Source organism: Nitrospiraceae bacterium (assembly GCA_020632595.1).
Classification (GTDB): Bacteria; Nitrospirota; Nitrospiria; order Nitrospirales; family UBA8639; genus Nitrospira_E.
Map to the genome: position 1 here is coordinate 288358 of JACKFF010000004.1, position 49393 is coordinate 337750.

The window sequence follows — 49393 nt, forward strand, 5'->3', positions numbered from 1 at the left end:
CAGGATGGTGATCTCCCTCGGAACCCCTCTCGAAGACATTGAACGGGAAGTCATCCGCCGAACCCTCGTGGAAGTCACTCCTCATCGTGAACAGGCTGCGAAACTCCTTGGGATTAGCGTGAGATCGCTCCAATATAAAATCAAAGAATATGGGATTGAGTTGTAAAACCTCTAAATCCATAAAACGATCCAAAACAAGGGTAGAAACCGATCTGCTGCGTCTTGCCTATAAAGAAATATTGACACCCATGCCCTATAGACGACCTTCTGTTTGAATTCTCTCGAGCACTCAATTCCCTATGGCTCAACAAACCTCCTGACTTATTGGGCCCATTTGGTTTGTACCTCTCAAACCAGCAGAAAACCATTTTCCCTTCCGTAATTTCAGAGGACGTTTTAACCTGAGATAGCACACCGAGGCAAAGGTAATCCCCACCGCACAAGGGCCGGAGTTAATTTTGACATCGTCGTCGTTCACACCTACAGTAAAGGAATCTAACTGGGATAAAGGCAGTCCTCGGCTTTCGTCATGACACGATGCATCCGATGTGAGGGCTGAACCTCGATGAAGGCTCCCCGTCGTCCCACGGGACAAACGGGGATGATTGATGGTCAGAGTATAAATCTGACGATCCCCTCCAGCCTTCCCTTCAACTTCAGCCATAATCAACCTCAGGCAACCTCAAGCAGGAATGAAAATCCCGGCTTGCTTGGGAATCCCTGCTCAAGAAAAGATTCCGCCGGACAGACTTCGAGACCTCACAGGGACATGGTATGTTACTAATAGTCCCATTGATATGAGAGGGAGAGCTTTTGTGAACTTCTGAATGAGGCCAACATGAATGTATGGCCACTGCGATCTCCTAACTTGAATATTGCCTCACATCCATCATCGTCTAGGTGTATAGGTAAACCATGAAAAAACTGTACGTTTCGCAAAGCCTCATCGACGTGGAATCCCGAAAAGAGCTCTTGGATCAGGCCCGGATACCGGCCACGATCAAGAATCAACGCTCAGCGATGTTGGGAGGGGAAGTGCCATTTGTTGAAGTCTTCCCGGAATTGTGGGTGCTGAATGACGAGGATTTTGATCGCGCCCGGACCTTACTTAAAGACTGGGAGTATGCTAAACCTCTCGAAACAACGAAATGGACCTGCTCCGGATGCGGGGAATTGCATCAAAAAGAATTCACCACATGCTGGAAGTGCGGGCTGGAAAGACGGTAAAAGAATTCAGCCTGGTCTCACCAAGACTATTCCATCTTGACCCGGATTCTTTACCGTTGGCTTAGGAAGCCGGTCTGGTTTAAGCTGAACCAAGACTTCATGCGTGCCTCCAATCTCTACACACAGATATCTGTTTTTTACACTCCCATGTCTTCCACAAAGGTAATCAATGGCAGCATTCTTATTTTTTTGCTTCTTGGATTGCCTCCTCTGGGTATGGTCTTATCTGGCCAAGCTCTTCCCCACGACTTGATTTTATTTCCCATTCCCCTACAGCCCGGAGAGGCCTCTCTTTCCTGGCCGGTATTTGGACTCCTGGCCCTGCTTATCTCCGGAACAGTTGCCCCGTTTCTTTGGCGATACGGGAGACCCCGGTGGCACAGCAAATACAAGTCCGTTTCGGCCAAAGAGTTTCCCTGGTGGGGATGGATGGGAGTCGGTTGGACGGCTTTCGCCTGGATATTAGCCTGGACGCGCATTTCCTGGTTTCAAGAATGGCAACCACATACCTTCCCGCTCCTTTGGTTCGGCTATATTATCGTCATCAATGCCTTATGTTTTTCACGAACCGGCCAATGCCTTCTCATGAATCAGCCCAAATTGCTCTTTAAACTCTTTCTCCTCAGCGCCGTCTTTTGGTGGATATTTGAATACCTCAATCAGTTCGTGCGGAACTGGTATTACGTCGGGATAACGGAAGCTCATCCGTTTCTCATATTTTCTTGGATGACCATCGCATTTTCAACCGTTCTGCCGGCCGTCCTGAGTACTTATGCATACCTCTTTTCATTTGTGCAGATGAAGGCACCGTTTGAGAATTGGTATGCCATCTCCATTGTCGATTCGCCACGAACCGGATGGCTCATGTTCAGCCTTGGTTGTTTCGGGCTTCTGATGATTGGGATTTGGCCCACGCTGCTCTATGCTCTTCTCTGGGTGAGCCCCCTTCTGATCATGTTAGGCATACAAATAATTCGGAGAGTTCCAACCCTTCTGTCACCATTAGCCAAAGGAAACTGGAGCCCCGTGGTTTTTTCCGCTCTGGCAGCCCTGGTCTGTGGAGGATTTTGGGAGATGTGGAATGCCTACAGCCTGCTCCATTGGGAATATTCGATTCCCTACGTCCACGCACTCCAGATGGGGAAAATGCCAATCCTCGGTTATGCCGGCTATTTCCCGTTCGGCCTCGAATGTCTGACGGTCGCAGCTTTTTTTCTAGAAAATCAGAATTTCCGAGGTGAGACCTGGGCAGAAACCCCAGCAAGCCCATGAAGGCCGTATTATAGGCTGTTCCTCCTGAGACTAAGCTTCACAGAAGGAGATAACACAATTTCTTATGAAAAAAAGTCACTCGACTCCTGGCGCATCTATCCACAAACCATCGTTCGTCCCTCCAGTGATCGATTCGGCTTCCACCTCAACCGCGGCCATCATCGGTTCATTTTCCAAGGGGTCGATGACGTCTCCACAACAGATCCGGACATGGGTAGCATTTGAGAAAGAATACGGAAAACTGGAAACAGAGGCCCTTTCCTCCCATTGCATCAAACAATTTTTTGACAATGAAGGAAAAGCCATTTTGGTGGTACGGATCGGAACGGGACAGATCAAAGGCGTGGCTCCATTTCTCCAAGGCCTTTCTCTTCTCGACCGCATAGGGGGTTTCAATATTTTGTTCATTCCTCAAACCGAACAGCTCCCGGATCCCCATGCGAATAAAGTCATGCAAGCAGCCATTGCTCTTGTTGCCAAACACCGTGCGATGTATGTCCTGGATGTCCCTCAATGCGATGCCTCACGACAAACGGTCAGGACTCTGACAACTTGGTTTAATGAGCAATCAGGCATTCACCATCCGAATGTGGCCATGTACGTTCCGCGTGTCCAAGTCCCTCCGTCCCTTAAGAAGGCACCTTTGCACATCCCTGCCAGCGGAGCCATGGCTGGGGTATGGGCCAGGACCGATCAACAACAAGGAGTATGGAAAGCCCCGGCAGGAACGGCAGCCATCCTTCATGGCGTTCTGGGTATCGAGCAGACGCTGACGCAACCTGAAATGGGACAACTCACTCAATTAGGTATGAATCCAATCCGGCCAACCTCTCCGTCACAGGTTGTCGCGTGGGGTGCACGAACCCTGTCATCCAACAGAGAATGGCAGTATCTTTCCGTCCGGCGTCTGGCATTGTTTCTGGAATCAAGCATACAACAGGGATTAGGGTGGGTGATAGATGAACCGAATGAAGAGCCCCTGTGGGCTCATATTCGCCAGGCGATTGATGTGTTTCTCCAATCACTATTCCGGAAGGGAGCCTTTCAAGGGCAAAAAGCCCAGGAGGCCTATTTTGTCAAATGCGGACCGGATACCATTTCATCCGCTGACCAGAATGCCGGGAACGTCAACATCATGATAGGGTTCGCTCCGCTCAAACCCGGTGAATTCATTATTCTTACCATCCAACAGAAAGCCAAATCTGTCCACCAGGCGTGATCCCCATTTTTCATTGTAATTGCGAAAACCCCTGGTTTTTTTTTTAAACTCCGGTGAATAGGAAATGCATGTCCATCCCCACACAGGATTTATACGGCAATCTCAAACGAATCGCATGGCAGCTCAAGTCAGGTGCAACTCTCTTCAGGGGATCTCTTTGGATTGTAACGGTCAGATGAGAAAAACCTTGGCAGGGATTAATGAAATATTCAGGAGAAAAACAAAGACATGGCCATTCACAATTATTTGTTGAGCAACGCCTGACGGATCTTTTGCATGTCCAACGGAAAGCCTACGGAATATTCCCGAAACATCCCGGATACGGGATGTTGGAATCCTAGTGCGCGTGCATGGAGCATCACCCGTGGTATGTCGATCTCCGTAATCCGGCATACGTTCTGACCGCCATACGTCTCATCCCCCAAAATCGGGCACCCTAAGGACGCCAGATGAACCCGAAGCTGATGTGTCCGCCCTGTGCGTGGAAACAACACGACCTGTGAGGCCATGTCACCAAAATTTTGATCCACCCGATACTCGGTGACCGCTCGTTGTGACTGTGCGGTGTTGGATGAAACCTTTTTCGACTCTCTGCGATCCCGACCGATGGGCAACTCAATCACTCCCTGTTCATGGCGAGGTATGCTCCAGACAAACGCCTCATAGATCCGTATGATCGAGTGTTTTTCAAACTGTGTCGCCAGAGTACGATGGGCATGATCGGTTTTAGCGACCACCATCACTCCGGAGGTGTCCTTATCCAGTCGGTGAACCAACCGTGGTAGCGCCCTTTTCCCATTGAATATTTCTGCACCGGCATGGTTGGGAATATGGGCCAACAGCGCATTGAGCACGGTGCCCTCCCAGTTCCCTGCCGCGGGATGCACCACCACACCCGCAGGCTTGTTCAACACGAGGAGGGCTTCATCCTCGTGGAGAATTTCCAATGGCAAAGTCTTCCCGTCAACCAGGAGCGGCCCCGGCTGGGGAACATCCATCGTTATATGATCGCCTGGCTTAATGGTATGACTCGGCTTGACCATCCTGTCATTGACACGGATCCGTCCCAACTCAATCAAGCGTTGTAACCGTGAACGGGATATGTCCCGCTCACGATTGACCAAAAATTGATCAAGGCGTTTGCGGGTTTCACCCTCCGTCACGATAAATTCAGTAATCATGTTTGTGTCTTCAATGTCTGACCCGGTGGTTATTGGCTGATAGCCCACGGACTCGACCTCACCTATCCTCTCCTTACAAAGGAGAGGAATTTGAATCTTGGGAAATCATTCGTTACCAGTGAGCAAGCCCATGACAAGCCTTTGTGTAACCGCTTCCCCTCTTTCCCCACATTCACACATGTCGATGCCCGCTTACCTATTCAGAAGATGCTGGAAAATCAGTTCAAAAAAATAACAATACAGAAAAATAGGAAGGGGCAATCCTAAAGCCGTTCCAACCAGATAATCGCGAAAGCGAATGTCCGCAAGGGCCAGAGCATAATTTAGAGCAGGCAAGGTCTGAAACAGCAGGCGCAAGAATGCCACCGACAGGATTGGACGGTCATCCAGATGGGCGAAAATCGTGTCGGCCCACCGATGATTGAAGCTGCGAAGCGCCGTTCCACCCACCGCACGAATCAGGAGAAAACTGATCGTCGAAGAACACATCGCGGCCATCAGGGTCGCAACCCCACCCCATTCTTTACCCAACGCAAAGACGGCCCCGACTAAAAAGATCCATCCAGGCACATACAAGAGATTGCCGAAGCTAAAGGCCAGACAAAACAGGACAAGACCCCAAACCGGATACGCAAAAAATAATGACTGAATAACATCCGGCGACAGGTGGGATCGCAGACCGGTCAGTGCAACCGTCACATACAGCAGGAGAAAGAACGCAATGATGAAAAGAAGCTTTTTCTTAGGATCGGTGATAAGAGAAAACGTCATTTTCACACGCATCTTACGGATGCATGCTGAAAAACTCAAAAACCCCGGACACCCCCAAGCGGGTTAAATGAGAGGGGAAAAAGATCAATTCCAACAGCGGAGATTCATGAGAATCCGTTGACATGGCAACTCGAGAACCTTTGCGGTCGCCCTCAATAAACTCTGACTTCGTCAACCATGACAGAGTCAACCCCCAAATTTCCATCTCCTGATGCACCCAACACGAATCCAACGGCATTGATGTTCTTTCATACCGAACATGGGCAGACAGAACTTTACACATCATTCATTTCTCCAATCGTACACCATCCCCGATTCGCATTGCGCCGCCCTGTATGACTGAAGCATAAACCCCAACATTGCCAAGATTGTGTTGGACCGCCGTGCGTAAAATCCCGGTATCCTTTGGAAGTTCCCCTTGGGCTAACGTCGTCATGACACACCGACCGCATGAGCCGGTAATCTTCAACCGCACGTTCTCCCCAATGCCTAGCGTCTGACCAATCCAACCCTGTTCGATAAAGCCTTGCTCATCGGATCCAGTGTCCACAACAACGTTCGGACGAAACCGCGGCACCTCAAAACGCCCTTCCGGATATGACTCACGAAGCCGATTAAGCGTGCCCGTGGTCAGTAGGTGCACCATCGCGGCATCGAAAAACGTCCCGGTTGGAAGGGAGAAATCCGTAACGGTGTCCCGTTTCTCGCGACCATCCATGTCGGGCCAGTATTCCTCAGACTGCGCAATCCAGGTTTCAGGCATAGCTGATTGAACGCCGGTCACCCTCCCACCCTCAATGAGCGCCAATGTAACCTCGCGGTTCAAAGCTTTGGAAAGAACCTGGGACAGGTCCTGTTGATCACTGGTCACCCGTGTACCGTCAGGCAGCGTGATGCGCAGGCGAGATCCAGACTCTTTATCTCCAGACGACTCCAGGTACGTGGCCTGAAAGGCAAACATATTGGGCCATTTTTTTGGATTTTTGGCCGTGGCCACTTTGCCATCGGCACGATCCAGGATAGCATAGGCACGATCCCCGACAAGTCCGTGACCAGTAACCTGAACAAGGGACAAGGCCTCCCCTCTCATCGACTTGACTGGATAGCGCCACAAGGACTGAATGACTCCCCTTTCGGATTCTAAAACTCTTGTCACTTCCCACTCTCCTTTTTTGAATAGTGATCTCCCGGGACGGTCACGCAGCCATTCTCAGGAATGGCTGACTCTAAAGCAATCCCCCGCCGGTTTGCTCTCAGAATGAATCAGGGTGCTTGGGAGGATGAGGCCCATCCCCCCAAGACTAGCACAGAAATAATTATCCCAGGTAGGATCATGGAATCTCGACAATGTCGGATTTCATGGAACCGAGCAGCCCGAGTAATTCATCCTGCTCCCTTTTTGGAACCTTGAATGTATCGAGTGCCCTGACCAGGTCCTCAACCATAGCCGTAAAGTCGGCATTGGTAATGCGCATTCCCGCATGCGTCGTCTTCATGTCCCTGCCGGTATAGGTGCAGGGCCCACCAGTCGCTCCACAGACTTGATCCACCAGATGTCCCTTCAGTTTCGGAATATCGGTAGTGGCAAAGCGACCATTAATACGGGGATCGTTAGCAACATTGCCCACAAATTCATCGATGACCGCCGTGATAGCCGGCTTTCCCCCTAACCGGTCGTACAATGATGTCGTCCTCTTTCCCGCCGGGGGTTCAACTGTTGAACAGGCCGCCCCACTCATGGACAACCCTATGGCAAGCCCGAGACACACATTCCTCACCCATCCACGCATACGATTTTCTCCTTTCATTGATAACCGGGAGTCGGCGTCCAGGCTATCCTGCAACCCGTCTCACTCCCGGGAATAAAGTCTTTCGTTTTAAATGCTGGCTTTCACATCGTCCATGGATGCACCAAAATTCACGTGAAATACCTGTCCCTCTAACACCAGGGCAGGAACAGACTTCACCCCTGCCGTTTCAGCCTCAACCACCCGATCGGGTGTCTGTGCAAAATGGACGATTTCCAGGTCATATTGCTGACGATCGATGGCTTGAGTCACCATGGTTTCCGCAGAAACACAGACCGGGCACCCTGCATGATAAAACACGGCTTTCTTCATACACTGTCTCCTTTTGAAAGATTGAAATTAGTATTGAGTCGAAACTAAATGGAATCTACCAGCGATATTCGCGTTTGTCAAATCTGTATCGAGACGATACAATTAACCTATGAGCGCCCAAGAAGCCAATGATGTTTTAGAGCGATTGTGCAACCTGCAACGGATGGAGGCACGGGCGTTTGGCCTGCGTTACGGTTTACAACCCGTGCAGATGGAAGCGCTGACGTATTTGACGCAATGCAATCGCTATTCAAATACGCCGCAAGCCGTGGCGGAGTACCTGGGACTCACGAAGGGAACCGTCTCACAATCGCTCAAGGTTTTAGAGCAGAAGGGATTCCTGCGGAAGGAGGCGGATCATGAGGACAAACGGATCGTACGCCTTGCGCCGACCACCAAAGGGAGCAATCTCGTAAAAAAAGCCCTTCTCACGAGAAGCCTGGAACCGGCACTGGCGAGGACGGATTCAATAAAAATCGCTGAACTGACTTCTGCGTTGCGCTCAATCCTGCGAGGCATGCAGCAGATCAATGGACGAAAGGCCTTTGGTGCCTGCCACACCTGTCGTTTCAATGAAGATCATGAGAAGAACGGGTATGTCTGCGGTTTGACACGAGAACCGTTAAGTGTGCAAGACATTCAATTGATCTGCCGCGAGCACCAATATCCGCATTAGCGCATCTTGCACCACATCATCCGGGACTTCCCCCACACAGACGGGCGGTCGAAATCATCTCCTCTCCCCTCTTCCGCGAAGGGCCTCACACACGTCCTGTGGCGTCCGCGAATTTCCGGCTATTCGGAAATCGTCTTGTACAGTTTGACTGGGGCCCGTTTTTTCCGCATGCGAATATTGAGCATTTCCACCGTGACGGAAAACGCCATCGCAAAATAAATATAGCCCTTCGGGACATGCACATCGAACCCCTCCACCATCAGGGTCACACCCACGAGAATGAGAAATGAGAGGGCAAGAACTTTGATGGTCGGATGTTCATCGACAAAATCTCCAATCGCTTTTGCGGCCATCAGCATCACGAGCACGGCCAGGATGATGGCGATCGCCATAAGAGAAACCTGATCAACCAGACCGACCGCCGTAATGACTGAATCCAGTGAAAACACAATATCCAAAACCGCAATCTGAACGAGAACCATTCCCAAACTGGCAGCCACAATCGCGTGACCGCTCTCTTCTTCTATACCCTCCAGGCTGTTATGAATTTCATGCGTGGCTTTCGCCATGAGAAACAATCCACCGCCGACCAGAATAATATCGCGCCCTGAAATCGCATGGGTGAACACCGTCACCAAGGGTTCGGTTAACCCCATGACCCACGAAATCGAAAACAGCAATCCCAGGCGTGCCACCATGGCGAGGCCAAGCCCTGCTCTTCTGGCCAACGCTCGCTGACTCTCGGGAAGGCGTCCGACAAGGATGGAGATGAAGATAATGTTATCGATCCCCAGGACAATTTCTAATGCGGTTAACGTGCCTAATGCAATCCATGCTTCAGGACTTGTCAGCCATTCAAACATCAGATTCTCCTCTTCTTTCTTTGATCATCAAATGCGTTGAGCCATACCGGCAGCAACATTCCTCCGTAGCGATGTGCCACCGTTCAGGATGCGCCGGCATGAACATGTGCGCCTTGTTCTAGGGTGGATCTTGATCGTTTCTTGGTTCGTGAATAGGAAACAGTGCTGACCTGTCTTCCCGCGATGAGCTGTCCTCAGAATGCTATTCCCGAAAACTGTCTATAGATGACATAAGAGACCGCCCTATTCAACATAAGTGACTTACAAAAAATCACAAAAAATCAAATACTTACAGATTAATGTAATCATGAGTGTGTCGGTCGCAACCACCTCATCTTGACACCTCCCATGCCACAATGTAACCATTGGTTACATGACACCTGAAGCCTTCAAACAGATCCGGCAACGCCTCGGCTTAACCCAAACCCAACTAGCTGAACGCCTTCGCACCACTCGTATGACCATTACCCGCTACGAATGCGGAATGCGTCGGATTCCTGGAGTGGTCGAAGCCATCCTCTCCCAACTGGATTCCCCGACACAGATTCCCATGGCCGGCATCGTCGCGGCCGGCAACCCGATTGAACCCATTCCCCAAACTGAGCTGGTAGAGGTTCCACCCTCCATGCTGCGAACGGGAGACAATTTCGCATTACGAGTGAAAGGTGAATCGATGCGGGATGAAGGCATCCTGCCGGGTGACCTGGTGATTGTACACAAGCAACGAATGGCGCGAAATGGACAAACTGTGGTCGCGCTGGTGAATCAGGAGGCGACGATTAAGAAATATTACAACAAAGAAGAGCAAATAGAACTGCATCCGGCGAATGCAACCATGGCTCCGATTCTGGTGACTCCGCAGGATGAATTTGTGATTGAAGGAGTGGTGATCGGGGTCATTCGGCATTGTGGCTAGATGAAAAACGATGGACCGTCAAATTGTCTGTTTATGTATTCCTCGATTCGAAGTGGCCCTGGCACGCCTCGACGCTCCCTCCTTACGCACCAGACCTGTCGCCGTGGCTTCCGCCCATGCGTCCCGTGCCATCATCCGTGAAGTTTCTCCCGAAGCTGAAGACGCCGGCGTCATACCCGGACTTCCGGCCGATCGGGCCAGACGACGCTGTCCCTCGCTTCGACTCGTGCCTCCCAACCCGACTCGTGTTGCCCAAGCCCATCATGCCCTCGTGTCGTGCATGATCCCGATCGCACCCATTTGGGAGTCGTTTAGGCCTGGACATTTTTATTTAGATTTGACCGGCACCACTCGACTCTTTGGCGCAACCTGTGACACCACGATGCGTTTAGAGCGCGATGTCACATCGCGACTTGGGTTACACCCCGTCGCCGGTATCGGGACCAATAAGCTTGTCGCGCAAATGGCCAGCTCCATCCTCACGCCACCCCAACTCTGTGATGTCCGGGCAGGCTCCGAACAGGACTTTTTATCGCCTTTACCGGTCTCAATACTTCCCGGGCTACAAGGTCCTGAAGGATCCGCACTCCACACACGCTTGACCGATTTGAATCTACAGACCATCGGCGACGTGAGCGACGTAAGCCTGGAAGCTCTGGAAACCGTCTGCGGTCGATGGGGCCATCGGCTCTACCAGTGGGCACGTGGGATTGATTTTTTGCCGGTCGTGGCTCCTGAGTCCTCGCTATCGCTGACCCATTCCTATCTCTTTGAGCCGGATACGATTGACTACGACCGGCTCCTTGGAGGCCTGTCATGCCTTCTGGATTCTCTCTGCCATGATTTACGTCGACGACAGCGCCTGTGTCATCGCCTCAGGCTGACGCTGCTCTTTAGTGATCAGCTCACAGTTCACCATTCATCCGTCTTATCCACACCCACAGATTGGGAGGTTGATATGTTTCCATCTGCTCAGACCTTATTCCGTCGGTGCTTCCAACGACGCGTCCGCGTGCGCTCACTGACCATTCGAAGCAATAGCTTTCGTCCTCCACCCGAACAACTCTCGCTCTTCCCATTACACGACCCGGAAGAACCTCAGGCACTCCCCCGTCCCCATCGATTGGCATTAGCCCTTGATCATTTGCATACCCGGTTCGGCATGAAAGTCATTCAATGGGGACGTTCACACCTGGCCTCTCGTTTAGATTGAATAGGTGAGTTTTGAAAAATTCTCAAGCGATGCTCACACCTCTGCATCATGATCACCATCACTTTCATGACGTCAATTAACATGCAAAATAATCAATGGATAATAGGTGTTTGGCATTTTACAATGACAAAAATTAATCAAAAACTTTAGCTATTAAGTTATCCACAGACAGAAAAAAATAAGGCATCACTTTAATCAACAGGTTATCAACATCGGCATAAAGTAAAGTGATACTTTAACTTAAAATGGGCACGCAATTTATCATTATTGCCGCATTATTTCATGTCAGCCTTTGTTCATTTACACGTTCATTCGGAGTACTCCCCGATGCAGGGAGTATCCACACTGGAAACCTTGTGCCAGACGGCAAAGGGACAGGGAGCCGAGACACTTGCCCTGACCGATACGAACGGCCTGTACGGTGCCATTCGCTTTATCGAGGTCGCACAGGCCCATGGCTTACGCCCGATCCTGGGAGCCGAACTGACCCACAACCGGCACCGCGCCGTGCTCCTGGTCAAAGATTCTTTTGGCTATACCAATCTCTGCCGCCTGCTTTCCCAACGCCATTGCGATGACGACTTTGACTGCATCGCCTCGGTTCAGGAACACCGAAAAGGACTGATCATTCTCTCTGACGATCTTTCCGCACTGACGGCCTGGAAACGCCACTCACCTAGCGATCTGTACGTAGAGCTAACGCCAGGTGCGCTCATGCACCAGGCCCTGGCCTTTAGCCGCCGCACACGCCTTCCTCCCGTCGCAACCAACCGGGTGCATTTTGTAACCCCGCAGGAATTCCCCCTTCATCAAATTCTCCGTGCGATCGCCTTCAATACCACCCTCTCTCAATTGCCGCCGGAGGCATGCTGTGCACCCCATCATTGGTTGATGCCACCTGCGATACTGGATTCACAGTTTCCCCATGCGCCTCACGCGATAGCCAACACCAGAAAGATCGCCCAGCACTGCCAGACCGAGTGGTCGTTCAAAGAGACGATTTTCCCGAATTTTCGCCGGCTCTCCGACCCACATGCCTTCACTCTGCTACGCGAGAAGACCTACGACGGGGCCCGATGGCGGTACGGCTCACTGACAGCGGTCGTGACTGTTCGGATCGAACGCGAGCTGAGCGTCATCCGGGATAAAGGCTACGCTCATTATTTTCTGGTGGTTGACGAGATTGTCCGCCAGGCGCCTCGCACCTGTGGCCGGGGGTCGGCGGCGGCCTCCATCGTGTCCTATTGCCTGGGCATTACCCATGTGGACCCCATCCGGCACAATCTGTTTTTTGAACGCTTTTTAAATCCCGGGCGTCACGATCCGCCGGATATCGACGTGGATTTTCCCTGGGATGAGCGCGACGGCATTGTGGATTTTGTCTTTGCGCGCTATGGCAGCCGGCAGGCCGGCATGGTGGCCAATCAAAATACGCTCGCGCTCCGGGCGGCCGTGCGGGAAGTCGCCAAAGTCTATGGCATACCTCCGGCAGAAATTCAGCAGGTGAGTCGACTGCTGACCCGTCTCCCGCTCGCTGATCTTCCGGCTCAAGAGCCCTCTATCTCCCCATGCAATCAACCCGCAAGCCGGCAGACCCCCCGCCTTTCCAATATTCGAGAAAATGAAAAGCCTCGCTCCCTTCCATCTTCGCCGTCTTCGAGACCACATAAGAGGAAGAAGCTCGACTCATACCTTGATGAGGCCTCGGGGTTCACCGATTTATGCAAGCCATGGCCGGAAATGATCAGACTTGCTCTTCAACTTCAAGGACGGTTTCGTCATCTGTCCCTGCATTGCGGGGGCATCGTGATTGTTCCTGACGATCTCCGACGCTATGTGCCCGTGGAAGTGGCGGCAAAGGGTGTTCCGGTCATTCAATGGGAGAAAGATCAAACGGAAGATGCCGGCCTGGTCAAAATCGATCTCCTGGGCAATCGATCCTTAGCCGTCATTCGGGATGCCCTTGCGGCAATTGCGGAACACACCGGCCGACACATCGACTATGCCACCTGGGATCCGTTAACCGACCCCAAAACACAACAGCTCATTCAACAGGGTGAGACAATTGGATGCTTTTACATCGAATCGCCTGCCACCCGACTGCTTCTCAAAAAACTCTGGACGGGCATGCCGGCAGATCGGCGCGCACGCGCCGACGTCTTTGAGTATCTGGTCATCGTCTCATCATTGATTCGTCCCGCCGCAAACCGGTTCATTCAAGAATTTGTCCGGCGGGCGCATGGTGGCGCCTATCGCCCCTTGCATTCGTTAGTGGAAGACGTGCTCGTGGAAACCCACGGCATCATGGTGTATCAGGAAGACGTCGCCAAAGTGGCCATGGGTCTGGCGGGATTTTCCGTGGAAGACGGTGATCAACTCAGGAAAATTCTTAGCAAAAAACATAAGCAACGCCGGCTTCGCGATTATCAACGCCAATTTGTCGACGGCGCGCGCGCGCGCGGTGTGGATGCGCGAACGATCGAGCGGGTATGGGCAATGACGATGAGCTTTACCGGTTACAGTTTTTGCAAACCGCATTCGGCCAGTTATGCGCAGGTATCATTTAAGTCGGCCTATCTCCGCGCCCATTATCCTGGAGAATTCATGGCCGCCGTCATCAGCAACCAGGGTGGGTTTTATTCAACCTTCGCCTATCTGTCAGAAGCCCGCCGGATGGGATTGACCGTGCTCTCTCCGGACATCAATGCCAGCGGATGGGCATACGAGGGAGAAGGAACGACCATCCGCATGGGCTTGATGCAAATCAAAGGCATCGTCCGGGGATTCATCGATCGGCTTCTCGAAGAACGATCTCGCCACGGCCCGTTTCAGTCGTTTCATGATTTTTTGAGCAGGCTCAACCCCGAACCGGCGCAGACGCGGTTATTGGTTCTGGCAGGTTGCTTCGATGCCATTGCCGGTGAGGTCACCCGCCCCGGCCTGCTCTGGCGGGTCTATGCCGAGCATCCAACCTGTGGCATCTCCTCACCCCGATCAGTTGCACAACACGCCACCCCGCTGTTGCCCTCCGTTCGTCTGCTCCCGATTCCGAATGAATATGACACAGAACGGTTGATCCAGCATGAAATTGACCTTTTCGGCTTCCCCCTCCGTTGCCATCCGTTGACGCTCTACGCGAGGCATTTGCAAGGCCTGCAGATCACTCCCGCAACGGAGATGCCTATGCATATCGGCCATCGAATCATGATGGTTGGCTGGCTGATCACGGAAAAAGCCGCATCGACCAAACATGGCGAACCCATGGAATTCATCACGCTGGAAGATACGACGGGTCTCTACGACGCCACGTTGTTCCCGGAAATATTTCAACGATACGGACCGTTACTCACGAACGAACGGCCGCTTCTTCTTGAGGGATTGGTGGAAGAAGACTTTACCGCCACCACACTGACGGTGCAGCATATGCAAGTGATCGGTTAACACCCAAACTGCCCAAACAGAGACTTCCCCATTTAAGCATGGACCGAACACATCCTGGTTCAGGAAAACCCCACACCGTATTGCTACCCTGAGCCAACGGGGAAAGATCTATGTTCAAGCAGAAAAGTTATTTGTTAAGAGAGATTGCAGCCTGCAGCGACCATCTCGCCTTCGAAGGATAAGTGCCGACAACACGGGCGCTTAGGATTCTTTTTTCTTTGGCGGGTCAAACTCTTCCAGGGGCTGGAAATTAACTGGCAGTTGAAATAAATAATCGGTTACGGGCCGCAGCTTCACATGTCGATACTCGACACTCCAGCTTCCGTCCTTCCTGGTTAACTGCATCGGAAACTGAATGTCGGTAGCAAACCATTGGTAGTAGACATCGATCTCATCGCCCTGCTTCACCGTCACCTCGTATAAGATTGTCGGATGGCCCTCACGCGTCTCCGTGCCGATCTCTTCGCGCGAAATCTCTCCTTCCAGATGCTCACTCAATTTTGGCTCCTGAGCAGGATCGTAGGGAAGCGTCTTGAAGTGTCTCACGCGGGAGAGCAGCAGCCACATAAGTTGTTTGTCTTTTCGCACAATAGTGACGTTGACCGGACCCATCGACTGATGCTCCAACCGCCACCGGTCATCCCGATAGTACAGGTTGGCCTTTTGAGTCTGCCGCCCGAACTTAATGATTTGGTCTGCAGTAAATTCCAGTCCCCAAGCATCAATGCCTGACAAAACGCCACTGGCGATCAGTACGACGGTGAGAATCCAACAACGCATCCGTCATATTACCATATTTGAATCAGGTGCCTCAAAATTTTATGGACCGTGGCACATTTAACAATCTTCCTATTCTTCGTATGCCTAATATTCTCCTCTCCAATTTGTTCATTTCAACGAGCCTGGTTTCAGCCGAGAAAGTCTCTCATCAAAGATTTCACCCAACGTTAATTAGTGAATGTGAACAGTGCGCGGGTTGCGATTTCGCTCAGGTGGGAGAAAGGCAACCCCCAATATCAGGAACTCAAAAGTCATCCCGATGGACCAACATCTGTGTTTACTGGGATTGGGCAGAATTTTCCGTGAAGACATCTCAATGAGTAATCATGGACCTAATTTTGCAAAAAGACGCTAAAGGCCACAAATATTGGCGACAACACAATAAACCTATTTTCATCAGAAGATTTGAGAAAGCATCAAAAATCTCAACCATTCCCTGAATATGCTATGCAGGTTTCATAGGTAAAGGAGCGCTGTATGCTTGAAGAATTTGTTTACAACTTTACCCATAACTTATTCAAACCCTTGTTGCTATTTTTCTATCTTGGATTTTTAGTCCCCATTCTCAAAGTGCCGTTTGAATTTCCACACGTACTCTATAAGGGATTAACCATTTACCTTTTGATCGCCATCGGCTGGCACGGAGGGGAAGAACTGGCTTCTCTCTCAATGGCCGAGTTGCAACATGCTCTTGGGTTTATGGTGATTGGCTTTTTCACCAACCTGATCATCGGCATCGCCGCCTATGTCATCCTTCGAAAAACAAATTTACGTCGAATTGATGCAGCAACCGTAGCCGGATACTATGGCTCTGACTCAGCGGGGACTTTTGTGACCTGTCTCGGGGTCCTGGCTGCGGCGAATATCGCCTTCGCCGCATATATGCCGGTTCTTCTTGCCGTGATGGAAATCCCGGGCTGCCTGGTGGCCCTTTATCTCGTTTCACGTCTTCGGGCCTCCGGCAGGCTGGATGCCCTCGGAAATATGCCGGATGAGCCGGGATACAATCCTTACGCCCGCAAACTCGTGGACCCCGCAACTGAAGACGAAGACAGTCATAACAACCATGTCGAGCAAATCCCGGTTTCTTTGCCGGCCCAGTCGCTGGGCGCAGCAGCCGCGGCGGACTACGAGGAACCCAAACCGATCTTTAGTGGAAAGATGCTACACGAGATTTTCCTGAACCCGGGGCTGTATTTGCTCTTCGGGGGCATCTTGATTGGATTTATCAGCCGCCTCCAAGGTGTGAAGGTCACGGAGGTCGACGACAGATTCTTTGTTGCCCTCTTCCACGGCATCTTATCTCTCTTTTTATTGGAAATGGGAATGACCGCTAGCAGACGACTCAAAGACCTTAAACACGCAGGACTATCATTCATCTTATTCGGCCTAATCGCTCCAAACATTTTTGCCACGATCGGAATCGTAGTGGCCCATGGTTATAGTATGTTCCTCGGAGCTCCCTTTTCGCTCGGCACCTACGCGCTCTTTGCCGTGTTGTGTGGGGCAGCGTCATACATTGCGGTTCCGGCGGTTCAACGGCTGGCCATTCCAGAGGCGAGTCCGACCCTGCCATTGGCAGCCTCGTTGGGTCTGACATTTTCCTATAACGTGACCATCGGTATCCCCGTTTATATTATGATTGCCACGGCATTGACCAGAGCGATACCCGTTGGTTAACCATGGAATGCTTAAGAGAAGTGAAAAACGGCCATCACATGTTTGTATGTGAATAGGACGATCGCCTGGAACGAATCAATCCCACCTGTTTTCACACGGGAACCGGGTTAAACACCTGTTGAGAGTCTGGGGGTAATATATTCTGAACTGGCTTGATTATTTGCAACAAATTTCATGCTATTAAATACGGGCTTCCTGAAACTCCCCACCAAATAGTGTGGCTTCTTTAAACAGTCTCCTACTTCTGGCTCGGGACCTCATCCTCGCTCCGGATTGCCATTCATCCCCCTGGAAAGCAGGGGGCCTTTTGGCAGGTACAAGATTAAAATGTGCAGTGAGCCATATGGAACATTATAAAGCTGCCACACTGCCCTGATTGGTAGGGTGGCCCATTCAGACCGAATTTGGCTAAAAAAACATGCTCAAGTACTCCATTTTCATCAAGAAAAAGCCATCCAGGAAAAACGACTTCGTTCATATCCCAACATGATCATCGGACTTTAATTGAATTTTTGAAAACCTGGAGGTGCAAAATGCCCGCAGTCAAGGCAATTCTTGTTACCATCATTGCTGAAAGTAGTTTGGTACCGAATCTCAAAGATCTGGTGAAACGGGCGGGAGCGACTGGGTATACGATCGAAGAGGTCGCTGCAGGATTGGGCACACATGGACACCGGAGCGGCAATTTGGAAAGTGACCAGACAACCAAAATGATCCTAGTTGTTTCCCAGCCAGTGGCGCACAAGATCTTTGAAGAGATCGAACGGACATTGGAACCTCTTTATGCCATTACAGTCTTCAGACATGAGGTTGACGTCCTCATGCCCCGCGTCGACAATTAACCAATCAATTTCATCCCAGGGTGAGCTTCCTGGTCGAACCCAGCATTGGAGTCCCGGTGGAGAATAACCCTTTATTCATGACTTCTTTCAAGCACCTCCTGCACAAAAGGGAAAACGGGAAAAGCTCTTGACTTTACCAGGCATGAGACAAAGGAGAATGTCATGCAGTTTTATGGACGAGGATTATTGGCAGGTGTCATTCTCAGCCTATTCATCTTATCGAATCCGATCGTTGGAATGAATATGTCGGCCTATCAAGCGGAAGAAGAGGCCCGGCTTATTGCCATGCTCTTAAGCGCGGGTCGGGTCGTCATTGACCGAAATCAATCCTTAATCAATGATCCCAATCGAGACAACAAGGGATTCACACCTGAGGTGTTTGAACGACAGGTGATTGAGGAATTTCGCATCCGAACCGGGGTCGACCTCACGAAACCAACCCTGACTCATCTGCGTGGAAACGTGATAGAAGTCTTAGGTGAGTTATTGAAATCGAGCAAAGAAGTCGTTGCTGAAGCACAGCCGGAGATTAACCAAATGGGAGTCGGGTTTAAGAATTTCATTCCCGCCACTTTTGGCAGCCGGGTCTCTGAGCGTTTTTCTGGAAGGTCTGGCATTGGACTCAAACAAACCACGCTGCAACCCCGAAATCCGAAAAATGCCCCGGATCCCTACGAAGCTGCCGTGTTACAACGATTGTTGACCCAACCAAGCCAATCTGTGACGATTAGCGAAATGCCAGAAGGAGATAACAACCTCCGCCTCCTCATTCCGATTTATTACGGGAGTGATTGCCTGCAGTGTCATGGGGAACCAGCCGGCCAATTGGACATTTCTGGATACCCAAAAGAAGGAGCGCACGAAGGTGATTTAGCCGGAGCGATTAGTGTGTCAATGCCACTGGACCAACGATGAACGGGAAGAGTTTGCCCATGGGCTTGAGAAAGCGGCGAAGCAGACAGGTTAACAAAACGCCTCTCATACATATTCGTCAACTCATCAATAGCCTTCAAGCATTGGGCAGTGAAAGGGATTGAAAAATAATGACTGTGTTGGTCGGCCGATTTCTTTTGCCTATTCTTGTTCTTACTGGGTCTTTTAGCCTTCCTGCTCCGGCCACAGCCGGAGAAACTTATGCAATCCGGGATATCGGAGCCCTCGTGACCGGCGGCACGGTCGAGGATCTGACCAATGATGGACAGATCGTTGGCACAGCACCGCTTAGTTTGACAAGAAACCATGGCTGGTGGTTCGACGGAAAAAAGAACATCGACCTTGGTGCATGTGGTGGAGTTGGCTGTCGGATTATGGGTATCAATTCCAGGTCTCAAGTAGTGGGAAATATTGGACGTGATGCATTTATATATAGTGATGGAAAATTTATAGATATTTCAATCTTTGCTAAGCCTCCCGGAATGGCACTTGCTGTCAACAATGCTGCTTTTGTCGTGGGATGGTATACGCTCATTCCTCATTTAGAGGGAAACTCCACCGCTCCATCAGAACGGCACGCCTTCCTCTATCGCGGACGAAAGCTCACGGACCTGGGCACACTCGGAGGGAAGGAAAGCGTTGCCACAGATATTAATAATAGCGAACAAGTGGTTGGCTATTCGAGCACGTATCGCGATGAAACCCATGCCTTCTTGTACAGACAAGACCGAATGATCGATTTGGGGACCCTTGGGGGAACGGCAAGCAGAGCCAATAGTATCAACGACATGGGCCATGTGGTCGGAAGCGCCACTGTGGCGGATTCTAATCGACCACACGCCTTTCTCTACTCTGATGGAAAAATGTTTGACCTGGGAACCCTCGACAGACAGGAAAGCACCGCATTGGATATCAATCAATCAGGATACATCGTGGGCATGAGCGGTTCCCGTGGCTTTCTATATAGGGACGGAAAAATGCTGGACCTGAATTTGTTACTTTCTCCCCAGTCAGACTGGAAATCCATTCGCCCCTGTTGCATCAATGATGTCAACCAGATTGCCGGCATTGGAATATCTCATGACGGCAAATCACATATCGTTCTTCTTGACCCCATACAATAGAGATACCGTTCATCTCCCTGCAATCAGGTCATTGTAACGCCTGGTAGGACCATGCCCGTTGAAGGTGTCAAAATTCCTTGGGGATAGGGGTTTGTATTGTAATATGCCCGGCATCAATTCTTCGGATTGATTCTTTTCTCCTCAATCTCCTGAAGAGTTCGCATGAACGCGCAATTTCCATAGCGTAATTTGAAGGAAAAGACCCCAGATAACGGCTTAGACCATAATTGACAAGGCCTTCAGGATTATTCCCTTTTCACTACCTGTCCTAAACGGATCAGACTGAAGGCTTCTGAAATCTAATAGAAAAACCAAACTCATTGAGATCCCCTACCCAATTGCAGCCTGAATTGTAACAATCTGATTACTTAACAGAATTCCTTCGTGAAGCGTACGCCATTGATGCTGACTTCCATTTCAACCAACCAATGACACGAAGCCCCCATCTCTTCTAATAGACATAGCCTAAAAAACTTGTCTCAGCTCTTTCCTTTTCTTTGAATCAGCAACTTCCGAGGTACAGGTCGTTCAAAAAAAGGAATGCCTTTTTCATAGAACTTCGGGGGAAATGTGTGCGATTTTGCAACATGCTATCTGTTCATTTTTGTTCTTTTTCCGTTGGAAATAAATCCTTGAAAGACTTTGGCACCTTAAACCCATAATTTCCCAGTAGGGACTAAACGGACAAAATCCTAACCCAGAATGGAAAATTTGTATCAAGCAAGGGAAAAAACCCCAAGAAATTGGGAATTTTTCCCCGAACCGCATGTTCGTTAATTGAATGACCGTTGTTTTTTAAGGACGAAACCGAGCTTCGAAGTGTTTGGGTATGGTGCTTGCGTAGTTTTTCTATAAATTTTATAGGAGTTCCAAAAGAAAAAGGCGGACCTGAAGTACCCTCTGAATTTCTATGGTTATATTTGGTTGGACAAAGGCAATCTTGGATGAATCTATTTCAAAATTTGTAAGGAGGCAAAATGAGGTATGACGACTTCCCTTTCAGTAAGGATGAAGAAAAATTCCTCCTGACAGGAAGGAATGGCTCTACACCAAAAATGCCGAGGCCATCTTTCCGGAAAAATCAGGAAACACCAATCTTTGAACGTATCGTTTTATCAATTTTTGGGATATTGTTCTTCATATTTGCCACATATTATCTGGAAATAATATCACCTCCGGAAAACCTGCCAGCTTTTCACTGGATTTGGCATTAGGCATTGAACCCACCGCCGGACAAAAAATCCGAGAGTGCCTTCATCGTCCCTCAAAAGTCATGTGAGCCAGGATGAGAATTGAACTCTTCTTCACATGCACCCCCATGCCCCTGCCCTCTCATCCAATAGGAACCACACATTCGGGGCGATCATTTCTGGGATTGTTCACAAGCTGACTGACGGCATAGGCTTCCATCTCCTCGGGTGGACACGGTCGGAGCAACGCATTAACTCGTTCAATAGTTTGCAAAGATGGGTCGAGCCAATCGGCATAGTCTTTCGAACTTAAAATGACCGGCATGCGATGATGGATAGGTTCCATCACCGCGTTGGGAGCCGTCGTAATGAGTGTGCAGGTTTCCAAGGGGTGCGCTTCGTTTTTTTCCCACCGTTCCCACAAGCCGGCGAACGAAAAGAGCCGTTGATCCTTAAATCGAACATAATAGGGTTGTTTGATGTTTCCTTCTTCCTTCCATTCATAAAAGCCATCGGCCCAGACCAGGCAACGTTGTTGTTTAAATGCTTTGCGGAAAGCCGGCTTCTCCGCCACAGTCTCTCCGCGGGCATTAATCAACTTATTCCCGATGCTGGGATCCTTAGCCCATGAAGGCACCAGTCCCCACTTTAATTCCATACATTCCCGTTGTCCCGACTCAGGGTTGATGCGCACACAGGCCACCATCTGCGATGGAGCAATGTTGTAGCGTGGGCTCAATGGCGGGAAGACCTTGAGGCCCAAGAGTTCCGCCAAATGCTGGAAATTCTCTTTACGTGTGAACCGACCGCACATAATTGAATGTTATCAAACCTCAGTTTTGACCTCACCCTATAAAATCCCTGAAACAAAGGGAAGAAATTTTATAGTGACCGGCACAAATGACAAAGGCCGGATTCATTCCCAGCCTTCTTTAAATGGATCGTTTAAATATTGAATTCCTGAGGTCCACCCCATGGGATGCATGCAGGGATAAACCCAAATCCTTGACGCTACGCACTTTTTTTTGATGAAGGCAAAAGGGGTCTGTGGGCTTTTTAATTATTTAAAAGAGCAACCAGACCTGGGAACCGTTCAATGCAGAGGATCAGGAGGTGGGTTTGAGGAAGTTATAACCGGGCATGAATGGCTTGTAAGATCTGTCGGGAGCGGATTTCATCTCCCATCACTCCTACCCGAATCACAATTTTTGACCGGGAGGAAGTAAGCGAAGTAATCGAGATCCATATCTTTTTTTGATCAGCCGTTTCTGACTCCAACTCAGCAGCCAATTTATCTCCCCGTTCTTTGTCAACGGGGAGTTCCAATGCTTTCATGGCGGCCACGGCAGCCCGCTGAACATTTGATACGGGAGCATTGACCTCATCCTCCAGTTTCCCCATGACATAGGTCGCGCCGGCGACACCGGCCCCCGCACCAGCACCTAACAGCACCACTGCACATCCGGACATGAGCGGCATGGCCCACCAGACCAAAAGAAGCATGATGCCGCAATTTTTCATCAAAAATATATTTGTTTCCGGTTTCAACGCTCGATCTGTCCTTTGCACCATTAAAGCCTTGTAAACTCCATCAGAACCATTTCAAAGTCACGTATATGGTGTTATCGGATGCAGGTTAATAGAGTTAAATGAAATTACCCGAAGCAACTTACTCTCCCCTATGGCGATAGGAATGACTGAAACAGAACGAAAAAATCATATCAGGGAGCGGAAGGCAAATCATCCAGGTTTTATATTTCTTCAAAATACATTATGTGACACCTGGTGTTTCTTTCGCCAGGCGCCAGCAGAGATTTATCACTTTTTTTGCAATTGAATAAAAGCGAAAAGTCCCTTTTTCGAAAGTTACACAATCTATTTTGTCCGGCACAATATTGGGGTGGCTTTGTGGTGCGTCTGGGGCTATAATCCTAAACTTTTCGGGTTCCGTGCACTGTTAGTAGGCTCTATCTCAACGTCCGCTCACGCCAAATCTTTCAGTTGCAGACCCACTTTTTACACAGTCTTTCGTAAGATTGTCCAAAATCCCTTTTAAGTAGGAGTGATTGTTGATCGTCCGTGATGTGTGATGAAGCGTCCGTTGATCACACACAAGGATTTACCAAGGAGAATCATGACATTGAGATTGAAGCTCTTCATCGTCGTTCTTAGTATTACGCTGTTCAGTGGAGGCGGTCCTCTTTATGCCGCAGTTCCCGGACAGATTTCACTTAAAGATGGCACCATTCTCAAGGGTAAAATATTTGGCATGACGAATGGTGTCCTCCGGGTGAGAGCAGCGGCGAGTATGCACAATCCAATTCCGCTTCGTTGGAAAGAGGTAACGGGGTTGGCGACTGAAGAGCCGGTCACTGTTGTTCTGGATACCGGCGAGATCTATGAAGGCCGAATCCAATTGACTGAATCCGGGGCCATCCAGGTGTTGAGAGACCAGGACCCGACTCCCGTGATGATCACCCTCAATTCCGTAAAGGCCATCAAAAGCTCAAAACAGGAAACGGCGGCGGGTGAAGAGGAAGAGTTAGATGAGATCACTCTCAAAAATGACATGCATCTGATCGGAACCATTGTCTCAATGGAAGAAAAGACCCTTACTATCAAAACTGCTTATGCGGGAGACATATCGGTTCAGTGGGATGAAGTGGAACAAGTTCAGTCGCGAACACCGCTTTCCATTCAAGTTTTTGAGGAGGGGCAGGATTCCAACGGAGATGATTTTCTCAAAACCTCCCGTACGACTGTGACCACGTTAGGAGGAAGTGAAGGCATATCGCCCGCACAAGTGAAGACCATCAATATTCCGGAACTTCGTTATAGAGGAAACTTCGACCTGGGAGGAAATCGCACGAAGGGGAATACGGACACCACGGCTGTGAACGCCTCAACCGACAATACGGTTTGGACAGAACGACACCGTGGCCTCATGAACGGCAAATATGCCTTTGCCTCGGCCGATGGAAACAACACAGCCAAAAATGCCAGAGGCACACTCGGCTATGATTATTTTTTCACCAAAAGGTTGTTTTCCACCGCTAAAGAATATCTTGAATATGATAAGTTTCAGGGATTAAAAATCCGGAGTACGACCGGCCTGGGACTCGGCTATCAGATTTTTGATTCTCCAAGCCACAGTTTAAGTGTATCCACCGGGCCGGCGTTTGTGTATCAAAAGTTTAAAGAGACCGGGACGACCAAAACCGTTACCGCTTCGTGGGGCGTGGATTGGGAATATGATCTGATTGCAGATCGGGTACGAATTTTTCACCGTCAAAAAGGATTTCGCGACCTGGGAGTAGGAGACAGTACTGCCCTACGGTGGACATCCGAGCAGGGAGCTCGCATAGAAGTGTATGGAAAATTGTATCTGAAGGTAGCATTCGAATACCGGTACAACAGCGACCCGGAGCCAGGGAAGAAAAAATCGGATGAAGCGTTCATATGGGCCTTGGGCTATGAGTTTTCGAGTTGATTGACGGTTAGTCTCCCGCGTTTTCTCCCAACCTCTACGAACAACCACTGAACCCTCCGGCACTCGGAAATGGGTCCCCATGCTTGATCTTGACTCACATCCACTCATGAGGACATAAATCCAGGGGTCGCGAGTCATTACTTGCCGCACACCATAAGATGAAAGAACAAGCTCAGGTGGTGGAGGCCATGGGACCTCACAAATTACACCGGCAGAATTGCATCCACAAAAATTCCGGACTACAAGGTCTGTCTTCCGGAGATAGGTAGCCTATCCGGATCTCAACGAGGTTCGGGTTTATTGGGTAGAATGCGTCAGCAATACAAACCCGCTCTCTAAAAAAGGCCGGGTAATTTATTGAAAAAGTTACACTTATAACTTGACTCGACAATCATTGGCAGCACCGGTCTTATCCGTAGACTCGGGACAGACTCACTCGTCTGTTCCGGCGCCGGCTTTATCATAGTATTGCTCAGTGCGAATGGGACAGAGGCCTTTTTTTCTCACAATGGCCGTCGTGTCTCGTATCATGCCGCCATTTCCGCAGAGATAAAAAGTCACATTGCTCACTGATGCCACCTGGTTCTCCACTAATGTTGTCACTCGTCCGATGGCCCCTTTCCAACCGTTTTCCGACCGTGACAGGATTGTGATATAGCTGAAATTCGGATACCGTCGTGCAAGCGCTTCCAATTCATGTTGGTAGTAAAGATCTCGTTGGCTCCGCAAGCCCCAATACAACCTCAAAGTTCCCGCTTCAGGTTCCTCCAAGAAGGTAGAGAGCATTGAACGGAACGGTGCAATCCCGGTTCCCGTGGCCACAAAGACGAGATCTTGTCCAGGTTTCTTCTGGAGGAGAAACGATCCATTGGGTCCTTGGAAGGTTACGGGATCTCCTTCATGAAGACTGAACAAATAATTTGAGCCTGGACCATCAGGAACCCGGTTAAAGAGGAGGTTGATCCTATGACACTGACTGGGTGGGGAGGCAATCGAATACTGCCGGGGTACGTACTGATTCAATCCCGGATGCCAGACCTTCAGAGAAATCCACTGTCCCGCCTTGAAGTCGATTGCATCCGGGGCGAGAAGGTTAAGCTCCAACTCGCGGACGTCGTGGGTCAGATCCTTGACTCGACTGACCTGGGCGTGAAATTCTTGCATTATTTTGGATGCCTACCGATCGAGATAACTCTTTAGAGCGTTCCATTACACATTACCAAGCCGAAAAACCGCGTGCAAAATTTAAAGGAACATTGCCGCACCGCACACAATGAGGGCGGCTGCCCATCAGTGCCCAATTCTGGAAAGCAAAAATCACACATGCATGAGGAAGTCAGAATAAAAAAAGTGAAGATGGACAGACATAGCATCCCTTTGCCCAGAAAAACCTCCCAATGAGGAACAACAACGTGATACTCTTCAACTTATTTGCCCTATCCGCCCCAAGCTCCCATATCCTGTAATATTGGATGAATCACTCGCCATAACCAACGGGCACTTTCCCCACATTACAGAATCACCAGATTGCCTTGGGCCAACTCAAAGCCGGCTTGTCCTTTTTACCGGAACGATCCCCGCATTTTAAATTCCGGATGAATTCGTCTAGAATCAACACTCCGGGCATGACCCGATGGCCAATGCCTAATCGGACAGCGGAAATGATTCTTTTCTGTATCCCACTGACTCATTTCGATTGATTGGTTGTGGAGCCGAGCATGGACTTTCCCAAGTTTATCGAGCAGATCAAAAAAACCTATGGCATCACGAATGATTACGCCCTGGCAAAAAAACTCAAAGTGAGTCAACCTGAGGCCAACTGGTTTCGCCGCGGGAAAAAAGTACCGAATGCCACGGTATGCATCCGGATAGCCAATCTTCTCAAAAAAAATCCCGTCGAACTCTTAATCGTTGCCCAGAAGGACCGGGCCGCCCCGGAAGAAAAGAGCCATTGGGCCATGGCGCTGTCAGCCGTCGATGTCATGATGCATGTGCCGGAACGACCCAGATACATTCCCCAAAAAGTGGAGGCCATAGGCCAGGAACTCCGTCAGCTTGAATCCCAAATGCTGTCCTATGAGGGCACCATTGCGCAGAATGAAGCCATTCAACTGCTCAATACCGTGGAGTCCACCATTGATTCGATGATGGAACGATGGCAGATATGGAAACGGGACGGCCCCCTCTTTCCCAGTTATTTATTGGCAAATCAAGCAGCAGTTCGGCGGGGAGTCAAAATCCGGCGGGTGTTTATCTTCACCAGAGAGCAGATGAGCGATGCCTATCAAGTCCAAGACTGCCTTCAGGTATTAAACGATCAACGACACGCGGGGATTGCCGCGTTTTTCGGATTTCGCGAGCAGCTAGCCACGACCCTCATCTATCAACGATTGGTTGCAGAATTCCGAACCCGTGGCGTCAAAGAAGAGATCAATGCCGCGTTATTCGATAACGAAATTCTCATCTTTTCCCGCTCCTATGCCACCAGGGATTTGGGCATGAACAACAGTGGTTCGATCCCTATCACCGTCATTGACCAGTTGAATATTTCCTGGAAACCGGACCATTTACGTGATCTGAATCCAAGCCCTCTCTTTGAAACCCGCTTTGTCTTCGAATATCAAGGAGAACGCCAATTCAAAACACAACTCAGTCGGTTTCTTCGGACATACTCTGAAAACAAGGACTAATTAGGTCTTCCGGCCGCCAGGTTTTCTTCCAAATGCATTCTCATTGAGGATTATCGACTGGTCCCCAATATGGTGGATCACATTTAACAAAAGCTTTTACCTTCGGCCGCATCCAATCATCTCCCTTAAAGAAGGCGAGGGAGGTTGGGCATCTTAACCAGAAGGTACGATACTATAGGAATTTCTATCCGGCATTTCTTTTGAAGAACATTGTTGGCTTTTGGCCATAGGTTTGGGGCGCAGATCGTTTGTCTGACTCAGGATGACCGAAATCAACATTCGAGAGCTTTTATATTTATCCTACCGGTCGTCGATAAAGAGAAATTCCCGCGCAGTAGGGCCGATGTAGGAGGCTCGTGGCCGGATTAGACGATTGCGATCCTGTTGTTCGATAATATGGGCACACCACCCACTCAACCGGCTTGCGACAAAAATGGGCGTAAAGGCTTTTTGGGGGATTCCGATGAACAGGTAGACCACGGCCGTATAAAAATCAAGATTCGGAAGGAGCCCCTTTTCTTCCTTCATCGTCTGTTCAATGATTTCTGCAATCTCGTACCACCGCGTCTCGTCCGCATGGTGACCCAGCGCTTTCGCTCGTCGTTTGACGATAGCCGAACGCGGATCCTCATGTTTTAAGACTCGATGGCCAAACCCCATGACCCGTTCTTTCCGGATCAATTTGGAATGGACCCACCCTTGCGCTTTTTCCGGGTCCCGAATTACATGGAACATCTCCGCCACAGCTTCATTCGCTCCGCCATGAAGGGGGCCTTTGAGTGTCGCAATAGCCGCCGTGACAGCCCCATAGAGATCAGCCAGGGTTGAGCTCGTGACCCGACCGGCAAACGTCGAGGCATTCAATTCATGCTCGGCATAGAGATTAAGAGAAACCTCCAGTTCTTTCGCATGATCTTCCCGGAGATTCCCTGTCAACAAATACAAGAGGCTTTGGGCAAACGACTTTGTGGCCGGAGCCTGAAATAGAGGATGATCGAATCGTGTTCGAACGGCCCAGGCAAGAAGTAGAGGCATTTGTGCGAGTAACCGGACGGCCTTTCGGAGGTTCGCCTCATGGGAGATATCCTGAGCTTCAGGATCGATCATCCCGAGAAACGACACCCCGGTTCGCAGCACATCCATGACATTCGCAGAAGCTGGAACCGTTTGGAGAAATTGCCACACGACCGGGGGTAAGGATCCGGCATGAGCCAACTCGGCCTGCCACTCCTGAAGATCGCGGGATGACGGTAAATCTCCATGCAGTAATAAATATGCCACTTCTTCAAACGTCGCCTGCTCAGCCAGCTCTTCAATGGCATATCCTCGATATCGTAAACTTCCCCGCGTCTCGTCTATTTGGCAAATGGCTGATTCCCCCACCACCACCCCGTCCAGCCCGGGATTATGAACGGCCGTTTCCATGAAACACCTGCCTTTCTTTTACAGGCCTGTTAAAAATTTTGTGCCCTGAGGCGGTCCAAAGAGGCCGTCAGTTACATGCTCAGGGTTGGAAGGGTTCAACGCGCCTTCTTTCATTCCTTTGGCACACGTTCATACTTTTGATAATCCAACACCTCGTACAAGGCCTGCCTGGTTTGCATGCTATCGAGGAAAGCTTGTTGGGTCCCCTGTTTTTGTAATTCCAGAAGAGCTGCCCCGCCTGCCTTCGCCATCACACGAAATACGGTCATGGGGAACAGTACGATGTGATATCCCATTCCGGAGAATTCCTTGACGGTCATATAGGGAGTTTGCCCCCATTCAGTCATATTGGCGACCAGAATACCCCCGGAATATTTCAAAGCTTTGACTGCCGCCTGAAATTCTTCCGCTGACTGCAGGGCCTCGGGGAAAATCGCATCAGCGCCGGCTGCCCTGTAAGCTCGAGCTCTCTCAATGGCCCCATCCAGACCTTCCACAGACCGGGCATCCGTCCTCGCAATGATGACAAGATCCCGGTCCTGTTTGGCTTCAACTGCCGACTGAATTTTTTGACACATACCCTCACAGGAAATCAGGGTTTTTCCGGGCAAATGGCCGCAACGTTTTGCCAACACCTGGTCTTCCAATTGGATTCCCACCGCTCCGGCTGATTCTAATTCCTGAACCGTGCGATACACCTGGTGCCTGTCTCCAAAGCCCGTATCGGCATCGATAATGACCGGAATTTGAACCCTCTGAGTCACGTACCGGGTTTCTGTCACCACCTCCGTCATCGTTAATAGCCCGATATCGGGTAGTGCCCGGGAAGCCGCCAGACCCGCCCCCGAGAGGTATGCTGCCGGAAAACCGGCATCCTCAACCAATCGAGCCGAAAACGCATTAAATACACCCGGCACCGCCAGCGTGTCCCGTTGAAGCTCCGCTCGAAAGCGGCGCGCCCGACTCTGGGAGGTTATGGGTTTCCCACTCATCGTCAATCCACAACTGGTAATGCCGACACCAGGACATTCACGTCTTTCAGACGGTCCAGTTCCCAAACGGTTTGGATAACGTTCGTTATATCTTTCCGGCCGATTTTCCGTGAAGACAACTTCTGAAACTTCAATTCAAGTTCGCGATCGGTGAGCGGGCGTCGTGGATGACCTTTGGGATGGTCAATCTGGGCCGTGAACGTCCTGCCGTCCATCAGGGTGACATCAATTCTGTTGGCCATGGCATCCGGATAACGCTCGGAAAACTCTTTGACCTCTTCAACACGGATTTTCTGCATCAGATTCAACAGAACGGTATCGTTCAGGCGATGCGGGGAAAATGACCTGGGAGCTATTTCTCCATCCGTCAGGGCGACTGCAACGCAAAAAGGGAGACTATGATCAGCAGTCTCACGGGTTTTGGGATGCCACTTTTCCTGATCCCGTCCAATAATTTCGATCGCCACGTCACCACTGCCGACAATAATTGCTTTGATTCGGTGGGCAGGGTATTCCCCACACGCAGCAATCAGTTGTTCCCGAATGGCGAATGCCGCCTCCACCGCCGACTGAGCATGATATTCCACCGGATGGGGCTTGATGTAGGTGTCAAGAATTTTATAGGAAGAGCCGTGGCGGCCTCCCATTTCGGGTAAAGAGAATGGTCCGGAAATCACCTTCATAAATCCCTTTTCTCCTTCAAACATGGCCTCCGGTCCGGTCATACCCTCGCGAGCCGCCAATCCTGCAAAGATTCCGTTCCGGCTTGCATTGGCAAACGCGCAGGCTTTCCATAGGGAAACTTCCCCCACTCTGGTCTGCCGCAGTGCTCCAGCCGTGATCCCCGCCAGATTGAGCGCATGTACGGTCTGTATTTTGGAGAGCTTGAGCAGCCTGGCTGTGGCAACCGCAGTAGAAAACGCTCCGTAGGTGACGTGATCCCATCCTCGGGGGCGAAGCGCGGCTGCGTCACAAAGACGGCACTGAACCTCATAGGCCAGCACGATGGACTGAATAAACTGCCGGCCATGAACATGAAGACTTTCGGCAACCGCCAGACAGGCAGGAATATTGTCTGAAGGATGCGCGGGTTCCCTGGAGAGGTAGGTATCGTTGCAGTCGAGATACCGTACCGCTGTGCCATTCGCAAAGGCGGCCAGATCCGGACTGGTTCGATGACGGGTTCCCCATACTGTTGCCCCGTCTTTGACCATCACTTGAGTCGCCAGCCGCCTGGCAATCCTGCATGGGGGTGCGATGATGGCACCATACGCACAGGCCAGACTATCCAAGACCCGTCGCTTCACCTCATGAATCACTTCCGGAGGAAGACTCCGAAAGGTCAAAAACTCCGCATACTCGGCCAGGCGTTCAGCCAGCATCATCGCCTCTTGCCCTGAGATCGGACGGCATCTCCTTCCAGGAAAAGAATTCCTCTCCGGCTCGACAATTCGGACAGTTCTGAATTTCCCATTGAGGCATCGTCACATTCGTCCCATAGTAAAATGGATAGCGAGACATCAAGTCGTCCATTAATGGGAATTGGCCGCTGTCCCGACGGGCAAATACCATCATTCCTACGACATGGCCGCCATGTTCGCTCACAATGGTTTGGAGTTTGTTGACACAACTCCCTCGCGCGGTGACATCATTCATCACCACAAAATTATCCCCTTTTTGTATCGAGCCTTCGGGAATCTCCACCCCAATCTTTCCTGTATCGTAATTGAAAGGAGCAGACACCACTTTCATCGCCATTTGAGGGGTGATGATTGTCGCAATACCCTCTGCCAACAATCGTGCATCCGAGGCGGGCACAAGGAGTCCGTCGATTTTATGGTGTTGGCTCAACCCTAGAACCCAGTGGCCCATATCCTCAGTGATAACGGAAAGCAGATCCGGATCGCGTGCGATGGACTCAAATCCTAAATAGGTCGCGGTATGGTGGCCCGACACGACTGATACATGCGTATCGAACAGCACCGCCATTGAATCGCGAAGTATCCGAATGACCTCGTGTTTCGACAAGGACGAGGTTGGGGACTCCCGGACTATCGATTGAAGACGTTCTTCGACGATTGAATCCGCGTAGAGCCTTCGCTGATAATCGACCAAATCCGATATGCGCTTCTGATTCTCAAGCACCAGATTCATATTCAATGCTCCTTGGTAATCGTTGTTTTCAATGTTCCAATAGGCTGAATTTCCAGCTCCACGACATCATCCGGCTGTAAAAACCGATCCATCTCTAATCCACACCCCCCACCCACGGTTCCAGAACCGAACACTTCGCCGGGGTAGATCGTTTCTCCCCTGGACACATGTTCAATCATTTGAGCGAACGACCAGTAAATGGTTCCAAACGACCCTTTCGACCAGACTTCTCCGTTGACACGAGCCACCATGGCCAGCTGCTTCAGGTCTGGAATCTCATCCGGCGTCACCAGGCAGGGTCCCAACGCCGTGGCAAAATCCTTTCCCTTCGCGGGTCCAAGCCGACAGGCCATTTCCAGGAATTGAACATCCCGCGCACTAAAATCATTCATGATGGTATAGCCGGCAATGTAGTCCCACGCCTTATCCGCCGTAATATCTCTCCCCTTTCGACCAATGACACAGGCCAACTCCAGCTCATAATCGAGTTTTTGTGTCTGTAACGGCCATGCCAGACCATCTTCGGGCCCGATGATGGTCTGTGGATTGCCTTTATAATAGACCGGAGCCTTGTACCACTCCGGGGGTATGGGTTGACCTCGTTTTTTGGAAGTCGCGGCGATGTGCGCCTCAAAGGCAATAAAATCACGAAGAAGAGGGGGATGAGGGATCGGCGCAAGCAACGAAACCTCTTCCCTGTTATAGACAATCGTTTCACCATCAGGGCCATGGACCACATGATCGTTGTCACTGATATAGTGAAAGGCTTCCCGGGCTCTATTCATCGCCGACACTTCCCCCTGAAGGAGTTCCAGCATAGAGGACGGGACTCCCGATGTGGCAAGCCTGTAGGGTTGAGACTCCCCTAGATCCGCCAGCATCCGCGTGTACGCCATGTTCAGATCCACGATAGACCCATGGTGGAATGCTCCGACCCGTGCAAACTTTCCGACTGGTGTGTGAACCTGGAAGGTGACAAGTTTCATGGTGTGCTCCAACTCATGGAATAGTTTTTTAATTCAACAGCCTCAGCCTCAAGCATCACGGAGAAGGGCTGCTGTGACTCCACCATCACGGCAATTTCATTCGTCTGGGTTTGTGTTTTACTGGCCTCAACCGCGCCTGAATGGGGTCCATGATGTATGCCCTGAGGATGCAAAGTCATCGTTCCCGGATGGATGCCCGACCGGCTGAAAAAATTTCCCTCGTGATAAAACAGGACTTCGTCAAAATCCGTATTCCGATGATAAAAGGGAATTTTCAATGCACCAGGCTCACTCTCCAGCGGCCTGGGGGCAAACGTCGATATCCACACTCTTCCCGCCTGGAAGGTCGCGTGGACGCTCGGAGGCAAATGATAGCGGGGACTGGTCACTGGCCGAAAATCCCGAACGTTGAGTTTCGTCGGCCAAACCTCTCCCTTCCACCCCACGACATCCACTGGAGGAAAAGGATAAAACACCTTGGTATAGGCTCCATCACGTTTGATGCGAAGCTCCCATTCATGTTGACGATTGGTGGTGACAGGCGCTGAAAGTTCGGGAACCCCAAGGACCTCGGGATCAAATAGGGCATGCTGTCCCAACAAACCCCGTTCGGGCAGCATGACAGGCTCAGAAGTTTCGATGATCAACATGACACCGGGTCCTTCTTCCACAACCATCCGGTAGGTCGTCCCTTTGGGAATGACCAGATAGTCTCCGGGTTCATACGCCAGCACGCCGTAATCGGTTTCCACCAGACCACGGCCTTTATGCACAAAATACACCTCATCGCCATCCGCATTCCGAAAATAATACGGCATTGTTTCTTTCCGGCGGGAAATAGACAGCCGGGCGTCCGGACTTCGTAATATTTCCAGCGGTCGGCTTTCCCCGGAGAAAAAATCTGAAGGGGTCAGGTCGCTGCACTGGAAGGCGCGAGGCCGGCAGGGCCCATCGATGCGAAGCCAGTTGGTCGGAGGATGCAATCGGTACAGATGGGAAGCCGGACCGGCAAATCCCTGGCGTCCATGTTCCTCTTCATACAGCCCTGATGGAATATTGACGTGCGCTTGCCGGGGTGATTGACCTTTCCGTGTTAAGTACATGGGGTCCTCTCTGCCATCATGAATCCGCCATGGCCGCTTATGGAATATGCTCAAAGTCAATAATGGTCTGTTCCACGCCTTGCGTTTGATCCCGTTCAATATCCTGATATAAGGACTCGACGGTGCTCTTCACAAAAGTCTTTGACTCCTCCTGTCCCTGCTTTCGCTGAGTCAGTTCAAAGAAAATCCCACTACCGGGAAACAGTGGATACGTAAAACGCTGAAGGAGCGGACCGAATCCATCTCGACCTTCCTTTACGGGTCCACTGAACTTCACGCCATGGGCTTCCCATTCCTGGCACACGGTTTCGATATCGTCTACTTCCAATGCAACATGCTGAATACCCGGGCCAAACCGTTCCACAAACTCCGTAATCTGTGATTTCCCGGTTTTATCCCGGCCTTGCATGAGGGCCACTCGAATATTGTTTCGTTGAACCACAATAGTATCCATGCTCGACCTGTCGGATCCCACATCATCGGCAGACCAGATCGTTCGGAAACCAAGAATGTTGTTGAACAGGTGTTCGGCAGCATGCAGATCATTCACGCAGAGTGTAATGTGATCAATTCCAACCGTGTCACCCATTGGCTTCTCCTTCCATATCAGTAATCGGAAACGAATCCTGCAGACCTTTCATGTTTTCCAGCTACCTCGGTCCGTTGCGACTTAGCCGACAATACAATTGCAATTTACCATTAAAAAATAAATTTTGGCAATCTTTAAATACTTTTAGTTATAAAGGCTCTCACCTTGCATCCCTTTAATACACAATCATTGCTTGTTTCCCATAAAAGTTTTATTATGATAATAATATTTTATCATTTCATTTTCGACTGACAATAACTACATACTAAGAAAGACTTACATAACGAAGAAGGAGGCCACCATGTCAGGATTTTATCGTGAAATGCGGAATTTCGTACTTCATCATGGTGCCATCAACAACTCATATCTGAATTGGTTTAAGAAGGGTGTCGCATCCAATGAAGAGCTCTATGCTTTTGCGGTGGAGTTTTATAACTTTGCCCGATTCTTTCCAAAAATTCTGGTCGCACAACTGGTCAATACCGAAGACGAATCCGTCGCGGATGAATTGACGCGGGTCTTGTATTCGGAATTAGGGGAGGGAAACCCTGAGAACAGGCATGAGTTGCTTTATCGGCATTTCCTCCGTTCCATCGACATCGATCTTCATCAAGCCCTCACCACACCGATGATGCCTTCCACCCGGGCCTATATCGAAGGAATGGAAGAATTGTATAGCAGCGGGAACCATGAACAAGCTCTGGGTGCTTCCTTTGGCCTGGAAAACATGGCCATCACCATGTGGGACCACCTCATTCCGGGCTTACAGTCTTTGCGCCGTGAAAGATTCCCTGGGATTGATTTGAGGTATTTCACCTTCCATCGTGAACTGGAATCCACTCATGAGGAGGCCATGGTCCATGCCGTTGCCGCCATGGAAGGACATGGCTCTATTCAGGGGACTCTCTCCATCCAGGAACGACAGAATTTTCACGACGGCGTTCGTCAGGTTCTGAACTTTTTAGAGGGGTTCTGGATGGGTCTTGAGCGTCAACGAAGGATAACCAACTCTAACCACCACGGAACGCATTCCAGGAACAGGCATGTCACACTCGGTGATGCGCGATGATAGAACCTTGGTGAAGGATGATAACAGCTATTGCTCACAAGACCTCATGCCAATCCGGGGATGAAGTACTTAAAGGGTAAAACGGATGATTGAAACAATTTCCTTGAATAAACATATTCAAGAAGCCCATCGGAACGAAAACCCGCTCCTCGACATCCCCTTTTCTTCGTTTGCACAATTTTTTCATCAACGGGTGACCGATCCGGCACTCAGGAGAGATGTGTATTTAACCTATTACGACGATTCCGGGATGGTTCGAAGCTATACCTATGAGGAGTTCGAAAACGCCGTCTATCGAACTGTGACCTTCCTGCGTGAGCAACTGGGGGTCCACCGTGGGGATCGCATTGTCACCCTGCTGTTCAATCATGACTCGACCGTGGTGATGTATTATGCGGCATGGGTCCTTGGAGCCGTGGTTGTGCCGATTGACATCAATGAATCTGAAGACCGTCGCTTCTACATTCTGGAACATTCAGAGGCCTCTGTGGCCTTTTGCTGGGGAACCGAATACGAAGCCCTTCAGGATATCCAGAATCGACTGCCCCATCTTCGGCATCTCGTCTCTCTCGGAAATGGAACCTCACCCCTCATGGACATATTGGGTCACCCTCGCCCTGCCCAGACACCCAATCGCGGGTCTCTCGATCAAGCTGCTCTCCAGGATGAAGCATTGATTGTCTACACCTCCGGAACGACGGGACCGCCAAAAGGAGTCGTGCTCACGATCGAAAATCTTCTCGTCGATGCCCACGGCATTGCAAGATGGCACGGACTGGAAAGAAGTCATTGCCTCATGTGCGTGCTGCCGATCCATCATGTGAACGGGATCGTGGTCACGCTCATCACGCCATTTTACGGAGAGGGTAGATCCGTGCTGAACCGGCGTTTTCACCAGTCCGCGTTTTGGAACCGAATCCAGGATGAAAGGGTGACCTGCGTGAGCGTGGTCCCTACCATTCTGGAGTTTTTGCTGGAAGGAAGCCGGAATAACCGGCAATACCGGCTTGATCATTTTCGTGGATTGATTTGCGGAGCCGGCCCTCTCTTGAAGGACACGGTGTCACGGTTTGAGCATCAATTTCTTGCTCCTGTTCGCCATGGCTACGGACTATCTGAAACCACGTGTTATTCCAGTTTTCTTCCCGTCAACCTTTCCCAACAGGAACACAGACACTGGCTCACGGACTATGACTATCCATCCATTGGCCTCGCGATTCCTTACAACGACATGGCAATTCTCGATCCCCAAGGACACCCGGTCGACGAGATGGAAAAGGGGGAAATTTGTATCCGCGGACAAACGGTGTGTTCAGGTTACTTAAAACGACCGGATGCCAATGAGGAAAGTTTCCGGTGGGGATGGTTCCGGTCGGGCGATGAGGGGTTCTTCGTTCGTGATCAGGCTGATCGCCCGTATTTTTTCATATCCGGGCGGCTGAAGGAATTAATCATCCGTGGCGGTGTGAACATTTCACCCTTGGAAATTGATGAAGTACTCAGAGGACACCCTTCCGTCAAATTCGGTATGGCCGTTTCATTCGAAAACCGTTTTTACGGAGAAGAAATTGCCGGATACCTCGTGGTCAAAGAACATATGCCGCAACCTTCGGAGGATGAGATGGTCACATGGTGTCGCAAGGCATTGCCCTTTGCCAAGTGTCCCAAGGTCTTCATGTTCGGCCAGGAAGTGCCCTATACGACCACGGGGAAGCCCAAACGTTTGGAATTAAAGGCAAGGTTGAGCCCGGCATTGGCACGCTACCGCGACGTCCAATTCCGCTCTTTCCAGCGGGGCTCGACGCCAAAACATCAGACGGCTTGAGGAGGTCGTCAGCGAATAGGAGAGTGACATAACGTATCACCCATACAACACCCAATGACCGACAAGAGGTTAACTTTTCATGTCTAGCCAAAAGGAGAGTGTTATGGAGATTTCACAATCTGAATTTCTCCACCTCTATTATTTCCTTAAACTCACCAGAGCGTTGGAGGAACGAGTCACTACGCTGTACCGCCAAGGTCGCATCGTCGGTGGAGCGTATACCAGCCATGGAATGGAGGCGATATCGGTGGGCTATGCTTCCGCCCTGCAGGCCGATGATATTATCGCGCCCTTCCACCGGGATATGGGCGCGTTTTTAGTCAGAGGCATTACGCCGGGTGAGATTTTAGCTCAGTATCTTGGAAAGCGCACCGGACCCACCAAGGGGAAGGACGGCAATGTGCACATGGGCGACTTGAAACGTGGCATCATCGCCTTTGTCAGCCATCTGGCCGACAATCTTCCCGTGGCGACCGGAGCGGCATTGGCATTTAAGCTCCGTGGTGAATCCCGTATTGTCGCCGCGAATACCGGAGATGGGGGGACCAGTCGCGGAGATTTTCATGAAGCGTTGAACTTCGCGTCCGTTCGCCGGCTGCCGGTGGTATTCTTTTGCAATAACAACCAATACGCCTACTCCACCCCGCTTCATTACCAGATGGCCATCAAAGATGTCGTTGAACGCGCAAAAGCCTATGCCATACCAGGCGAAATTGTAGACGGCAACGATGTCGCTTCCGTCTATCTCATCGCTCAACGGGCATTTCAACGCGCCAGAGACGGAGGGGGACCCACCTTTATCGAATGTAAAACCATGCGTATGCACGGGCATTCGGAGCATGATTCCGCTAAATATGTGCCTCGAGAACTCCTGGAAGAGTGGAAGAAGAAAGATCCCATCCTGAATGCGGAACGTCGCCTGAAAAAATTGGGGTATGCCGGTCAACGGGAGTTCCAGGAAATTCATATGAGGGTGGAAAAGGAAATTGAAACTGCCCTGGAGTTCGCGGAACAAAGCCCTCTTCCCGACGGTCCGGAAGCGTTGGAGGGCGTCTATGCGACCAATCCCGTGGAGGTACTGATATGACCACATCCGCTATCGCACATGAAGTGACCTATCTGGAGGCTATTTCGCAAGCCCTTGATGAGGAAATGAGTCAGGATGAACGCGTCTTTCTTATGGGGGAGGATATCGGCCCTTACGGTGGGGCCTTTCGTGTTACAGAAGGGTTTCAAGACAAGTATGGTGAATGGAGAGTGCTGGATACGCCCCTGGCTGAATCGGGAATTGTCGGGGCTGCGATTGGAGCGGCGATGATGGGCATGAGACCTGTGGTGGAAATGCAATTTGCGGATTTCATTTCCTGTGCGTTTGATCAAATCACCGAGATGGCCGCGAAGAATCATTATCGGTGGGGAGCAGAGGTGCCCATGGTCATTCGCGCACCCTACGGGGGAGGGACCCATGGAGGCCCGTTCCATTCCGTATGCCCGGAAGCCTGGTTCTTTCATACCCCCGGGTTGAAACTGGTAGCTCCCTCAACTGCTTATGACGCCAAAGGATTGTTGAAGGCCGCGATCCGGGATCATAACCCCGTCATTTATTTTGAGCATAAATTTCTGTACCGGCGGGTGAAAGAGGTGCTTCCTGCTGAAGATTATATCGTCCCGATCGGAGAGGCGGAGATCAAACGAACAGGAAGCGAGATATCCGTCATCACCTATGGAGCCATGGTCCACGTGGCATTAGAGGCAGCAGAGGCCTTGGATCAGGAAGGAATCGACATGGAGGTCGTAGATCTTCGCACCCTGAGCCCTCTTGATACCGATACGGTCAAAGACTCTGTTCGAAAAACGGGCAAAGTGATTATTCTCCACGAAGATACAAAGACCGGAGGCATCGGTGGTGAGATTGCCGCAATGCTGGCTGAAGAATGCTTCAACTCGCTTGATGCACCGATTATGAGGATCGCAGCCCCCGATATTCCCGTGCCCTACAGTCCCCCGCTGGAGAATTTTTTTCTTCCGAAAGCTCATGATGTTATCACCGCCGCCCGACAATTGGCGGCCTATTGATTCAAACATGGGAGCAATTCATGGCCACCGACATCGTCATGCCGCAATTAGGTGAAAGCATTGCCGAAGGCACCATCGTAAAATGGCTGGTTCCGCTGGGGGGACAGATAAAAAAAGATGAATCCCTGTTAGAGGTGGAAACAGACAAAGTCGCATTGGATATTCCTTCCCCGGCGAACGGAGCCTTAACCGAGATTTTGATTCAGGAAGGGCAAACGGTCCCGGTGGGCACCCTCCTTGCGCGACTCGATTACTCTTCCGAAACCGGAAACGGTGATTCCGCGACAAGCACCATTCAATCACCGGTATCATCTGGTCACGGCCATGCAACGTTCTCTGGATCCCCGGATCTCCTTTCACCCGCTGTTCGAGACCTTGCTGCCAAGCACCAGGTGGACCTCAGCCGCATCACCGGAACCGGCATGAATGGACGGATTACCAAGAAGGACGTCCTGGAATTTCTGGATAAGCAAGGCCGTCCCGGAAAAGAGTCCGGCAATCCGCTAACGGGACAGCCCGCAGCACTGCCTTCTTCCCCTGAAGAAGAGCTGATTCCCCTGAGTTCCATGCGACGAACGATTGCTGAACGCATGATCAAAAGTCGACAGACCGCAGCCCACGTGGTGACGTTCTTTGAAGCCGACTTTACAACCATCGAACCCGCCAGACAGGAGCTCCATCTGACTTATCTGCCTTTTGTGATCAAGGCGGTCACGCAGGGAATCAACGCATTTCCGATTCTCAATTCCTCCTGGTCTGCCAAGGGCCTGATTATCAAACATGCCATGCATATCGGGGTAGCTGTCGCTGTCGAGGAAGGATTATTGGTTCCCGTTGTCAAACATGCCGATCAAAAAGATCTTCGGCAATTAGGCACAGAAGTGGCCGATCTGTCTCAACGGGCACGCAGCAAACAACTCCAGCCCGAGGAAGTCCAAGGAGGGACCTTCACCATCACGAATCATGGAGGGACCGGCAGCCTCTTCAGCACCCCGATCATCAACCAACCGCAAATTGCCATTCTTGGCGTTGGCGCTGTTCAGCGGCGAGCAGTGGTCGTGAACGAGTCCATAGAAATTCGCCCCATGGCCTACTTGAGTCTGGCCTTTGATCATCGGGTCATCGATGGAGCCACGGCCGATCAATTCATGCTCATGGTGAAATCTGTTCTGGAACAACCCTCCTGGGAGGTCGCCCCATGACTGAGACCAAACACGCGGTCATTGTGAGTGCCGTCCGCACTCCCATGGGAAGCTTTCAGGGCGTCTTCAGCCCGGTTCCCGCTACGAAACTCGGAAGCCTGGCCATTGCCGAAAGCTTACGTCGCGTTCACCTGTCAGGAGCGTTGGTGGACGAGGTCTATATGGGGTGCGTGCTGGCTGCCGGCCTTGGACAGGCACCCGCGAGGCAAGCCGCCCTTGGAGCCGGTCTGCCCGACTCGGTTGGCGCCACCACCATCAACAAGGTCTGCGGATCCAGTCTCATGGCCATCATCATGGCGACTCAAGCCATCAAATTAGGGGAAGCCCGCATTCTGGTTGCCGGAGGCATGGAAAGCATGACCGGTGCCCCCTACCTCCTGACCAGGGCCCGACAAGGCTATCGACTGGGCCATGGGGAACTGGTGGATAGCCTGATTAAGGATGGACTTTGGGACGTCTATAACGATTTTCACATGGGTCAGGGTGGGGAACTCTGTGCGTCAAAGTATCAACTGAGCCGGCAGGCTCTTGATGACTTTACGATTGAAAGCTATCGCCGGGCCCGCATGGCCATTGCGACCGGCGCATTCAAACCGGAAATCGTTTCCGTCGAAGTGCCTCAAAAAAAAGGTGACCCCCTTCTCGTCACAGACGATGAGGAACCGAATCGCGTGAATCTTGAAAAACTTGCCGGTTTGAAGCCGGTGTTCAAAGAAGACGGCGTGTTGACAGTCGGCAATTCTCCATCCTGCAATGATGGTGCGGCAGCCCTTGTTCTGATGGAAGAGAGAGAGGCCGAACGCCAGCGCATCAAACCGTTGGCAAGAATCATCGGCTATGTCGGCGCCGCATTAGCACCCGAGTGGTTTACCATCGCCCCGGTTCACGCCATCCAAAAAGTTCTGAAGCAGACAGGTCTGACCATCGAGCAGATTGATCTCTTTGAAATCAATGAAGCCTTTAGCTCGGTGTCTCTTGCCATTAACCGGGAACTCAACCTGGACCCGGCGAAAGTCAATGTAAACGGAGGCGCGGTGGCGCTTGGCCATCCAATCGGAGCCACCGGCGCACGAATGATGACCACCCTGCTGTATGCCCTGGAAGCCAGAGGTGGCCGCTTGGGACTTGCCAGTCTCTGTATTGGTGGAGGCGAAGCCCTGGCTGTCGTGATCGAACGCATGACCTAGCTCATGGAATTCGCGACCCCGGTCACGTTTCTGTTTGAACTGAAGGAGAAGCGCACATGCCATCACAGCCCATTCAAACCATTGGGGTCGTAGGAGCCGGCCAAATGGGTGCGGGCATCGCGTTCGTATCTGCGCTCGCAGGCTGTGAGGTCTTCCTTTACGATATCCACACCGCATCTCTGGAAGCCGCTCTTGAACGCATTCACAAGGGATTCGCCAAACAAATTCAGGAGGGCATCATCCAGGCTTCGAAGGGCGAGGCGGCCCTCAAACGAATCCGGACCACCCAATCCCTTGGAGACATGACTGATCGTCACCTGATCCTGGAAGCCGCCCCCGAAAATTTGGAAATGAAATGCGAGCTGTTCCGACAGCTTGGCGCAATCTGCAAACCGGATGTGATCCTGGCCAGCAATACCTCCTCGATATCCATCACAAAATTAGGGGCCATGTCGGGGCGGGACGCTCAGGTGGCCGGCATGCATTTTATGAATCCTGTCCCGGTCATGAAATTGGTCGAACTCATTCGAGGGTTGCGAACCAGCGATGAGACCATCTCGCTTCTCGCCGGCCTTGCCGACCGCATGGGAAAAGTTGTGGTGGAATCCAAAGATTTTCCGGGATTCATCGTCAATCGCCTGCTCATGCCGATGGTCAATGAAGCCATTTTTGCGTTCGCCGAAGGCATCGCGACCGCCGACATGATCGACAAGGCGATGACCCATGGCACCAACCACCCCGTAGGGCCACTGGCCTTAGCCGATCGGATCGGTCTGGATACCGTGCTCAACATTTGCGAAATTTTATTTCAAGAATTCGGCGATCAAAAGTTCCGCCCGTGTCCGCTTCTCCGAAAATATGTTGAGGCGGGTTGGTTGGGTCGAAAGTCAGGAAGAGGATTTTACACCTATCAACCTTGATCCCCTTGTCAGGATATGACGCCATGAAGATTGCTCACGAATCACCGGTGGTCCATCAGAAAGGTTCGACTGAAGAAGGTCCTGTCGCTCACCATGGTCAGGATCGAAAGACCTCCGGTACGTCCTTGTCCGGAATGCCGATTGCCGATCGGTATACGCAGGATGACCTCAAAGATTGGGACCCTGCACGTGACCTCGGGCATCCTGGAGACTTCCCCTACACGCGTGGGATTCATCCGACAATGTACCGCGGTCGGCTATGGACGATGCGGCAATTTGCGGGATTCGGGACGGCTCAGGACACGAATGCCCGCTTCAAATACCTCCTGGATCAGGGGCAAACCGGTCTGAGCGTCGCATTTGATATGCCGACCCTCATGGGGCTTGATTCCGACAATCCGCAGGCTCTTGGGGAGGTGGGCTATTGTGGAGTTGCGGTCTCGTCACTGGAAGATATGGCCACACTCTTCGACGGCATCCCTCTGGATCGGGTATCGGTCTCCATGACGATCAATGGCCCGGCCGCCGTGATATTCGCCATGTATCTCACCCTGGCTGAACGGCAAGGCATCCCGCTGAACCGGCTCAATGGCACCCTTCAAAACGATATTCTCAAAGAATATATCGCACAAAAAGAATGGTTGTTTCCGCCTGCTCCCCATATGCGGTTAATTACGGACACCATCGGCTACTGCAGTGAACACGTGCCGAAATGGCACCCTATCAGCATCAGCGGGTATCACATTCGTGAAGCAGGATCCACCGCCGTACAGGAACTGGCCTTTACCCTGTATGACGGGCTGACCTATGTCGAGGCCGCCGTCCGGGCAGGATTGCCGATCGATGCCTTTGCCCCGCAACTGTCCTTTTTCTTTAATTCGCATAACGACTTTTTTGAGGAAATTGCCAAGTTTCGAGCTGCACGACGCATATGGGCGCAGGAAATGAAAAACCGGTACAATCCCAACAATCCCCGCTCGCTCCAACTTCGCTGCCATGCCCAGACAGCAGGGTGTTCCCTCATGGCCCAGCAACCCATGAACAATGTGGTGCGCACAACCCTCCAGGCGCTGGCAGCCGTGCTCGGTGGCACTCAATCGCTCCATACCAATTCCATGGATGAGACACTGTCACTCCCCACTCAAGAAGCCGTCACGCTGGCGTTACGCACCCAACAGATCATTGCCCATGAAAGCGGGGTCACCAACACGGTTGATCCTCTGGCGGGTTCCTATTTCATTGAACATCTCACCAACCGGATGGAGGAAGGTGCCCGCGAATACTTTCGCAAGCTGGATGCCATGGGAGGCATGTTGGCCGCTATCGAACGGGGGTTCCCACAACGAGAGATTCTGGAAGCGTCCCAGCATTACCAGGAGGAAATCGACCGGAAAGAACGCATCATCGTCGGTGTCAATGAGTACGTTGAATCGGAGCAGTACACCATTCCCACCCTGCGAATCGGCAAGGAAGTCGAAGAGTATCAGCGGGAACGCTTGCGCTCCTTCCGCGCCAAACGGGATTCCAAGAAAGTGTCTGAAGCGCTGCATGAAATTCAATGGTTCGCACAATCCGGCGAAAATCTTCTGCCCCATCTGATGCACGCCGTCCAGGCCAGGGCCACATTGGGAGAAATGTGTGGAGCCCTAAAGGAAGTTTTTGGAACCTATCGTGAACCGGTTGTCTTATGAAATGTTGTCGCAACCGAGGACCACAAGGCATGTTGGCGTTCATGACTCCATTTGCCAGGAGGTACCAGTGCAAACCGGTATACGGATTTCACCAATGCTCCTGTAGCCGAGACCACCTTTCCTCAAAACAGAAGGGACCAATCCTGTGAAACTCGGACAATTTAACATTTATCCTGTGACAGACGGCCGGTTCAGGCTTGACGGCGGAGCGATGTTCGGGGTGGTCCCCCGGGTGCTCTGGGAGAAATGTTGTCCGGCCGACGATCACCACCGCATCCCGCTCAGCTTGACCTGTCTGCTGATCCAGGCACACGGGAAGAACATCCTCGTCGATACGGGACTTGGCTCAAAACATGACCAAAAATTTCATCGGATGTTTGCCGTGGAACAAGCCTCCTCACTTTCTGATTCCTTACACCACTTCCGCCTTGCCCCGAAGGATATCGATATGGTGATCAACACCCATTTGCACTTCGATCACGCCGGAGGCAACACGCGGTGTGATGAAAAAGGACAGACGATCCCGACGTTTCCAATGGCCCGCTATCTGGTGCAACGCGGAGAATTTGAAGATGGCATCAAGGCGAATGAACGGACCAAGGCCAGTTACCGTCAGGAAAATTTCATTCCTATTCTGGAACATCACCAGTGTGAATTTGTCACAGGCACGACCGAGTGGCTGCCCGGTGTCTCGATGGTGGTCACCCCCGGCCATACCAAATACCACCAAAGCGTCAAGATTGAATCCGAAGGCCACACGGCCTTCTTTTTAGGCGATTGTATCCCCACGGTCTCTCACCTGCCCCTCCCCTATATCATGGGCTACGACCTCTTTCCGCTACAGACGCTCGAAACCAAACGATGGATTCTGGACCAAGCCTACGAAGAAGGATGGCTCCTGATTTTCGAACATGACCCCCGGATTGTGATGGGGTATATCCACAAAGACCCAGAAGGCAAATATTTCCTGAAACCTGCAGAGGAAGCGAGAACAGCATGACCACAGCGACGACGCCCATTCGAGTCCTCATCGGAAAGGTTGGTTTGGACGGCCACGACCGCGGGGTGAAACTGGTAGCCCGGGCCCTGCGAGACTCCGGCGTGGAAGTCATTTATACCGGGTTACATCAAACCCCCGAGCAGGTCGTCAATATCGCCATTCAAGAAGACGTGGACGCGATAGGCCTGAGCATTCATTCCGGTGCCCATACCTCTCTGTTTCCACGGGTACTGGAATTGCTGAAAACGCATCATGCCGAGGATATCGTCGTCTTCGGTGGAGGCATTATCCCCTCTGATGATGTCGGCCCTCTGATGGAAACCGGTGTGCGGGCCTTGTTCCCTCCCGGCACCTCGATGTCACGCATTGTGGAATTCGTGAAAGGACTGCCCCGATGAGACCGGTCTATATGATCAGCGGCGGGATCACCAAATTCGCCAAAGCCCATCCGGATAAAGATTTTCGTCTGATGGTCAAAGAAGCCTATGACGCCGCCCTCCAGGACGTGCCCGACTTATCGAAAGACATGATTGATGGTGGGGTCGGCTCCTATTTTTCAGACCATTTCACCCGACAGCTCCAAGCCGCCAGCATGGCGCATGATTATCTGGGACTGTGCCCCAAACCGTCAAAACGGGTCGAAGGGGGCGGAGCGACGGGAGGCCTGTGCTTTCAATCGGCCTGGGAAGCGATCGCCTCTGGGCGAATGCATTGCTGTGTGGCGTATGGATTTGAAACCATGTCACGGGTCAACACATGGAAGGGCAACGAATTTATTGCGTTGGCTTCCGATACGAATTTCGACTTTCCGGTCGGCGGGTTTTACAGCGGGTACTATGCCATGATGGTTAATCGCCATATGCATGAATTCGGCACCACGGTTGAACAGATGGCCATGGTCTCCGTCAAAAATCATCTGAATGCCTTGTACAATCCCTATGCACAGAAGGCGAAACGTCTCACCGTCAAACAGGTTCGGGAATCGCCCATGGTGGCCAGCCCATTGACCATGGAAGATATCTGCACCATGTCCGATGGAGCAGCCGTCTGCATTCTGGCTGACGAAACCATTGCGGAACAGGTCTGTGACCGGCCCGTCCACATCACCGGCATAGGATCAGGATCAGGATCCATGCGCCTGGCTGACCGGCCGCATGGAAAAGTTCCACTGCTTCCACACGAGCAGGAATCCGATTATGCCCGGCTCAAATACCCCGGGGTGCATTCCTTTCGCGGGGGGCGTATGGCAGCCAAGCTGGCCTACGAAATGGCGGGCATTCGGAATCCATTGGAAGAATTAAGCTTTGTCGAACTTCACGACGCGTATACCTCCTCTGAAATTCAAACCTATGAAGACCTGGGGTTGTGTAAATATGGGGAAGGCGGCAGGTTTATTGAAAAGGGTATCCCGTTCATGCCGGGGATTGAGTATGGCTTATCGTTATCGGAGCAAGGGGGACTTCCCGTGAATCCATCCGGGGGACTGCTGGCCTGCGGCCATCCGATCGGAGCCACAGGTTTGATGCAAGCTGTCTTTGCGTTTTGGCAATTACAAGGCACGATCGAGAAACATTTAGGCAGTCCGGCATTACAACTTCGCGATCCTCGACGTGGACTCATCCATAGTCATGCGGGCACCGGGACTTATATCACCGTGTCGATCCTGGAGAGGATATAGCCACACCATGAAACACACCGAAATAACGGGGGAAACCTTGGAGAAACGCCAGGAGACGAATCTGCCGGAAGGCGCCCCGTTGTTCATCCAGGACCATTACGAAATCGACTACCGGCATAGTTATGCCCAGGATTCCCCCTTCTTTGTGGGGTTGAGTCAAGGCCGCTTGCTGGGATCGCGCTGTACGGGGTGCCGGTATAGGTATGCGACACCACGGGCCCATTGCATGGAATGCGGGGCGCCCACGATGTGGGAAGAACTTCCGCCAACCGGACGCGTGCATACCTTCACGGTCTGCTATTACGGCGGGGAGAGTTTTCTGAAAGAAACCCCCTTTCTGTTGGTGCTGGTGGAATTTGATCAGGTAAATACCCTCTTTCTCTCCCGGCTCAAAGGCATCCCATTGGATGAGGTTCACATTGGACTCCCGATTCGTCCACAATTCTCCGACACCCCCACATTCAAGGTGACCGATGTCTGGTTCGAACCCATTGACCCTACCTGAATTTCCCACGATTCCTTCCTTACTCAAGGAAGTCCGAACAGGAAACATGCGGGCAATTTCACGTGCCATTACATTACTGGAAACGAATGGGCCGGAAAGAACAGCGGTCCTGGAAGGGCTCGAGCCTTTCTCCGGCCATGCACGCGTCATCGGGATCACCGGGTATCCCGGCGCGGGAAAAAGTACCGTGATCGATCAATTGATTACGGCGTACCGGTCTCAAGGGAAAAAGGTCGGCGTGCTGGCCGTGGATATCAGCAGCTCATTAACCGGCGGCGCCATTCTGGGAGATCGCATTCGCATGCAGCATCATTCGTTGGATGATCGGGTGTACATCCGGAGCATGGGCACGAGAGGACACCGGGGTGGCCTGGCGATGGCGACACGGGACGCGATTCGCGTGCTCGACGCGGCCGGGTTTGATGTCGTGCTGATTGAAACCATCGGGATGGGACAAGAAGAGGGTGAAATTGCCCAGATAGCCCAAACGGTGGTGGACGTCGTCGCTCCCGGTCTTGGCGATGACGTGCAAGCCATGAAGGCCGGAATCCTGGAAGTGGCCCATATCGTCATCGTGAATAAAGCCGATCATCAGGGCGCCCGCGAAACCCTTCAGTCGTTGCGAGAATGGGTGCCACAGGTGTTGCTGGTGACCGCCCTAACCGGAGAAGGCATTCCATCGTTGGTGGAGGCCATTACCCGCCATCAACAGTCCCTTGAAGTTTCGGCCCCCGTTTCCGGTTGAACGTGCGTATTCCCTTGGGTTGCGCATCCATTAGGTTCGAACTCGTTGTGTTGGCGGAAGACAGGAGAAAGACAATGACGTGGTTCCTGGATCTATTGGCTACTCCGCTCCTGGTTCCCTCTGGTAGTCGGACGCCTGCCACCTAGCCTCTGGGCGGACGCTGGAATCAATCGGCGGGCCTTGTCTGAGCCCTTCGGTAAGACTCAGGATAAACTCCGCGAGTTGGCCCGCCCTTCTAGTCGTCGCGTCCGTCCAATCTGATGAGCCAGGTGGGGCGGCAATGGTTTTGGGTCCTTTTCCCGAAAGAAAAGGACCTCGGCTGCCGGGCCGAAACCCGGCGACTTAAAAATTAAGAATCATGCAACCTGCACCCCTTCAACGACATTCGTTCTCACATTTTGAGATGTCCGAGGAGCGTGGATTTTTGCCTGTCCCCGACCCTCTCGCTTCTTGTTCTCTCTGTCCTGAGCTGGAATGGCTCGGAGGGCAACTTCCCAAGCTGCTGGCTGCCCGACAACTCCGGAACACCATCCACACGATGCAGGACCTCCTTCCCGGCAGGAAGGACAATTGGACTGTCGACACTTACCGATACGCCAATCGCATCCTTTCTTTTGC

At 51.4% G+C, this 49393-nt stretch carries 44 protein-coding genes (1 of these 44 cut by a window edge); 27 read left to right on the top strand and 17 right to left on the bottom strand.

All coding sequences use genetic code 11. From position 1 onward, the window contains the following. The 4 genes from H6750_10495 to H6750_10510 all read left to right on the top strand — a co-directional run. On the top strand, positions 1-166 hold the end of the coding sequence (locus H6750_10495) for a sigma-54-dependent Fis family transcriptional regulator (GenBank protein ID MCB9774737.1). Its footprint begins 1193 nt before the window's first position; only the last 166 of its 1359 coding nucleotides appear in the window; its start codon lies off the left edge, out of view; its stop codon occupies positions 164-166. Between the two features lie 749 nt (positions 167-915). Further along, a complete protein-coding gene (locus tag H6750_10500) occupies positions 916-1227 on the top strand; it encodes a DUF2007 domain-containing protein (GenBank protein ID MCB9774738.1) in 312 nt (103 codons plus the stop codon). Between the two features lie 99 nt (positions 1228-1326). Further along, the gene (locus H6750_10505) at positions 1327-2499 is read left to right on the top strand and encodes a hypothetical protein (protein ID MCB9774739.1); all 1173 of its coding nucleotides are present in this window, start codon (positions 1327-1329) and stop codon (positions 2497-2499) included. A gap of 64 nt (positions 2500-2563) precedes the next feature. Then, complete coding sequence (locus H6750_10510; protein MCB9774740.1) at positions 2564-3718, top strand: phage tail sheath family protein; 1155 nt, start codon at positions 2564-2566, stop codon at positions 3716-3718. 242 nt (positions 3719-3960) lie between these two features. Here the strand turns inward: H6750_10510 and H6750_10515 are convergent, their stop codons facing one another. From H6750_10515 to H6750_10535, 5 genes are all read right to left on the bottom strand, one after another. Next, entirely contained in the window at positions 3961-4899 is a 939-nt protein-coding gene (locus tag H6750_10515) for an RluA family pseudouridine synthase (GenBank protein MCB9774741.1), read from the bottom strand. Positions 4900-5091: 192 nt separating this feature from the next. Beyond that, entirely contained in the window at positions 5092-5670 is a 579-nt protein-coding gene (locus H6750_10520; GenBank protein MCB9774742.1) for a VTT domain-containing protein, read from the bottom strand. A gap of 286 nt (positions 5671-5956) precedes the next feature. Further along, complete coding sequence (locus H6750_10525; protein MCB9774743.1) at positions 5957-6760, bottom strand: MOSC domain-containing protein; 804 nt, start codon at positions 6758-6760, stop codon at positions 5957-5959. A gap of 241 nt (positions 6761-7001) precedes the next feature. Beyond that, the gene (locus H6750_10530; GenBank protein ID MCB9774744.1) at positions 7002-7460 is read right to left on the bottom strand and encodes a group 1 truncated hemoglobin; all 459 of its coding nucleotides are present in this window, start codon (positions 7458-7460) and stop codon (positions 7002-7004) included. 87 nt (positions 7461-7547) lie between these two features. Continuing rightward, entirely contained in the window at positions 7548-7790 is a 243-nt protein-coding gene (locus H6750_10535; GenBank protein MCB9774745.1) for a thioredoxin family protein, read from the bottom strand. Between the two features lie 109 nt (positions 7791-7899). On the opposite strand from H6750_10535, the gene H6750_10540 reads away from it, so the two are divergent. Beyond that, positions 7900-8466, top strand: a complete 567-nt coding sequence (locus H6750_10540; GenBank protein ID MCB9774746.1) for a MarR family transcriptional regulator — start codon at positions 7900-7902, stop codon at positions 8464-8466. A gap of 119 nt (positions 8467-8585) precedes the next feature. Here H6750_10540 and H6750_10545 read toward each other — a convergent pair whose 3' ends face one another. After that, a complete protein-coding gene (locus tag H6750_10545) occupies positions 8586-9329 on the bottom strand; it encodes a TerC family protein (protein ID MCB9774747.1) in 744 nt (247 codons plus the stop codon). A 373-nt stretch (positions 9330-9702) separates the two neighbouring features. Here H6750_10545 and lexA point away from each other — a divergent pair, with 373 nt between their 5' ends. From lexA to H6750_10560, 3 genes are all read left to right on the top strand, one after another. Next, on the top strand, positions 9703-10245 hold the full coding sequence (gene lexA / locus H6750_10550) for a repressor LexA (protein MCB9774748.1): 543 nt from the start codon (positions 9703-9705) through the stop codon (positions 10243-10245). Positions 10246-10255: 10 nt separating this feature from the next. Next, positions 10256-11458, top strand: a complete 1203-nt coding sequence (locus H6750_10555) for a hypothetical protein (GenBank protein MCB9774749.1) — start codon at positions 10256-10258, stop codon at positions 11456-11458. A gap of 327 nt (positions 11459-11785) precedes the next feature. Further along, on the top strand, positions 11786-14899 hold the full coding sequence (locus tag H6750_10560) for a DNA polymerase III subunit alpha (GenBank protein MCB9774750.1): 3114 nt from the start codon (positions 11786-11788) through the stop codon (positions 14897-14899). A gap of 201 nt (positions 14900-15100) precedes the next feature. On the opposite strand, the gene H6750_10565 is transcribed toward H6750_10560, so the two are convergent. Continuing rightward, positions 15101-15679, bottom strand: a complete 579-nt coding sequence (locus H6750_10565; GenBank protein ID MCB9774751.1) for a hypothetical protein — start codon at positions 15677-15679, stop codon at positions 15101-15103. 477 nt (positions 15680-16156) lie between these two features. Here H6750_10565 and H6750_10570 point away from each other — a divergent pair, with 477 nt between their 5' ends. From H6750_10570 to H6750_10585, 4 genes are all read left to right on the top strand, one after another. Then, entirely contained in the window at positions 16157-17359 is a 1203-nt protein-coding gene (locus tag H6750_10570; protein MCB9774752.1) for a sodium-dependent bicarbonate transport family permease, read from the top strand. Between the two features lie 533 nt (positions 17360-17892). Further along, positions 17893-18201, top strand: a complete 309-nt coding sequence (locus tag H6750_10575; protein ID MCB9774753.1) for a hypothetical protein — start codon at positions 17893-17895, stop codon at positions 18199-18201. A 162-nt stretch (positions 18202-18363) separates the two neighbouring features. Next, the gene (locus H6750_10580) at positions 18364-19116 is read left to right on the top strand and encodes a DUF3365 domain-containing protein (GenBank protein ID MCB9774754.1); all 753 of its coding nucleotides are present in this window, start codon (positions 18364-18366) and stop codon (positions 19114-19116) included. Positions 19117-19244: 128 nt separating this feature from the next. After that, on the top strand, positions 19245-20258 hold the full coding sequence (locus H6750_10585; protein ID MCB9774755.1) for a hypothetical protein: 1014 nt from the start codon (positions 19245-19247) through the stop codon (positions 20256-20258). Positions 20259-21590: 1332 nt separating this feature from the next. On the opposite strand, the gene H6750_10590 is transcribed toward H6750_10585, so the two are convergent. Together H6750_10590 and H6750_10595 are read right to left on the bottom strand one after the other, a co-directional pair. Further along, a complete protein-coding gene (locus H6750_10590; protein ID MCB9774756.1) occupies positions 21591-22262 on the bottom strand; it encodes an SOS response-associated peptidase in 672 nt (223 codons plus the stop codon). A 314-nt stretch (positions 22263-22576) separates the two neighbouring features. Beyond that, positions 22577-23020 (bottom strand): DUF3568 family protein, encoded by a 444-nt coding sequence (locus H6750_10595; GenBank protein MCB9774757.1) that lies wholly within the window; start codon positions 23018-23020, stop codon positions 22577-22579. A gap of 562 nt (positions 23021-23582) precedes the next feature. Here H6750_10595 and H6750_10600 point away from each other — a divergent pair. Then, positions 23583-24938, top strand: a complete 1356-nt coding sequence (locus H6750_10600) for a DUF481 domain-containing protein (protein ID MCB9774758.1) — start codon at positions 23583-23585, stop codon at positions 24936-24938. Between the two features lie 432 nt (positions 24939-25370). On the opposite strand, the gene H6750_10605 is transcribed toward H6750_10600, so the two are convergent. After that, positions 25371-26102, bottom strand: a complete 732-nt coding sequence (locus H6750_10605) for a hypothetical protein (GenBank protein MCB9774759.1) — start codon at positions 26100-26102, stop codon at positions 25371-25373. A 554-nt stretch (positions 26103-26656) separates the two neighbouring features. On the opposite strand from H6750_10605, the gene H6750_10610 reads away from it, so the two are divergent. Continuing rightward, a complete protein-coding gene (locus tag H6750_10610) occupies positions 26657-27628 on the top strand; it encodes a hypothetical protein (GenBank protein MCB9774760.1) in 972 nt (323 codons plus the stop codon). 300 nt (positions 27629-27928) lie between these two features. On the opposite strand, the gene H6750_10615 is transcribed toward H6750_10610, so the two are convergent. The 7 genes from H6750_10615 to H6750_10645 form a co-directional block, all read right to left on the bottom strand. Continuing rightward, positions 27929-29053 carry a citrate synthase gene (locus H6750_10615; protein MCB9774761.1) on the bottom strand — a complete coding sequence of 375 codons (1125 nt, stop codon included), beginning with the start codon at positions 29051-29053 and terminating at the stop codon, positions 27929-27931. Between the two features lie 110 nt (positions 29054-29163). Beyond that, positions 29164-30045: a methylisocitrate lyase gene (gene prpB / locus H6750_10620; protein ID MCB9774762.1), complete on the bottom strand. Its 882-nt coding sequence runs from the start codon at positions 30043-30045 to the stop codon at positions 29164-29166. A gap of 2 nt (positions 30046-30047) precedes the next feature. After that, positions 30048-31430, bottom strand: a complete 1383-nt coding sequence (locus tag H6750_10625) for an MmgE/PrpD family protein (protein ID MCB9774763.1) — start codon at positions 31428-31430, stop codon at positions 30048-30050. Continuing rightward, on the bottom strand, positions 31417-32199 hold the full coding sequence (locus H6750_10630; GenBank protein ID MCB9774764.1) for a hypothetical protein: 783 nt from the start codon (positions 32197-32199) through the stop codon (positions 31417-31419). Before H6750_10630 ends, H6750_10625 begins: the two co-directional genes overlap by 14 nt. Positions 32200-32201: 2 nt before the next feature. Beyond that, positions 32202-33185 carry a fumarylacetoacetate hydrolase family protein gene (locus H6750_10635; GenBank protein ID MCB9774765.1) on the bottom strand — a complete coding sequence of 328 codons (984 nt, stop codon included), beginning with the start codon at positions 33183-33185 and terminating at the stop codon, positions 32202-32204. Next, positions 33182-34288: a homogentisate 1,2-dioxygenase gene (locus tag H6750_10640; GenBank protein MCB9774766.1), complete on the bottom strand. Its 1107-nt coding sequence runs from the start codon at positions 34286-34288 to the stop codon at positions 33182-33184. Before H6750_10640 ends, H6750_10635 begins: the two co-directional genes overlap by 4 nt. 37 nt (positions 34289-34325) lie before the next feature. Further along, positions 34326-34877, bottom strand: a complete 552-nt coding sequence (locus H6750_10645) for a VOC family protein (protein MCB9774767.1) — start codon at positions 34875-34877, stop codon at positions 34326-34328. Positions 34878-35178: 301 nt separating this feature from the next. Here H6750_10645 and H6750_10650 point away from each other — a divergent pair, with 301 nt between their 5' ends. The 13 genes from H6750_10650 (at position 35179) to meaB (ending at position 48775) form a co-directional block, all read left to right on the top strand. Further along, the gene (locus H6750_10650) at positions 35179-35946 is read left to right on the top strand and encodes an iron-containing redox enzyme family protein (protein MCB9774768.1); all 768 of its coding nucleotides are present in this window, start codon (positions 35179-35181) and stop codon (positions 35944-35946) included. Positions 35947-36031: 85 nt separating this feature from the next. Next, complete coding sequence (locus H6750_10655; GenBank protein ID MCB9774769.1) at positions 36032-37771, top strand: acyl--CoA ligase; 1740 nt, start codon at positions 36032-36034, stop codon at positions 37769-37771. A 103-nt stretch (positions 37772-37874) separates the two neighbouring features. Beyond that, on the top strand, positions 37875-38858 hold the full coding sequence (locus tag H6750_10660) for a thiamine pyrophosphate-dependent dehydrogenase E1 component subunit alpha (GenBank protein MCB9774770.1): 984 nt from the start codon (positions 37875-37877) through the stop codon (positions 38856-38858). Next, positions 38855-39847 (top strand): alpha-ketoacid dehydrogenase subunit beta, encoded by a 993-nt coding sequence (locus H6750_10665; protein ID MCB9774771.1) that lies wholly within the window; start codon positions 38855-38857, stop codon positions 39845-39847. The genes H6750_10660 and H6750_10665 overlap by 4 nt, the downstream gene beginning before the upstream one ends. A 20-nt stretch (positions 39848-39867) precedes the next feature. Beyond that, entirely contained in the window at positions 39868-41049 is a 1182-nt protein-coding gene (locus H6750_10670; protein MCB9774772.1) for a 2-oxo acid dehydrogenase subunit E2, read from the top strand. Beyond that, positions 41046-42236 (top strand): thiolase family protein, encoded by a 1191-nt coding sequence (locus H6750_10675; protein MCB9774773.1) that lies wholly within the window; start codon positions 41046-41048, stop codon positions 42234-42236. Before H6750_10670 ends, H6750_10675 begins: the two co-directional genes overlap by 4 nt. 56 nt (positions 42237-42292) lie before the next feature. Further along, a complete protein-coding gene (locus H6750_10680; GenBank protein ID MCB9774774.1) occupies positions 42293-43156 on the top strand; it encodes a 3-hydroxybutyryl-CoA dehydrogenase in 864 nt (287 codons plus the stop codon). A gap of 23 nt (positions 43157-43179) precedes the next feature. Then, positions 43180-44847, top strand: a complete 1668-nt coding sequence (locus H6750_10685; protein ID MCB9774775.1) for a methylmalonyl-CoA mutase family protein — start codon at positions 43180-43182, stop codon at positions 44845-44847. Between the two features lie 166 nt (positions 44848-45013). Next, positions 45014-45847 (top strand): MBL fold metallo-hydrolase, encoded by an 834-nt coding sequence (locus H6750_10690; GenBank protein ID MCB9774776.1) that lies wholly within the window; start codon positions 45014-45016, stop codon positions 45845-45847. Next, positions 45844-46245 carry a cobalamin B12-binding domain-containing protein gene (locus tag H6750_10695; protein MCB9774777.1) on the top strand — a complete coding sequence of 134 codons (402 nt, stop codon included), beginning with the start codon at positions 45844-45846 and terminating at the stop codon, positions 46243-46245. Before H6750_10690 ends, H6750_10695 begins: the two co-directional genes overlap by 4 nt. After that, complete coding sequence (locus tag H6750_10700) at positions 46242-47525, top strand: thiolase domain-containing protein (protein MCB9774778.1); 1284 nt, start codon at positions 46242-46244, stop codon at positions 47523-47525. Before H6750_10695 ends, H6750_10700 begins: the two co-directional genes overlap by 4 nt. 7 nt (positions 47526-47532) lie before the next feature. Beyond that, positions 47533-48030 carry a Zn-ribbon domain-containing OB-fold protein gene (locus H6750_10705; GenBank protein ID MCB9774779.1) on the top strand — a complete coding sequence of 166 codons (498 nt, stop codon included), beginning with the start codon at positions 47533-47535 and terminating at the stop codon, positions 48028-48030. Beyond that, positions 47999-48775 (top strand): methylmalonyl Co-A mutase-associated GTPase MeaB, encoded by a 777-nt coding sequence (gene meaB, locus H6750_10710; protein MCB9774780.1) that lies wholly within the window; start codon positions 47999-48001, stop codon positions 48773-48775. The genes H6750_10705 and meaB overlap by 32 nt, the downstream gene beginning before the upstream one ends. Positions 48776-49393 lie beyond the last annotated feature (618 nt).

Bases quoted from the DNA above. Each gene is read 5' to 3' on its own strand.
- H6750_10500 (MCB9774738.1), top strand. From the start codon at position 916: ATGAAAAAACTGTACGTTTCGCAAAGCCTCATCGACGTGGAATCCCGA.
- H6750_10505 (MCB9774739.1), top strand. From the start codon at position 1,327: ATGCGTGCCTCCAATCTCTACACACAGATATCTGTTTTTTACACTCCC.
- H6750_10510 (MCB9774740.1), top strand. From the start codon at position 2,564: ATGAAAAAAAGTCACTCGACTCCTGGCGCATCTATCCACAAACCATCG.
- H6750_10515 (MCB9774741.1), bottom strand. From the start codon at position 4,899: ATGATTACTGAATTTATCGTGACGGAGGGTGAAACCCGCAAACGCCTT.
- H6750_10520 (MCB9774742.1), bottom strand. From the start codon at position 5,670: ATGACGTTTTCTCTTATCACCGATCCTAAGAAAAAGCTTCTTTTCATC.
- H6750_10525 (MCB9774743.1), bottom strand. From the start codon at position 6,760: ATGAGAGGGGAGGCCTTGTCCCTTGTTCAGGTTACTGGTCACGGACTT.
- H6750_10530 (MCB9774744.1), bottom strand. From the start codon at position 7,460: ATGCGTGGATGGGTGAGGAATGTGTGTCTCGGGCTTGCCATAGGGTTG.
- H6750_10535 (MCB9774745.1), bottom strand. From the start codon at position 7,790: ATGAAGAAAGCCGTGTTTTATCATGCAGGGTGCCCGGTCTGTGTTTCT.
- H6750_10540 (MCB9774746.1), top strand. From the start codon at position 7,900: ATGAGCGCCCAAGAAGCCAATGATGTTTTAGAGCGATTGTGCAACCTG.
- H6750_10545 (MCB9774747.1), bottom strand. From the start codon at position 9,329: ATGTTTGAATGGCTGACAAGTCCTGAAGCATGGATTGCATTAGGCACG.
- lexA (MCB9774748.1), top strand. From the start codon at position 9,703: ATGACACCTGAAGCCTTCAAACAGATCCGGCAACGCCTCGGCTTAACC.
- H6750_10555 (MCB9774749.1), top strand. From the start codon at position 10,256: ATGGACCGTCAAATTGTCTGTTTATGTATTCCTCGATTCGAAGTGGCC.
- H6750_10560 (MCB9774750.1), top strand. From the start codon at position 11,786: ATGCAGGGAGTATCCACACTGGAAACCTTGTGCCAGACGGCAAAGGGA.
- H6750_10565 (MCB9774751.1), bottom strand. From the start codon at position 15,679: ATGCGTTGTTGGATTCTCACCGTCGTACTGATCGCCAGTGGCGTTTTG.
- H6750_10570 (MCB9774752.1), top strand. From the start codon at position 16,157: ATGCTTGAAGAATTTGTTTACAACTTTACCCATAACTTATTCAAACCC.
- H6750_10575 (MCB9774753.1), top strand. From the start codon at position 17,893: ATGCCCGCAGTCAAGGCAATTCTTGTTACCATCATTGCTGAAAGTAGT.
- H6750_10580 (MCB9774754.1), top strand. From the start codon at position 18,364: ATGCAGTTTTATGGACGAGGATTATTGGCAGGTGTCATTCTCAGCCTA.
- H6750_10585 (MCB9774755.1), top strand. From the start codon at position 19,245: ATGACTGTGTTGGTCGGCCGATTTCTTTTGCCTATTCTTGTTCTTACT.
- H6750_10590 (MCB9774756.1), bottom strand. From the start codon at position 22,262: ATGTGCGGTCGGTTCACACGTAAAGAGAATTTCCAGCATTTGGCGGAA.
- H6750_10595 (MCB9774757.1), bottom strand. From the start codon at position 23,020: ATGGTGCAAAGGACAGATCGAGCGTTGAAACCGGAAACAAATATATTT.
- H6750_10600 (MCB9774758.1), top strand. From the start codon at position 23,583: ATGACATTGAGATTGAAGCTCTTCATCGTCGTTCTTAGTATTACGCTG.
- H6750_10605 (MCB9774759.1), bottom strand. From the start codon at position 26,102: ATGCAAGAATTTCACGCCCAGGTCAGTCGAGTCAAGGATCTGACCCAC.
- H6750_10610 (MCB9774760.1), top strand. From the start codon at position 26,657: ATGGACTTTCCCAAGTTTATCGAGCAGATCAAAAAAACCTATGGCATC.
- H6750_10615 (MCB9774761.1), bottom strand. From the start codon at position 29,053: ATGGAAACGGCCGTTCATAATCCCGGGCTGGACGGGGTGGTGGTGGGG.
- prpB (MCB9774762.1), bottom strand. From the start codon at position 30,045: ATGAGTGGGAAACCCATAACCTCCCAGAGTCGGGCGCGCCGCTTTCGA.
- H6750_10625 (MCB9774763.1), bottom strand. From the start codon at position 31,430: ATGATGCTGGCTGAACGCCTGGCCGAGTATGCGGAGTTTTTGACCTTT.
- H6750_10630 (MCB9774764.1), bottom strand. From the start codon at position 32,199: ATGAATCTGGTGCTTGAGAATCAGAAGCGCATATCGGATTTGGTCGAT.
- H6750_10635 (MCB9774765.1), bottom strand. From the start codon at position 33,185: ATGAAACTTGTCACCTTCCAGGTTCACACACCAGTCGGAAAGTTTGCA.
- H6750_10640 (MCB9774766.1), bottom strand. From the start codon at position 34,288: ATGTACTTAACACGGAAAGGTCAATCACCCCGGCAAGCGCACGTCAAT.
- H6750_10645 (MCB9774767.1), bottom strand. From the start codon at position 34,877: ATGGGTGACACGGTTGGAATTGATCACATTACACTCTGCGTGAATGAT.
- H6750_10650 (MCB9774768.1), top strand. From the start codon at position 35,179: ATGTCAGGATTTTATCGTGAAATGCGGAATTTCGTACTTCATCATGGT.
- H6750_10655 (MCB9774769.1), top strand. From the start codon at position 36,032: ATGATTGAAACAATTTCCTTGAATAAACATATTCAAGAAGCCCATCGG.
- H6750_10660 (MCB9774770.1), top strand. From the start codon at position 37,875: ATGGAGATTTCACAATCTGAATTTCTCCACCTCTATTATTTCCTTAAA.
- H6750_10665 (MCB9774771.1), top strand. From the start codon at position 38,855: ATGACCACATCCGCTATCGCACATGAAGTGACCTATCTGGAGGCTATT.
- H6750_10670 (MCB9774772.1), top strand. From the start codon at position 39,868: ATGGCCACCGACATCGTCATGCCGCAATTAGGTGAAAGCATTGCCGAA.
- H6750_10675 (MCB9774773.1), top strand. From the start codon at position 41,046: ATGACTGAGACCAAACACGCGGTCATTGTGAGTGCCGTCCGCACTCCC.
- H6750_10680 (MCB9774774.1), top strand. From the start codon at position 42,293: ATGCCATCACAGCCCATTCAAACCATTGGGGTCGTAGGAGCCGGCCAA.
- H6750_10685 (MCB9774775.1), top strand. From the start codon at position 43,180: ATGAAGATTGCTCACGAATCACCGGTGGTCCATCAGAAAGGTTCGACT.
- H6750_10695 (MCB9774777.1), top strand. From the start codon at position 45,844: ATGACCACAGCGACGACGCCCATTCGAGTCCTCATCGGAAAGGTTGGT.
- H6750_10700 (MCB9774778.1), top strand. From the start codon at position 46,242: ATGAGACCGGTCTATATGATCAGCGGCGGGATCACCAAATTCGCCAAA.
- H6750_10705 (MCB9774779.1), top strand. From the start codon at position 47,533: ATGAAACACACCGAAATAACGGGGGAAACCTTGGAGAAACGCCAGGAG.
- meaB (MCB9774780.1), top strand. From the start codon at position 47,999: ATGTCTGGTTCGAACCCATTGACCCTACCTGAATTTCCCACGATTCCT.